This is a genomic window from Micromonospora sp. GCM10011541, assembly GCF_042650725.1.
Classification (GTDB): Bacteria; Actinomycetota; Actinomycetes; order Mycobacteriales; family Micromonosporaceae; genus Micromonospora; species Micromonospora sicca.
In genome coordinates this window covers 114,128-155,869 of the sequence record NZ_JBHSBP010000077.1, presented here as the reverse complement: position 1 = coordinate 155,869, position 41,742 = coordinate 114,128, and the positions used below count along the sequence as shown (strand labels likewise).

General features: G+C 73.5%; 37 protein-coding genes and 2 pseudogenes. 21 read left to right on the top strand and 18 right to left on the bottom strand.

What is annotated here, in order from left to right:
• Together ACFOYX_RS29315 and ACFOYX_RS29310 are read right to left on the bottom strand one after the other, a co-directional pair.
• Positions 1 to 307: pseudogene (locus tag ACFOYX_RS29315) on the bottom strand (hypothetical protein); the annotation flags it as partial.
• Between the two features lie 293 nt (positions 308 to 600).
• Positions 601 to 2,085, bottom strand: coding sequence for an aminopeptidase P family protein (locus ACFOYX_RS29310; RefSeq protein WP_322442883.1), 1,485 nt, complete (start codon positions 2,083 to 2,085; stop codon positions 601 to 603).
• Between the two features lie 158 nt (positions 2,086 to 2,243).
• Between ACFOYX_RS29310 and asnB the strand changes: the two genes are divergently transcribed.
• Positions 2,244 to 4,205, top strand: a complete 1,962-nt coding sequence (gene asnB / locus ACFOYX_RS29305) for an asparagine synthase (glutamine-hydrolyzing) (RefSeq protein WP_109802667.1) — start codon at positions 2,244 to 2,246, stop codon at positions 4,203 to 4,205.
• 125 nt (positions 4,206 to 4,330) lie between these two features.
• Here asnB and ACFOYX_RS29300 read toward each other — a convergent pair whose 3' ends face one another.
• From ACFOYX_RS29300 to ACFOYX_RS29290, 3 genes are read right to left on the bottom strand one after another with little or no spacing between them, the layout of a single operon-like run.
• Positions 4,331 to 6,568, bottom strand: a complete 2,238-nt coding sequence (locus tag ACFOYX_RS29300; protein WP_322442884.1) for a xanthine dehydrogenase family protein molybdopterin-binding subunit — start codon at positions 6,566 to 6,568, stop codon at positions 4,331 to 4,333.
• A complete protein-coding gene (locus ACFOYX_RS29295) occupies positions 6,565 to 7,560 on the bottom strand; it encodes a xanthine dehydrogenase family protein subunit M (RefSeq protein ID WP_322442885.1) in 996 nt (331 codons plus the stop codon). Before ACFOYX_RS29295 ends, ACFOYX_RS29300 begins: the two co-directional genes overlap by 4 nt.
• Positions 7,547 to 8,047, bottom strand: a complete 501-nt coding sequence (locus ACFOYX_RS29290; protein WP_322442901.1) for a (2Fe-2S)-binding protein — start codon at positions 8,045 to 8,047, stop codon at positions 7,547 to 7,549. Before ACFOYX_RS29290 ends, ACFOYX_RS29295 begins: the two co-directional genes overlap by 14 nt.
• Positions 8,048 to 8,280: 233 nt before the next feature.
• Between ACFOYX_RS29290 and ACFOYX_RS29285 the strand changes: the two genes are divergently transcribed.
• Both ACFOYX_RS29285 and ACFOYX_RS29280 read left to right on the top strand, forming a co-directional pair.
• Positions 8,281 to 9,435 (top strand): XdhC/CoxI family protein, encoded by a 1,155-nt coding sequence (locus tag ACFOYX_RS29285; RefSeq protein WP_322442886.1) that lies wholly within the window; start codon positions 8,281 to 8,283, stop codon positions 9,433 to 9,435.
• Positions 9,436 to 9,626: 191 nt separating this feature from the next.
• Complete coding sequence (locus ACFOYX_RS29280; protein WP_322442887.1) at positions 9,627 to 10,559, top strand: carbohydrate kinase; 933 nt, start codon at positions 9,627 to 9,629, stop codon at positions 10,557 to 10,559.
• Between the two features lie 100 nt (positions 10,560 to 10,659).
• Here ACFOYX_RS29280 and ACFOYX_RS29275 read toward each other — a convergent pair whose 3' ends face one another.
• Complete coding sequence (locus ACFOYX_RS29275) at positions 10,660 to 11,490, bottom strand: MBL fold metallo-hydrolase (RefSeq protein WP_322442888.1); 831 nt, start codon at positions 11,488 to 11,490, stop codon at positions 10,660 to 10,662.
• The gene (locus ACFOYX_RS29270; RefSeq protein ID WP_322442889.1) at positions 11,487 to 11,891 is read right to left on the bottom strand and encodes a hotdog domain-containing protein; all 405 of its coding nucleotides are present in this window, start codon (positions 11,889 to 11,891) and stop codon (positions 11,487 to 11,489) included. Before ACFOYX_RS29270 ends, ACFOYX_RS29275 begins: the two co-directional genes overlap by 4 nt.
• A 194-nt stretch (positions 11,892 to 12,085) precedes the next feature.
• Here ACFOYX_RS29270 and ACFOYX_RS29265 point away from each other — a divergent pair, with 194 nt between their 5' ends.
• Positions 12,086 to 13,171, top strand: a complete 1,086-nt coding sequence (locus ACFOYX_RS29265) for a phosphatase PAP2 family protein (RefSeq protein ID WP_322442890.1) — start codon at positions 12,086 to 12,088, stop codon at positions 13,169 to 13,171.
• A 90-nt stretch (positions 13,172 to 13,261) separates the two neighbouring features.
• Here the strand turns inward: ACFOYX_RS29265 and ACFOYX_RS29260 are convergent, their stop codons facing one another.
• The 3 genes from ACFOYX_RS29260 to ACFOYX_RS29250 are packed head-to-tail and all read right to left on the bottom strand — an operon-like array spanning position 13,262 to position 15,487.
• Entirely contained in the window at positions 13,262 to 14,710 is a 1,449-nt protein-coding gene (locus ACFOYX_RS29260) for a PH domain-containing protein (RefSeq protein ID WP_322442891.1), read from the bottom strand.
• Positions 14,707 to 15,234, bottom strand: a complete 528-nt coding sequence (locus tag ACFOYX_RS29255; RefSeq protein WP_109800185.1) for a PH domain-containing protein — start codon at positions 15,232 to 15,234, stop codon at positions 14,707 to 14,709. The genes ACFOYX_RS29260 and ACFOYX_RS29255 overlap by 4 nt, the downstream gene beginning before the upstream one ends.
• A 22-nt stretch (positions 15,235 to 15,256) precedes the next feature.
• Positions 15,257 to 15,487, bottom strand: a complete 231-nt coding sequence (locus ACFOYX_RS29250; protein ID WP_109800184.1) for a hypothetical protein — start codon at positions 15,485 to 15,487, stop codon at positions 15,257 to 15,259.
• Positions 15,488 to 15,727: 240 nt separating this feature from the next.
• On the opposite strand from ACFOYX_RS29250, the gene ACFOYX_RS29245 reads away from it, so the two are divergent.
• The 3 genes from ACFOYX_RS29245 to ACFOYX_RS29235 are packed head-to-tail and all read left to right on the top strand — an operon-like array spanning position 15,728 to position 18,758.
• Positions 15,728 to 16,834 carry a MoxR family ATPase gene (locus ACFOYX_RS29245; RefSeq protein ID WP_109800183.1) on the top strand — a complete coding sequence of 369 codons (1,107 nt, stop codon included), beginning with the start codon at positions 15,728 to 15,730 and terminating at the stop codon, positions 16,832 to 16,834.
• The gene (locus ACFOYX_RS29240) at positions 16,813 to 17,811 is read left to right on the top strand and encodes a DUF58 domain-containing protein (RefSeq protein ID WP_201749468.1); all 999 of its coding nucleotides are present in this window, start codon (positions 16,813 to 16,815) and stop codon (positions 17,809 to 17,811) included. Before ACFOYX_RS29245 ends, ACFOYX_RS29240 begins: the two co-directional genes overlap by 22 nt.
• On the top strand, positions 17,808 to 18,758 hold the full coding sequence (locus ACFOYX_RS29235) for a VWA domain-containing protein (protein WP_322442892.1): 951 nt from the start codon (positions 17,808 to 17,810) through the stop codon (positions 18,756 to 18,758). The genes ACFOYX_RS29240 and ACFOYX_RS29235 overlap by 4 nt, the downstream gene beginning before the upstream one ends.
• Positions 18,759 to 18,842: 84 nt before the next feature.
• On the opposite strand, the gene ACFOYX_RS29230 is transcribed toward ACFOYX_RS29235, so the two are convergent.
• Complete coding sequence (locus ACFOYX_RS29230; RefSeq protein ID WP_322442893.1) at positions 18,843 to 19,058, bottom strand: hypothetical protein; 216 nt, start codon at positions 19,056 to 19,058, stop codon at positions 18,843 to 18,845.
• 67 nt (positions 19,059 to 19,125) lie between these two features.
• Positions 19,126 to 20,070 carry a histidine kinase dimerization/phosphoacceptor domain-containing protein gene (locus tag ACFOYX_RS29225; protein ID WP_322442894.1) on the bottom strand — a complete coding sequence of 315 codons (945 nt, stop codon included), beginning with the start codon at positions 20,068 to 20,070 and terminating at the stop codon, positions 19,126 to 19,128.
• A gap of 155 nt (positions 20,071 to 20,225) precedes the next feature.
• On the opposite strand from ACFOYX_RS29225, the gene ACFOYX_RS29220 reads away from it, so the two are divergent.
• The 4 genes from ACFOYX_RS29220 to ACFOYX_RS29205 all read left to right on the top strand — a co-directional run bounded on the left by ACFOYX_RS29220 (position 20,226) and on the right by ACFOYX_RS29205 (position 23,654).
• The gene (locus ACFOYX_RS29220; protein ID WP_322442895.1) at positions 20,226 to 20,930 is read left to right on the top strand and encodes a beta-ketoacyl-ACP reductase; all 705 of its coding nucleotides are present in this window, start codon (positions 20,226 to 20,228) and stop codon (positions 20,928 to 20,930) included.
• A 39-nt stretch (positions 20,931 to 20,969) separates the two neighbouring features.
• Positions 20,970 to 21,737: an enoyl-ACP reductase FabI gene (fabI, locus tag ACFOYX_RS29215; RefSeq protein WP_322442896.1), complete on the top strand. Its 768-nt coding sequence runs from the start codon at positions 20,970 to 20,972 to the stop codon at positions 21,735 to 21,737.
• 71 nt (positions 21,738 to 21,808) lie between these two features.
• On the top strand, positions 21,809 to 22,840 hold the full coding sequence (locus tag ACFOYX_RS29210) for a ferrochelatase (RefSeq protein WP_322442897.1): 1,032 nt from the start codon (positions 21,809 to 21,811) through the stop codon (positions 22,838 to 22,840).
• Between the two features lie 34 nt (positions 22,841 to 22,874).
• The gene (locus ACFOYX_RS29205; RefSeq protein WP_109800175.1) at positions 22,875 to 23,654 is read left to right on the top strand and encodes an HAD-IIA family hydrolase; all 780 of its coding nucleotides are present in this window, start codon (positions 22,875 to 22,877) and stop codon (positions 23,652 to 23,654) included.
• 21 nt (positions 23,655 to 23,675) lie between these two features.
• Here the strand turns inward: ACFOYX_RS29205 and ACFOYX_RS29200 are convergent, their stop codons facing one another.
• Positions 23,676 to 24,470: a hypothetical protein gene (locus ACFOYX_RS29200; RefSeq protein ID WP_109800174.1), complete on the bottom strand. Its 795-nt coding sequence runs from the start codon at positions 24,468 to 24,470 to the stop codon at positions 23,676 to 23,678.
• 202 nt (positions 24,471 to 24,672) lie between these two features.
• Between ACFOYX_RS29200 and ACFOYX_RS29195 the strand changes: the two genes are divergently transcribed.
• Positions 24,673 to 25,485: a DUF3097 domain-containing protein gene (locus tag ACFOYX_RS29195; protein ID WP_322442898.1), complete on the top strand. Its 813-nt coding sequence runs from the start codon at positions 24,673 to 24,675 to the stop codon at positions 25,483 to 25,485.
• 398 nt (positions 25,486 to 25,883) lie between these two features.
• On the opposite strand, the gene ACFOYX_RS29190 is transcribed toward ACFOYX_RS29195, so the two are convergent.
• Positions 25,884 to 27,200 (bottom strand): serine hydrolase domain-containing protein, encoded by a 1,317-nt coding sequence (locus tag ACFOYX_RS29190; RefSeq protein WP_322441691.1) that lies wholly within the window; start codon positions 27,198 to 27,200, stop codon positions 25,884 to 25,886.
• Between the two features lie 94 nt (positions 27,201 to 27,294).
• Here ACFOYX_RS29190 and ACFOYX_RS29185 point away from each other — a divergent pair, with 94 nt between their 5' ends.
• The 4 genes from ACFOYX_RS29185 (at position 27,295) to ACFOYX_RS29170 (ending at position 32,127) form a co-directional block, all read left to right on the top strand.
• Positions 27,295 to 27,768, top strand: coding sequence for an NfeD family protein (locus ACFOYX_RS29185; RefSeq protein WP_322441692.1), 474 nt, complete (start codon positions 27,295 to 27,297; stop codon positions 27,766 to 27,768).
• Between the two features lie 5 nt (positions 27,769 to 27,773).
• The gene (locus tag ACFOYX_RS29180; protein WP_322475080.1) at positions 27,774 to 28,880 is read left to right on the top strand and encodes an SPFH domain-containing protein; all 1,107 of its coding nucleotides are present in this window, start codon (positions 27,774 to 27,776) and stop codon (positions 28,878 to 28,880) included.
• A gap of 148 nt (positions 28,881 to 29,028) precedes the next feature.
• Entirely contained in the window at positions 29,029 to 29,829 is an 801-nt protein-coding gene (locus tag ACFOYX_RS29175; protein WP_322441694.1) for a hypothetical protein, read from the top strand.
• 93 nt (positions 29,830 to 29,922) lie between these two features.
• Positions 29,923 to 32,127 carry a transglycosylase domain-containing protein gene (locus ACFOYX_RS29170; RefSeq protein ID WP_322441695.1) on the top strand — a complete coding sequence of 735 codons (2,205 nt, stop codon included), beginning with the start codon at positions 29,923 to 29,925 and terminating at the stop codon, positions 32,125 to 32,127.
• Between the two features lie 78 nt (positions 32,128 to 32,205).
• On the opposite strand, the gene ACFOYX_RS29165 is transcribed toward ACFOYX_RS29170, so the two are convergent.
• Both ACFOYX_RS29165 and ACFOYX_RS29160 read right to left on the bottom strand, forming a co-directional pair.
• The gene (locus ACFOYX_RS29165; RefSeq protein WP_322441696.1) at positions 32,206 to 32,616 is read right to left on the bottom strand and encodes a GNAT family N-acetyltransferase; all 411 of its coding nucleotides are present in this window, start codon (positions 32,614 to 32,616) and stop codon (positions 32,206 to 32,208) included.
• Between the two features lie 30 nt (positions 32,617 to 32,646).
• Positions 32,647 to 33,249, bottom strand: coding sequence for a thymidylate kinase (locus ACFOYX_RS29160; protein ID WP_322441697.1), 603 nt, complete (start codon positions 33,247 to 33,249; stop codon positions 32,647 to 32,649).
• Positions 33,250 to 33,429: 180 nt separating this feature from the next.
• On the opposite strand from ACFOYX_RS29160, the gene ACFOYX_RS29155 reads away from it, so the two are divergent.
• From ACFOYX_RS29155 to ACFOYX_RS29145, 3 genes are read left to right on the top strand one after another with little or no spacing between them, the layout of a single operon-like run.
• Complete coding sequence (locus ACFOYX_RS29155) at positions 33,430 to 33,987, top strand: dihydrofolate reductase family protein (RefSeq protein WP_322441698.1); 558 nt, start codon at positions 33,430 to 33,432, stop codon at positions 33,985 to 33,987.
• Between the two features lie 43 nt (positions 33,988 to 34,030).
• Entirely contained in the window at positions 34,031 to 34,879 is an 849-nt protein-coding gene (locus ACFOYX_RS29150) for an RNA methyltransferase (RefSeq protein WP_322441784.1), read from the top strand.
• Positions 34,880 to 34,900: 21 nt separating this feature from the next.
• On the top strand, positions 34,901 to 36,634 hold the full coding sequence (locus tag ACFOYX_RS29145; protein ID WP_377534582.1) for a PucR family transcriptional regulator: 1,734 nt from the start codon (positions 34,901 to 34,903) through the stop codon (positions 36,632 to 36,634).
• A 71-nt stretch (positions 36,635 to 36,705) separates the two neighbouring features.
• On the opposite strand, the gene ACFOYX_RS29140 is transcribed toward ACFOYX_RS29145, so the two are convergent.
• Positions 36,706 to 38,055 (bottom strand): hypothetical protein, encoded by a 1,350-nt coding sequence (locus tag ACFOYX_RS29140; protein WP_322441700.1) that lies wholly within the window; start codon positions 38,053 to 38,055, stop codon positions 36,706 to 36,708.
• A gap of 48 nt (positions 38,056 to 38,103) precedes the next feature.
• Here ACFOYX_RS29140 and murD point away from each other — a divergent pair, with 48 nt between their 5' ends.
• Complete coding sequence (gene murD / locus ACFOYX_RS29135; RefSeq protein WP_322441701.1) at positions 38,104 to 39,453, top strand: UDP-N-acetylmuramoyl-L-alanine--D-glutamate ligase; 1,350 nt, start codon at positions 38,104 to 38,106, stop codon at positions 39,451 to 39,453.
• A 387-nt stretch (positions 39,454 to 39,840) separates the two neighbouring features.
• The gene (locus tag ACFOYX_RS29130) at positions 39,841 to 41,157 is read left to right on the top strand and encodes a hypothetical protein (RefSeq protein WP_377534580.1); all 1,317 of its coding nucleotides are present in this window, start codon (positions 39,841 to 39,843) and stop codon (positions 41,155 to 41,157) included.
• Here the strand turns inward: ACFOYX_RS29130 and ACFOYX_RS29125 are convergent.
• Positions 41,112 to 41,696 (bottom strand): annotated as a pseudogene (locus tag ACFOYX_RS29125) (metal-dependent hydrolase); the annotation flags it as partial. The gene ACFOYX_RS29130 and the pseudogene ACFOYX_RS29125 sit on opposite strands and share 46 nt — an antisense overlap.
• Between the last annotated feature and the right edge of the window lie 46 nt (positions 41,697 to 41,742).

The window sequence follows — 41,742 nt, the reverse complement described above, 5'->3', positions numbered from 1 at the left end:
CGTGATCGTCCCAGTCACCACGGTCCTCACCCTCGTGACCCTTCTCGTCACGGGCCTCCTCCTTGGCGTCATGGCCTTCGCCGCTCTTGCCGGCGTCGGCGGCGTTCTGGGGCGCCGCCGCGTGGTTCTCCGCGACGCGCTGGGGGTCGTCGGACTTGTCGTCTCGAGCGGCGAGACCACCCAGCGCCGCCAGACCGACGACGCCGGTGAGCCCGGCCACGCCGGTGGCGACCCAGAGCGCCCGCCGCCTGTTCGTCGGCGGGGGCATCGGCGCCCCGCCGTCGGTAGTCGTTACGTCGTTGGACATCAGAGCCTTCCGCCCTTTCGTGCTACAAAGGGGCCGACCCGCCTGAGGTGGGGCGACCAGCTACAAATCGGTTGCAGCCTCTGATGCACACCGTATGAGAAGGTTCCTCACGACGAGGACGTATCTGAAAAAACCCCGCATTCCGCTCACATCCGGGGCGGTCGGCATGGCCGGGGCGCACCGGCAGGAAACGCTCCGAGCAGCGGAAACGGCGACGGGCCCGCCACCGGTGTCGTAACGACGAGATACGTCGCAGACGCCGGCGGCGGGGCCCGCCGTGGGTCGTACCCGGATCAGCCCGGCAGGCGCGGACCCGCCTCGCGCTGCTCGGCCAGCCAGGTCTCCACCTCGTCCGAGCGGCGCGGCAGGCCGGCGGACAGGTTCACCGCGCCGGTCGCCGTGACCAGGATGTCGTCCTCGATCCGGACGCCGATGCCGCGCAGCTCCTCGGGGACCAGCTCGTCCTCGGGCTGGAAGTAGAGCCCCGGCTCCACGGTCAGCACGTAGCCCTCGCCGAGCGCGCCGTCGCGGTACTTCTCCTTGCGGGCGTTGGCGCAGTCGTGCACGTCGATGCCGAGCATGTGGCTGGTGCCGTGCAGGGTCCACCGGCGGTAGACGGTCGAGGCCGGGTCCATCGCCTCGTCCACGCTCACCGGCAGCAGCCCGAGATCCTTGAGCGCCTCGGCGAGCACCCGCATCGCGGTCAGGTGCACCTCCCGGAACGCGACACCCGGCTTGATGATGTCGATCCCGGCCTGCTGCGCGGCGTAGACCGCGTCGTACACCTGGCGCTGCAACGGGGTGAACCGGCCGTCGACCGGCAGCACCCGGGTGACGTCGGCGGTGTAGAGGCTGCGGTTCTCCACGCCCATGTCCATCAGCAACAGCTCGCCCGGGCGGGTGGCGCCGTGGTTGTGCACCCAGTGCAGGATCGTGGCGTGCTCGCCGGCGCCGACGATCGAGCCGTAGCCGACGTCGTTGCCGTCGTGCCGGGCGCGCAGCGCGAAGATCCCCTCCAGCAGCCGCTCGGAGACCCCACGGTCGGCCGGCAGCGCCCGGGCGACGTCCTCGAAGCCCCGGACGGTGGCGTCGCACGCCTCCTGGAGCTGGGCGATCTCCCACTCGTCCTTGACCAGCTTCAGCTCGGAGATGGCGATGGCCAGCTCCCGGTCGCGGGCCGGCTGGCCCTCGGCGCGGGCGCCGTCGAACGGCCGCACGGCCGCGTCCACCCGGGCGTCGAAACCGCGCAACACCCGGGTACGCCCCGGCGCGCAGTCGGCCAGGGCCGTGTCCAGCTCGGTCAGGTCGGCGGTCGGCAGCCCCAGCTCGGTCGACTTCTCGCCGAGGGTGTGCCGCCGGCCCACCCACAGCTCGCCGTGCCGGCTGCGGAAGAACTCGTCGGTCTTCCGGGACGACCGGGGCCGCATGTACAGCGTGGCGTCGTGCCCGGAGCCGTTCGGCCGGAGCACCAGCACGCTGTCCGGGTCGTGGTCGCCGGTCAGGTACGCGAAGTCGCTGCCCGGCCGGAACGGGTGGTCGGTGTCGTTGGCGCGTACCTTCTCCCCGCCGGTGGGGATGACCAGGGTCTCGCCGGGGAAGGCCGTGGAGAGCGCGGCCCGCCGCTTGGCGTAGTTGGGCACCTCCGGCCGCGGGCCCACCGGCAGCTCGGTGTCCCGCCAGCCCTGCCGCATGAACGCCAGGAACGCCTCCGGGAAGTCCGGGTCGTGTGACTCGGTGCCGTCCGCCGGCTTGCCCTGCTGCGCCCGCTCCTCGGCCATGATCCGCCTCCTTGCGCCTCGTCGCTGGTCCAGACCGTACCGCGCGAACCGTGACGGGAAGAGCCTGCGGTGCCGCGACGTCCGCTCCGGCCGCGTGGACAGGGGCAGAGCCAGCGGTGCCGCAACGTCCGAATGGACTGCGTGGGAAGATGACCACCATGTGCGGACTCCTGGCCTTCTTCAGCGCGCGCGGCGACGCCGCCGCCCACCGCGACAACATCGCCGGAGCACTGGAGTGCCTGCACCACCGCGGCCCGGACGAGACCGGGGTCGAGGTGGTCGGCGACGCCTCCGGCCAGTACGCGGACGGGGTGTTCGCGCACAAGCGTCTGGCGATCATCGACGTGGCGCTCAGCCACGAGCCGCTGCCCTACGCGGGCGGCCGCTACCTGCTCACCTTCAACGGTGAGATCTACAACTACATCGAGTTGCGGGACGAGCTGATCCGGGACTTCGGCGCCCAGTTCGCCACGAACGGTGACGGCGAGGTGATCGTCGCCGGATACCACTACTGGGGCGAGCAGGTGCTCACCCGGCTGCGGGGGATGTTCGCCTTCGTCATCTGGGACCGGCAGGAACGGCGGGCGTTCGGCGCCCGGGACTACTTCGGCATCAAGCCGCTGCACTACCTGGAGACCGCCGACGGCCTCTACCTCGCCTCCGAGAAGAAGGCGCTGCTGCCGTTCGCGCAGTCCGCGTACGCCGGCGACGCCGGGATCGACGCGGCCAACCTGAGCCACTACCTGACCCTGCAGTACGTCCCCGAGCCGGGCACCCTGCACAAGGGGATCAACCGGATCGGGTCGGGGGAGTACCTCACCTGGACACCGGGCGGCCGGATCGAGGTGCGCCGGTGGTACCGGCCGGTGTTCCGGCCGGCCCCGGTCTCCGACGAGCAGAAGCTCTACCACGAGATCCGGGAGACGCTGCGGGAGAGCGTCCGGATGCACATGCGCTCGGACGTGCCGGTCGGCTCGTTCCTGTCCAGCGGCATCGACTCCACCGCGGTGGTCGCGCTGGCCCGCGAGTTCAACCCGAACATCCTCACCTTCACCGTCGGCTACGACGTCCCGGGCTACTCGGAGATCGACGTCGCCCAGGACTCGGCCCGGCACCTCGACGTGACCACCATCCCGACCAAGATCGGGCCGCAGGACATGATCGACGCGCTGCCGAAGATCGTCTGGCACCTGGACGACCCGGTGGCCGACCCGGCGCTGGTCCCGCTCTACTTCGTGGCGAAGAAGGCCGCCGAGCACGTCACGGTGGTCCTCTCCGGCGAGGGCGCGGACGAGTTCTTCGGCGGTTACACGATCTACCGGGAGCCGCTCTCCCTCAACGCGGTCAACGGCCTGCCCGACGGCGTGCAGAAGGGGCTGCGGGCGGTCTCCAAGGCCATCCCGCAGGGGGTCAAGGGCAAGAGCTTCCTGGAGCGCGGCACCACCCCGATCGAGCAGCGCTACTACGGCAACGCCCGGATGTTCACCGAGGAGGAGAAGCAGCACCTGCTGCGCCGCTACGACCCCTCGGTCCGCTACACCGACGTCACCGCGCCGATCTACGCCGAGTGCACCGAGCTGGACGATGTCACCAAGATGCAGTACGTCGACCTCTACACCTGGCTGCGCGGCGACATCCTGGTCAAGGCCGACCGGATCTCGATGGCGCACTCGCTGGAGGTGCGGGTGCCCTTCCTCGACCGCGAGGTGTTCAACGTCGCGGCCGGCATCCCGGTGGACCTGAAGCTGCCGCCCCGCTCCGACGCCACCAAGTACGCCATGCGCCAGGCGCTGCAGGGCGTGGTGCCGCCGGCCATCGTCAACCGGAAGAAGCTGGGCTTCCCGACCCCGACCCGGGTCTGGCTGCGCGGCGAGATGTACGAGTGGGCCCGGCACGTGCTGGCCACCTCGGGTGCCGGCGACCTGATCGACCTGCCGTACGCGATGCGGCTGCTGGACGAGCACAAGCGGGAGGAGGCCGACCACTCCCGCAAGGTGTGGACTGTGCTGATCTTCTGCATCTGGCACGCCATCTTCGTCGCCAAGACCCTCGACCCGGGCATCCAGCGCAACCAGTCCGCCCTGCTCACCAAGCCGGTGGTCGGCAGCATGGTCCGCTGATCGTCGGGCCGCGTCCGGCCCGCCCGCTGTTGGTCGAGAGGTTTGCGCCTGGCGGAGGCGGCTCCGGCGGGGCGCGAACCTCTTGATCGGTCAGCGGGACCTCGCCGGCCGGAGTCAACCGGTGCTCAGAGCAGCTTCTCCAGCGTGATCGGCAGCTCGTACTGGCGCCGCCCGGTGGCGTGGTAGACGGCGTTGGCGATGGCGGCCGCCGCACCCACCACGCCGATCTCGCCGACGCCCTTCATCCCCAGCGGGTTGACCACCTCGTCGTGCACCTCGACGGTGTCGACCACCACGTCCGGGGCGTCCGCGTTGACCGGGACCAGGTAGTCGCCGAGGCTGGCGTTGGCCCAGCGACCCAGGCGCGGGTCCATCCGGGTGGCCTCCAGCAGCGCCTGGCCCAGGCCCCAGAGCATGCCGCCCATGAGCTGGCTGTGCGCGGTCTTGCGGTTGAGTACCCGGCCCGGCGCGAACACGCCGACCATCCGGCGTACCCGGACCACGCCGAGGTCGGCGTCCACCGCGACCTCGGCCATCTGCGCGCCGAAGGTGTGCACGCCGTACCCGGCGTCCTGCGGCGGCGGGTTCCAGGTGCCGAGCACCTCCACGTCGGGGGCGAAGGTGCGGTGCATCAGGTCGGCGTAGGTCTCGCCGACGTCGGGGCGGTCGCGCAGCACCATCTTGCCGTCGCGGACCTCCACGTTCGCCGGGTCGGCGTCGCGCAGCGGCGAGTGGTCGTCGGCCACCGCGCGCCGGATCAGCTCGTCGCGCAGCTGGGTCGCCGCCAGGTGTACGGCCGAGCCGACCGCGCTGGTGCCGGCCGAGCCCACCGCGGCGGTGACGTTCGGCAGGTCGCTGCTGCCGCCGACGAAGCGCACCCGTTCCACCGGGATGCCGAGCGCGTCCGCGGCGACCTGGGTCATCGCGGTGAACACGCCCGTGCCGAACTCGGAGACGCCGGCCTCGACCACCGCGGTGCCGTCGTTGTAGAGCCGGGCCCGGGCCCGCTGCGGGTTCACCGGCTGGGTCACCGGGTAGAGCGCGCTGGCCATGCCGGTGCCGATCAACCACTGCCCGTCCTGCCGGGACCGGGGCCGCGGGTCGCGGTCGTGCCAGCCGAACAGCTCGGCCGCCCGCTGGTAGCACTCCGTCAGCCCGCTGCTGGACCACGGCTTGCCGCTCTCCGGGTCGGTCGCCGAGTAGTTGCGCAGCCGCAGCTCCAGCGGGTCGATCCCGATCCGCTCGGCCAGTTCGTCCATCGCGCACTCCAGCGCGAACATTCCGGTCGCTTCCCCGGGGGCCCGGGTGAAGGTCGGGGTGATGGTGTTGCCCCGGACCAGGTGGTAGACGCCCTCGTAGTTGGGGCTGGTGTACGCCACCGACGGGCTCTGCAACGACGGTTCCGCCCAGTCGTCAAAGGGCGAGGTGAGGGAGAGCTTGTGGTGGCGCAGGGCGGTGATCCGGCCGTCGGCGCGGGCGCCGAGGGTGATTTGCTGCTCCTGCTCCTCGCGGTGCCCGCAGGAGGTGAACATCTGCTCCCGGCTGAGCACCAGCCGCACCGGCCGGCCCACGTGCCGGGCGGCGAGCGCGGCCAGTGCCGGGTGGTGCCAGACCATCGCCTTGGATCCGAAGCTGCCGCCCACGGCGTGGCTGACCACCCGGATCGAGATGGGTGGCAGGCCGAGCAGCTCGGCGAGGGTGAACTGGACGGCGTTCGGTCCCTGGGTGGAGTCGTAGACGGTCAGCCGGTCGACGTCCTCCCAGACGGCGGTGCTGGCCGACGGCTCGATCGGGTTGTGGTGGTTGGGCGCGAACCGGTAGGTGGCGTCCACGCACACCTCCGCCTCGGCCAGCGCCTTCGCCACGTCGCCCCGGGACGCGTGCCCGGGCAGCAGGCCGCCGAAGATCCGCTCCGGCACGTACGCCCGGTCGCGGGCCTGGTCGAGCAGGCTGGTGGCGGGCGTGGTCTCGTACTCGATCCGGATCAGGGTGCCGGCGTGGTCGGCGCGTTCGATGGTGTCGGCGACCACGACGGCGACCGGCTGGCCGCCGTAGTGGATGGTGTCGTCCTGCATCGGAAAGAAGGTCTGTCCCGGCGCGGCCAGCCCGGCCAGCGAGGGGAGCAGCCGCGGCACGGTCGCGACCCGGCCCAGGTTGCGGTGGGTGAGCACGGCCAGCACGCCCTCGGCCCGCTCGGCCTCGCTGGTGTCGATCGCGGTGATCCGGCCGCTGGCGATCTTCGCGTTCACGATCACCGCGTGCGCCAGGTTGGTCACCGGCACCTCGGCCGAGTAGCGCGACTCGCCGCGTACCTTGAAGCGGCCGTCCACCCGGTTGAGGGTGCCGCCGATCGCCGGGCTCATGCCATCCCCTCCCGCTGTGCCATCTCCGCCAGGGCGCGGACCATGGTCCGCCGGGTCAGCTCGATCTTGAAGGCGTTCATCCCGTGCGGCACCGCCGATGCCAGCTCCGCCTCTGCGGCGCGGGTGAACGAGTCGGTGTCGGCCGGCGCGCCGTCGAGCACCCGCTCGGCCGCCCGGGCCCGCCACGGTTTGGTGGCCACCCCGCCCAGGGCCAGCCGGATCTCGGTGATCCGGCCGCCGGCGATCGACATGGCCACCGCGACGGCGGCGAGCGCGAACTCGTACGACTCGCGGTCCCGGATCTTGACGTACCGGGAGGTGGCCGCGACCGGGAGCGGCGGCAGGTCGATGCCGGTCACGAGTTCGCCGTGGGTCAGCGGATGCTCCTGTTCCGGGGTCTGCCCCGGGAGCAGGAAGAAGTCGTCGATCGGGATGCTCCGCCGCCCGGCCGGTCCCTCGGTCTGCACCACCGCGTCGAGCGCGACCAGGGCCACCGCGACGTCGGAGGGGTGGGTGGCGATGCAGCAGTCGCTGGTGCCGAGCACCGCATGCCCGCGGTTGACCCCGTCCAGCGCGCTGCACCCGGTGCCCGGGGCCCGCTTGTTGCAGCCGGCCGCCACGTCCCGGAAGTAGCTGCACCGCACCCGCTGCATCAGGTTGCCGGCGACGGTGGCCATGTTGCGCAGCTGCGGGGAGGCGCCGAGCAGCAGCGCCTCGGCGACCATCGGGTAGCGCCGGACCACCGTCGGCTCCTCCGCCACGTCGCTCATCCGGGCCAGCCCGCCGAGCCGCAGCCCGCCGTCGGGCAGTTCCTCGACGCGGGTCAGCGGCAGGTCGTTGATGTCGACCAGGCGGCGCGGCTGCTCGACGTAGATCCGCATCAGGTCGACCTGGGTGGTGCCGCCGGCCAGGAAGGCGCTCTCCGGGTCGGCGGCGACCGTGCCGATGGCGGTGCCGACGTCGGCGACCCGGGAGTAGCTAACGGGCCGCATCGCCGCTGCCCTGCTCGTCCCGCACCCGGCGGATCGCCGCGCGGATGTGCGGGTACGCGGCGCAGCGGCAGATGTTGCCGCTCATCCACTCCCGGATCTCCGCGTCGTCGCCGGCGTGTCCCTCGGCCAGCAGCGCCACCGCGGACATGAGCTGCCCCGGCGTGCAGTAGCCGCACTGGAACGCGTCCGCGTCGAGGAACGCCTGCTGCATCGGGTGCAGCGTGTCCCCATCGGCCAGCCCCTCGATGGTGGCCACCTCACGGTTCTCGCAGCTGATCGCCAGCGTCAGGCAGGCCAGCACCCGCCGCCGGTCCACCCAGACCGTGCAGGCCCCGCAGGCGCCCTGGTTGCAGCCCTTCTTCGTGCCCGTCAGCTCGAGCCGGTCCCGGAGGGCGTCGAGCAGGCTGACCCGCGGCTCGACGGACATCGTCCGGGTCGCCCCGTTCACCCGCAGGCGGACCGAGACCTCGCCCGGACCCCGGACCACCGCGCTGTCCGGGGCCGGAGCGGTCCGGATCGCCTGGTACGACTTCACCAACTCGCACCCCCTCGTGTCCGAAGCGACCATATATTTCGAAATGCTCTGGAAAGGGCAGATCGTCGGACTTGGTGCCGCTGGCGTACCGGCCGCGGCGTGCCGGGGTGGCCCAGACGGCCGCCCCGGTTCCCCGCGCGGGCCGTCAGCCGGCGGCGCGCCGACCGGACGGAGAGGCGGGACTTGTGCCGGACGTGTTCGACGAACTGCACCGACGTTGGCGGGGTGGCGAGCCGGTCGCGCTGGCCACCGTCGTGGCCACCCGGCGGTCCGCACCGCAACCGCCCGGCGCCGCGATGCTGGTCGCGGCCGACGGCACGGTCACCGGCAGTGTCTCCGGCGGCTGCGTCGAGGCCGACCTGTACGAGCGGGCCCGCTCCGTCCTCGACACCGGAACCCCGGAGCTCGCTCGCTACGCGGTCAGCGACGACGACGCGTACGCGGTCGGCCTCACCTGCGGCGGGGAGCTCGACGTGTTCCTGGAGCGGGTCGACCCGGCGGGCTTCCCGGAACTGGGGGCGGTCGCCGCCGCGCGGCGCGCCGGCAGGCCGGTAGCCGTGGTCACCTGCGTCGCGGCCGACGCGGGCGATCCACCGGCGCTGGCGGCGCCGGCCGACCCGGCGGGCCGGCTCGGCCGGCGGCTGGTGCTGACCGAGGACGGGACGAGCGGCACGCTGGGCGGGGAGCGGTTGGACGCCGCGGCCTCCGCCGACGCACTCGGGTTGCTCGCCGCCGGCCGCGGCGCGGTGCTCCGCTACGGCTACGACGGGCAGCGGCGCGGCACTGGCCTCAGCCTCTTCGTGGCGACGTACGCCGCGCCGCCCCGGATGATCGTCTTCGGGGCCATCGACTTCGCCGCAGCGGTCGCCCGGATCGGCGCGTTCCTCGGTTACCGGGTGACCGTCTGCGACGCGCGACCGGTCTTCGCCACCGCCCCGCGGTTTCCCGACGCGGAGGAGGTGGTGGTGGACTGGCCGCACCGGTACCTGCGGGCGGAGCTGGACGCCGGCCGCGTGGACGCGCGGACCGCGGTCTGCGTGCTCACCCACGACCCGAAGTTCGACGTGCCGGTGCTCGCCCTGGCGCTGCGGCACCCGCTGGCGTTCGTGGGGGCGATGGGCTCCCGGCGTACCCACGACGAGCGGCGCAAGCAGCTCCGGGAGGCGGGCGTCGGCGTGGCGCAACTCGACCGGCTCGCCGCGCCGATCGGGCTGGACCTCGGCGGGCGCACGCCCGAGGAGACTGCGGTGAGTGTGGCGGCGCAGATCGTCGCCGGCCGCTGGGGCGGGACGGGCAGACCGCTGGCGGAGCTGGCCGGACCCATCCACCGTCCGGAATAGACCGGCGCGCGCCTGCCGCGGACCCGACGCACCTGGTGGCTCGGCGCTCAACCCCGCGACTCGCACCCGTCCCGCTACGCCAATACCGTGTCTTCGACGGCCACCAGGCCGCGGACTGTGCCAGCCTGAGGCGACAAGATCGGTCGAGGCGCGGTGGACGGTGCGGCGGCGTCGACGACGAAAGGACCGGAATGGGATACGCGGTGGTGCTCGGTGAGGCGCTGGTCGACCTGCTCGACGCCGAGTACGACGGGCAGCCCGTCTACCGGCAGGCGATCGGCGGTGGCCCGCTCAACGTGGCCGTCGCGGTGGCCCGACTCGGCGGAGACGTCCAGTTCGTCGGGTCGCTCGGTGACGACGCGCTCGCCGCCCGGATCCGCGCGTTCCTGGGCGCGGCCGGGGTCGGGCTGGCCGGCGCGGTGACCGTACCGGCGCCGACCGCCCTCGCGGTGGCCACCTTCGCCGGCCCCGAACCGGATTTCCGCTTCTACGGCGAGCCCCGGTCGTACGCGCTGCTCACCGCCGACGACCTGGACGTGGCGCTGGTCGAAGGCGCCGACGTGCTCTACTGCGGATCGATCGTGCTGCTCGACCCGCCGGTGCGCGCCGCCGCGCGCCGGGCCTGGTCGATCGCCGGCGCGCTGCGGGTGTTCGACCCGAATGTCCGGCCCCGGCTGCTGGGCCGGCCGGGGGCCCTCGAGCGGCTGCGTGAGGTGGTGGCCGAGTTCGCCGCGAGCGCGCACCTGGTCAAGCTCAGCACCGCCGACGCCGAGCTGCTCTATCCGCGTGAGCCGGTCGAGGGGGTCGCCGCGTACCTGCGCGAGCTGGGTGCGGGCACGGTGGTGGTCACCCTCGGCGCCGCCGGCGCGCTGGTCGCCGCCGGCCCCGACGTGGTACGGATCCCGGCGCCCAAGGTCCGGGCGGTGGACGCCACCGGTGCCGGTGACTCGGTGATGGGCGCCCTCATCGCCGAGCTGCTCGTCGACGGCGAGCCCGCGGACCCGGCCGGCTGGCAGCAGCGGGTCGCGTTCGCCCTGCGGGTCGCCGGCCTGGTCTGCGAGTCCCCCGGCGGCGCCGTCGCGATGCCCACCCGCGCCGACCTGTCCCGCCGCTTCCCGTCCTGACCGACAGCGGGCCGGCGCCCGAGCGAAAGCCGCGGACCGGGATGAATCGCGGACCCCAACTGCAAGATCGCCGGGGTGGGGGTGCGGCGAGGGGGGTGGGTTAGGCGGTGCCGTTCAGTTCGGCGTAGCCGCGGTGGGCGGCGATGAGGCCGGGGCGGGCGCCGAAGGGGGAATCGGCGGCCACCCGCTCGGGCGGGGCGTTGCCGGTGTGACCGGCGCGGATCAGCCAGGCCTGCCGGACGAGTTGGGCGTGCTGGGCGCGGACGAACTCGACGTCGACCGGGTCGCCGTGCCCGGGCACCACCACCGTCGCGGGGGTGGTGAGCCGGAGCAGGTCGGCGACCGCGTCCGGCCACTGCAACGGGTACGACTCCTCGAAGGCCGGCGGCCCGCCCTGCTCGACCAGGTCACCGGCGACCAGCACGTCCGCGTCGGGCACGTGCACCACCAGGTCGGCGTCGGTGTGCCCGTGCCCCGGGTGGCGCAGCACCACGCGCCGGCCGCCGACGTCCAGCACCGTCTCGGTGTGCACGGTGTGCGTCGGGGCCAGCAACTCCGTGTCGGCCAGCTCGGCGGCGAGCTCCGGCCGCTCCTCCCGGATCTCCTCGTACGCGGCCCGGCGCAGCTCGTCGGGGCGCTCGCGCAGCGCCACGGCGGCCAGCGCATGCGCGTACACCGGGCGGGGCGGGTCGGCGGCCAGGGTGGCGTTGCCGAAGCAGTGGTCGAAGTGGTGGTGGGTGTTGACCACGATCCACGGGTGCGGGGTGACCTCCCGGGCCGCGGCGGCCAGGTCGCGCGCCTGGCCCGCCGTGGAGAGGGTGTCCACCAGCAGCGCCGCGCCGTCGCCCACCACCAGCGTCACGTTCACCTGGAGCAGCGGCTCCCGCAGCACGTGGACGCGGTCGGCGACCTCGACGAAGCGGCCGGTCATGACGCCCGCGAGGCGCGCTCGACGAAGCGCTGCCGGTCGACCAGCACCCGCTCGACCCGTCCCTCGGCGACGGTCTCCCCGCCGTCGGCGACGGTCACCTCGAACAGCAGCCGCCGACCGTCGACCGAGGTGAGGCGGGCCTGCGCGACCACCGTCCGGCCCACCGGCGTGGGGGCCCGGTGGTCCAGCTCGACCCGCAGCCCGACGGTGGTCTGCCCGGCCGGCATCCGGGTGGCGGTCGCGGCCACGGTCGCCGCCTCGGCCAGGGCCAGCACCCGGGGGGTGCCGAGCACCGGCACGTCCCCGGAGCCCACCGCCTGCGCGGTGTCGGCGTCGGTGACGGTCAGCTCGACCCGGGCGGTCAGGCCCGGCGTGAAGGAGGGCTCCGGCGGCGCGTGCATGGTCTCAGCGTAGGTGCTCGCCCGCCGCCGGGGCGACGCCGGGCGGCAACCGGTGGGTCCCGACACGCCCCGTCGACGGGGTCGGTCCCGGCGGGTCCCGCCCACGCGGCGATCGGGCCGGTCGGCGCCCGTCCCGCGCGGCGGGCGGTGGTCGGCGTCGGTGGCTGCGTCGCCCGCCGTTAACCTTGACCGCGATGGCCGTCGTGACAGATCCCCAGCCCCCCGCCCGGACCGGCCCGGCCGCGTCGCCCGACGGCGGGCGGCGCCGTGCCGTAGCCATGGCGATCTGGGCGGTGGCGTTCCTGGCCGGCTGGTTCGCCATCGGCCTGCCGACCGACCCGGCGTACGCCTTCGTCTGGATTTGGGCGGCCACCATCGCCTGGAACTCCTCCCGGCCGTGGCGCAGCCACCTCCGGTTCGCCCGGGACTGGATTCCGGTGGTGCTGCTGCTCGCCGGGTACAACCTCTCCCGCGGGTTCGCCGACAACGGCGCGACGCCGCACGCCATGGAGCTGATCGTCGCCGACCGCTTCCTGTTCGGCTGGGCCACCGGCGGTGAGGTGCCCACCGTCTGGTTGCAGCAGCACCTCTACCGGCCGGACGTGCACTGGTGGGACGTGCTGGCGAGCTGGGTCTACTTCTCCCACTTCGTGATGACCCTGGCCGCCGCCGCGGTGCTCTGGCTGCGGGACCGCGGGCGCTGGGCCGCGTACATGCGGCGCTGGGGCTTCCTCTGCGCCGCCGGGCTGGTCACCTACTTCCTCTACCCGGCCGCGCCGCCCTGGTGGGCCGCGCAGAACGGCCTGCTCACCGAGGTCGCCCGGATCTCCACCCGGGGCTGGAAGGCGTTCGGCATGCACGGCGCGGGCAATCTGCTCAACGCCGGCCAGATCGCCGCCAACCCGGTGGCCGCGATGCCCTCCCTGCACACCGCGTTCGCCCTCTTCGTGGTGCTGTTCTTCCTGGGCGCCACCCGGCGGCGCTGGTGGCCGCTGCTGCTGGCGTACCCGCTGGCGATGACGTTCACCCTGGTCTACAGCGGCGAGCACTACATGATCGACGTGCTGGTCGGCTGGGCGTACGTCGGGATCACCTTCCTCGTCGTCGGCCTGGCCGAACGCTGGTGGGCGATCCGGCGCGCGCGGAGCGGGCCCTCGTCGCCGGAGCCGGCGGCGCTCACCGACGGCCCGGCGGCCGACCGGGCGACCAGCCCCGACACCGCCCCGACCGCGGAACGGGACGTCGCCGCCGACCCCTCGCCGGTGCCCGCCGACCGCTGACGGGTCGGTGGCCGGGTCCGGCCCTCGGCCGCCCGTGACGTGCCCGGCCTTCGACCGAACGCCGGGCGCGCGGGTGCCGCTGCGACCCGACTAGGCGTGTGGATCTTCGTCGGCGCGGCGGGCGGCGTGCGCCCGGGCGGTCAGCTCCGCCGCCAGCTCCCACGCCTCGGCCAGGTCCCGGTCGTGCGCGGCCGCGCCGGCCCCGCCGGCTGTGTCCGCGTGCACGGTGGCCAGTCGCAGCCGCCGCTGCGCCGGCCCCTGCGTCACCCGGACGCTCTGGATCCGGGCGTACGGGACGATCGCCAACTGCCGGGTGAGCACCCCGGAGCGGGCGGCGAAGACCCGGTCGTCGAGGCCCGCGCCGATCGCCGACCGGCTGAGCGGGCGCAGCCAGCGGGCCCGCCGCGGCGGCGGGGTCAGCGGCAGCGCGGTGAGGCGTACGCCGGGCAGGACCTCCGCCACCACCAGCTCACCGGTGCGCAGGTCGCCGACGGGAAGCAGGCGGTCCGGGCGGTTCCGGTCGTCCGGCTCGGCGGCCGAGTAGCCGGCCACCTCCAGCCGCAGTCGCAGCCAGCCCCGCATCCGCCACAGCAGCGGCCAGGTGATCCCGACGGTCTGCACCCGGTGCAGCGGCACCGTCTGCACCCGGGTCTCCAGCAGGCCGTTGCGGACGCGCAGCGTGTCGCCGTCCCGGTCCAGCCGGAAGCCCCAGTCGTCGAGGACCCGGCGGACGGGTTGCAGCAGGACGCCCGCCATCGCGGTCAGGGTGCTGGCGACCGCGATGAACGACCAGGAACCCTGGGAGAGAAACTGCGTCACCACGAAGGCCACGCCGAACGGGAGCAGGAACGCCTGCGGGGTGAGCAGTTGGCTGACCAGCAGGTCCGCGTTGCGTACCGTGTGCAGCCGGCGTCCGGCGGGCGCCGGCGCGGCGGCCTGGCCGGCGGTGGGCGCGACGGCCTCCGGCGGGCGGCCGGCGACGGCGAGCAGACGCTTGCGCAGCGCGGCCGCCTCGGCCACCCCCAGGTACGCCAGCGGCGCCTCGGTCTTGCCCCCGCCCACCACCTCCAGGCGCAGCTCCGCGAGCCCGGTGAGCTGGGCGAGCAGCGGCCGGACCACCTCGACGGCCTGCAAGCGTTCCAGCGGGATGGCTCGGGTCCGCCGCCAGATCAGCCCCTCGTGCACCCGTAGCTCCCGGCCCACGATGTGGTAGCCGGTGTTGTACCAGCTGATCACGGCCAGCACGGTGGCGCCGAGGGCGAGCACCGCGGCCATCGCGGCGAACCAGCCGAAGCCCACCCGGGACAGCGTGGACCAGGACAGCCCGGCGATCACCACGACCAGGGACTTGGCGCCGTGCAGGGCGGGGCTCAACGGGTGCAGCCGCTGGCGGGGCTCCGCACGGGGCGGGGGAGCGACGCCGGGTGGCCCCGGCCAGCCGTGCCCGGGCCAGCCCTGCCCGGCCGTCCCCGGCGCCCCGGGCTGCGGCGCGGTCGGCCAGTGGGCCGGGGGCCGGGGGTCGGCCGGACCGTTGCTCACAGGCCCTCCGCCCGGTCCTCGCCGAGCGCGGTCAGCCGGTCGCGCAGCCGGGCGGCCTCCGCCGGCCGCAGCCCGGGCACCCGCGCGTCGCTCGCCGCCGCGGCCGTGTGCAACTGCACGGTGGCCAGGTCGAACGCCCGCTCCAGCGGCCCGGCGCTGACGTCGACGAACTGCATCCGCGAGTACGGGACGATGGAGAGCCGCCGGACCAGCAGCCCGTGCCGGACCAGCAGGTCGTGCTCCCGCTCGGCGTACCCCCAGGCGTGCACCGCGCGGACGATGGTGGCCGCCCGCCAGCCGGCCAGCAGGACGACCACGCCGAGGGCGGCGCCGAAGAGCCACTGCCCGCTGAACGCCCAGCCGAGGCCGAGGCCGATCAGCAGGACGGCCAGCAGCACGCCGAGTCGGATCAGCTCCACCCAGATCAGGTCGGGGGAGATCGGCTGCCAGCGGACGGTGTCCGGCCACGGTTCCAGCGGGCCGGCCGGGGCCGACGGCGGCCCGGCGAGGTCGTCACCGTTCACCGGGGTGATCCGCTGCGCTCACTCACCCTTCGAGCGTAGGCGATCCGGCCACCGCCGCCACCTCGCGCAGGAAGCCACGCGCGTCGAGAAACGCGCCCAGCGATTCCCGGTGTTCGGGACAGGCCAGCCAGGTCTTGCGCCGGTCGGGGTCGTGCAGGCGGGGATTGTTCCAGCGGAGCGCCCAGGCGGCGGGCGCGCGGCAACCGCGTGCCGAGCAGATCGGCGCCTCGTCGGCAGGGCGGGAAGTGGTCATCCGGGCGAGTCTAGGCCGCGCTCCGGGAAGTTTTAGCGCCGGGCGGCCACGGGGGGAGCCGCCCGGCGACGGGGTGAATCGTACACACGCCGTACCCCTTCCTGTCCACCCGTGTTCAGGGTTTTCCGGGGCGCGGGACGGCGCGGCGAAAATCGTCCTCTCCCACCCTCCGCTCTCAGCCGGGCATGACAGTCTTGATACGCACCACGCCGCGACGACCGATCATGCTGTGGAGGACCGGTGGCCCAGCCGACCACGCCCGACGCCCCGACCCCGACCGAGGCCCTGCCGGAGGCGCCGCCGGTCGGCACGACCCCGGCCGAGGACGCCACCCTGCTGGAACGCGCCCTGTTCGAGATCAAGCGGGTGATCGTCGGTCAGGACCGGATGGTCGAGCGGATGTTCGTCGCCCTGCTGGCCCGCGGGCACTGCCTGCTGGAGGGGGTGCCCGGGGTGGCGAAGACCCTCGCGGTGGAGACCCTCGCCCAGGTGGTGGGCGGCTCGTTCGCCCGGGTCCAGTTCACCCCCGACCTGGTCCCCGCCGACATCGTGGGCACCCGGATCTACCGCCAGTCCAGCGAGAAGTTCGATGTCGAGCTCGGCCCGGTCTTCGTGAACTTCCTGCTGGCCGACGAGATCAACCGGGCGCCGGCCAAGGTGCAGTCGGCGCTGCTGGAGGTGATGAGCGAGCGCCAGGTGTCGATCGGCGGCGAGACCCACCGGGTGCCCGACCCGTTCCTGGTGATGGCGACGCAGAACCCGATCGAGCAGGAGGGCGTCTATCCCCTGCCGGAGGCGCAACGCGACCGCTTCCTGATGAAGATCCTGGTGGGCTACCCGACCGACGCCGAGGAGCGGGAGATCGTCTACCGGATGGGCGTCTCCCCGCCCGAGCCCACGCCGGTGTTCAGCACCCCCGACCTGATCGCCCTGCAGCGCAAGGCCGACCAGGTCTTCGTGCACAACGCGCTGGTCGACTACGCGGTCCGGCTGGTGCTGGCCACCCGTGCCCCGGCCGAGCACGGCATGCCGGACGTCGCGCAGCTCATCCAGTACGGTGCGAGCCCGCGCGCCTCGCTCGGGCTGGTCCGGGCCACCCGGGCGCTGGCGTTGCTGCGCGGCCGGGACTACGCGCTGCCGCAGGACGTGCAGGACATCGCCCCGGACATCCTGCGCCACCGGCTGGTGCTCAGCTACGACGCGCTCGCCGACGACGTGCCCGCCGACCACGTCGTGCACCGGGTGATGTCGACCATTCCGCTGCCCGCCGTCGCGCCCCGGCAGCAGGCCAGCCCGCCGGCACCGGGCGCGCCGGCCGGCGCGGGCTGGCCCGGGCAGCGGCCGTGACCCCACCCATGCCGGCCCGGGACGACGCGGAGCGCAGTGGGGCGGTGCTGTCCCGGTTGCAACTGCTGGTCACCCGCAAGCTCGACGGCCTGCTCCAGGGGGACTACGCCGGACTGCTGCCCGGGCCGGGCAGCGAGGCGGGGGAGTCCCGCGAGTACCGCCCCGGCGACGACGTACGCCGGATGGACTGGCCGGTCACCGCCCGGACCACGATGCCGCACGTCCGGCGTACGGTGGCCGACCGGGAACTGGAGACCTGGCTGGCGGTGGACCTCTCGGCGAGCCTGGACTTCGGCACCGGCCGGTGGCTCAAGCGCGACGTGGTGGTCGCCGCGGCGGCCGCCCTGACCCACCTGACGGTACGCGGCGGCAACCGGATCGGAGCGGTGGTCGGCACCGGCGCCCCGGCGCCCGCGCGGGCCGGCCGGTGGCGGGGCGCACCCCCGGCGACCGGGCCGGGGACCCTGCTCCGGCTGCCCGCCCGGGCCGGTCGCAAGGAGGCGCAGGGCCTGCTCCGGGCGATCGCCGAGGTCGAGACCCAGCCCGGGCGCAGCGACCTCGGCGCGCTGGTCGACATGCTCAACCGGCCGCCGCGCCGCCGCGGGGTGGCGGTGGTCATCTCCGACTTCCTGGCACCGCCGCAGCAGTGGGGCCGCCCGATCCGTAAGCTGCGGGTCCGGCACGACGTGCTGGCGATCGAGGTGGTGGACCCGCGCGAGCTGGAGCTGCCCGACGTGGGGGTGCTGCCCGTGGTCGACCCGGAGACGGGGGAGCTGCACGAGGTGCAGACCGCCGACCCGCGGCTGCGCCGCCGGTACGCCGACGCGGCCGCCGCCCAGCGGGCGGCGATCGCCGCGGAACTGCGCGCCGCGGGCGCGGCCCACCTGCGGCTGCGTACGGACCGAGACTGGCTGCTGGACATGGTGCGATTCGTGGCCGCGCAGCGGCACGCCCGCACCCGAGGGACGACACGATGATCCGTTTTCTGCAACCGTGGTGGCTGCTGGCCGTGCTGCCGGTGCTCGCCCTGGCCGCCGCGTACGTCTGGCGGCAGCTGCACCGCCGGGCGTACGCCATGCGGTTCACCAACGTGGACCTGCTGCGGACCCTCGCGCCGAAGGGACTGGGCTGGCGGCGGCACGCGGCGGCCACCGCGTTCCTGCTCTGCCTGCTCGTCCTCGCCACCGCGCTGGCCCGGCCGGCGATGGACACCAAGGAGCCCCTCGAACGGGCCACCGTCATGCTCGCCATCGACGTGTCACTGTCCATGCAGGCCGACGACGTGGCGCCGAACCGGCTGGAGGCCGCCCAGGAGGCGGCCAAGCAGTTCGTCGGGGAGCTGCCGGAGAACTACAACCTCGGGTTGGTCTCGTTCGCCAAGTCGGCGAACGTGCTGGTCTCGCCGACCAAGGACCGGGAGGCGGTGACCACCGCCATCGACGGGCTGGTGCTGGCCGAGTCGACGGCCACCGGGGAGGCGGTCTTCACCTGCCTGGAGGCCATCCGTTCGGTGCCGGCCGACGGCGCGGCGGGCATCCCGCCGGCCCGGATCGTGCTGCTCTCCGACGGGTACCGCACGTCGGGGCGGTCGGTGGAGGAGGCCGCCGCGGCGGCCCAGGCGGCGAACGTCCCGGTCTCCACGATCGCGTTCGGCACCGACTCGGGGCAGGTGGACATCGGCGGCCAGCCGCAGCGGGTGCCGGTGGACCGGATGGCCCTCGCGCAGCTCGCCGAGACCACCGAGGGGTACTTCTACGAGGCCGCCTCGGTCAGCGAGCTGAAGCAGGTCTACCAGGACATGGGCAGCTCTATCGGGTTCCGGACCGAGCCGCGGGAGATCACCCGGTGGTACGCCGGGATCGCGCTGCTGCTGGCCCTCTGCGCCGGCGGGCTGAGCCTGCTCTGGTCGTCGCGCCTGCTCTGAGCGGGCGCGGCGGCCGCCGCGCGGCGGCGGCCGGCGACGACGGTGGGGCGATGGCAGGTCGGGGCGGCCGACGGCCGGCGGTGGTCAGTGACCGCCGCCGGCCAGGACGAAGAGGACGGCCACCCAGACGGCGGCGAGGGTGAAGCCCAGCGGGGCGACGTAACGGCTCATGGACAGGCTCCGGTGGCGGCTGGACGGTCCGCGACGGGACCGCAGGGGCAGGCAGGACGCGCACGCGAAGTCGTGACCGGGGGGCTCCTCCGCGGCCGGGCCCGGATCGGGGCGGCACAGCACGCTCACCCCGGCCGGGGCCGAGGGTAACGCGGGGGAGCGGGAGCTGGGTCAGCTCACCTGACTGAGTCGTGGCTCAGCGGGGCTGACGTTCGGCCCGGCCACGACTGGGAGGATCGCTATCTCGCACAGCGATCACCTCCTGCGGTCGGCGGGGCCCGGAAAGCGGGCGATCGACCGCCCGCAAACGTGGATGATCGTACACCCGGGGCGCCCGCCCGCCGCACTCGGTCGACCGGCCCCCACCCGCCCCACCGGTCAGCGCCGCCCGGGCCGAGCCGGCGATGGCGGCGAACTCGGCGCGGGCGGGATCCGGCACCGCGGCGAGGCGGTACGGCGCGGTCTCCGCCTGCACGGCGATCATCGACATGTGGTGGGCGACCACGTCGTGCAGCTCCCGGGCGATCCGGGTGCGCTCCTCCAGTACCGCCCGGCGCTCCCGCTCCCGCTCGCTGAGCGCGGTCTGCGCGGCCAGCGCCCGGCGGGAGCGCCGGTTGCCGCGCACCAGGTCGCCGAGCACCAGCACCGTCAGGACCAGCACCAGGACGCTGACCCGATGGTCGGGGTCGACCAGCGCGAGCCCCGGCACCAGCGTGAGCAGGCCCACCCAGACCAGCACCGGCCGGTCCGCCCGGGTCGCCACCACCGCCAGCACCAGCAGCGACCCGAGCGCCAGCACCGGGGTCCACGGCCAGCCCGCGCCGGCCGGCGCGTTGAAGGTGCAGGTGGCCAGGGCCACCACGGCCAGCCGCCAGGCCAGCAGGGGGCGCCGGGGCAGGGCGAGCAGCGGCGCGACCGTCAGGCCGGCGAACAGGATCGGCACGATCCCGGGCAGGCGCCGGTCGGTCTGCTGGGCCAGGGTGACGGCGAAGAGTCCGATCACGACGAGCAGGCCGACGGGCCGCGCGAACGGGGCCAGCCGGGGCCAGCGGTCCAGCGGCAGCCGGACCGGCGCGACGTCCGGCCCGGCGACGGTACGCCGCAGCGCCCGCCACCAGGTCCCGACCGGGTGCTCCGCCATCAGCGGCAGCCTACGGACCGGCGGGCGCATCGTCGTCCCACCCTGGGCTGAGGCCGGGCGTCGTACCCCGGTGTGACCTGGTCGGGTTAGCGCTTACCTACCGGTAACCCCTAGGCTCCGACCGACGCAGAGATCAGCGGAGCAGAGGGGGACCCGTGGCCCGTACCGTGCTGGTGACCGGCGGCAACCGGGGAATCGGCCTGGCCATCGCGCAGGCCTTCGCCAAGCAGGGCGACCGGGTGGCGGTCACCCACCGCAGCGGCGAGGCGCCGGCGGGCCTGTTCGGCGTGCGGTGCGACGTCACCGACTCCGCCTCCGTCGACGCGGCGTTCGCCACCGTCGAGGCCGAGCTGGGTCCGGTCGAGGTGCTGGTCGCCAACGCCGGCATCACCGCCGACACGCTGCTGATGCGGATGTCGGAGGAGCAGTTCACCGGGGTGCTGGACACCAACCTGACCGGCGCGTTCCGCTGCGCCAAGCGGGCCTCGGCGAAGATGCTCCGGGCGAAGTGGGGCCGGATGATCTTCATCTCGTCGGTGGTCGGCCTGTACGGGGGCGCCGGCCAGGTCAACTACGCGGCCAGCAAGGCTGGCCTGGTGGGGGTGGCCCGCTCGATCACCCGCGAGCTGGGCAGCCGCAACATCACCGCGAACGTGGTCGCGCCCGGCTTCATCGCCACCGACATGACCGCCGCGCTGCCCGAGGAGCGCCGCACCGAGTACCGCAAGGCCATCCCGGCCGACCGGTTCGCCGAGCCGGACGAGGTCGCCGGCGTGGTCACCTGGCTGGCCTCGGACGCGGCCGGCTACATCTCCGGCGCCGTCATCCCGGTCGACGGCGGCCTGGGCATGGGCCACTGAGCCACCCGTCCCGAGAAGAACGCACGGAGGAATCTCTCGATGTCTGGACTGCTCGCCGGTAAGCGGCTGCTCGTCACCGGCGTCATCACCGACGCCTCGATCGCCTTCTCGGTGGCGAAGCTCGCCCAGGAGAACGGCGCCCAGGTCGTGCTCACCGGCTACGGCCGGCTCTCCCTGGTCGAGCGGATCGCCAAGCGGCTGCCCGAGGCGGCCCCGGTGATCGAGCTGGACGTGACCAACCCGGAGCACCTCGCCGGCCTCGCCGACAAGGTCCGGGAGCACGTCGACGGCCTGGACGGGGTGGTGCACTCGATCGGCTTCGCCCCGCAGAGCTGCCTCGGCGGCGGCTTCCTCGACGCCCCCTGGGAGGACGTGGCGACCGCCCTGCAGGTCTCCACCTTCTCCTACAAGTCCCTGGCGATGGCGGCGCTGCCGCTGATGTCCGCGGGCGGCGCGGTGGTCGGCCTCACCTTCGACGCCACCAAGGCCTGGCCGGTCTACGACTGGATGGGCGTGGCCAAGGCCGGGCTGGAGTCCGCCTCCCGCTACCTGGCGCTGCACCTGGGCAAGCAGGGCATCCGCAGCAACCTGGTCGCGGCCGGCCCGCTGCGGACCATCGCCGCCAAGTCCATCCCCGGCTTCGACCAGTTCGAGGACGCCTGGACCGAGCGCGCCCCGCTGGGCTGGAGCCTCACCGACCAGGAGCCCGCCGCGCGGGCCTGCCTGGCGCTGCTGTCGGACTGGTTCCCGGCCACCACCGGCGAGATCGTCCACGTCGACGGCGGCTACCACGCGATCGGCGCCTGAGCCGGCCGGTGAAACCCGACCGTCCCGGGGTGGTCGTCGGGCCGTCACGGCCATCGGGGGAGAATGGCGCCATGGCGTACGACGCGTTGGTGCTGGTCTCCTTCGGCGGCCCGGAGCGGCCTGAGGACGTGGTGCCCTTCCTCCAGAACGTGACCCGGGGGCGCGGCGTACCGCCCGAGCGGCTGGCGGAGGTCGCCGAGCACTACCTGCACTTCGGCGGGGTCTCCCCGATCAACCAGCAGTGCCGGGAACTGCTCGCCGCGATCCGGGCGGACTTCGCGGCGAACGGCGTCGACCTGCCGGTCTACTGGGGCAACCGGAACTGGGACCCGATGCTCGCCGACACCGTGGCGCAGATGCACGACGACGGGGTGCGGCGGGCGCTCGCCTTCGTCACCAGCGCGTACGGCGGCTACTCCTCCTGTCGGCAGTACCAGGAGGACATCGCCGCCGCCCGGGCCGCCGTCGGCCCGGACGCGCCGGTGATCGAGAAGCTGCGGCAGTTCTGGGACCACCCCGGCTTCGTGGAGCCGCACGCCGACGCGGTGCGTACCGCACTGGCCCAGCTCGACCCGGCGAAGCGGGACACCACCCGGCTGGTCTTCACCGCGCACTCCGTTCCGACGTCGATGGCCGCCACCGCCGGCCCGAACGGCGGCCGGTACACCGCGCAGCTGGCGGAGACCGCCCGGCTGGTGCACGCCGCCGCCGCGCCGGACCTGCCGTACGACCTGGTCTGGCAGAGCCGGTCCGGCCCGCCGCAGGTGCCGTGGCTGGAGCCGGACATCAACGACCACCTGGCCAGCCTCGCCGAGTCCGGCGTGACCGGCGTGGTGGTCAGCCCGATCGGCTTCGTCTCCGACCACCTGGAGGTGGTCTGGGACCTCGACACCGAGGCGCTGGACACGGCCAAGCAGCTCGGCCTGGACTTCGTCCGCGCCGGCACCCCGGGCACCGACCCGCGCTTCGTGGCGATGGTCCGCGAACTGGTCACCGAGCGGATTGCGCCGGACGGCGAGCGGCTGCGCCGCCGCCTCGGCGAGCTGCCGATGTGGGACACCTGCCCGACGCCGTGCTGCGTGCCCGCCGCCCGCCGTCCCTGAGCCCGACCGACCCCTAGACCCGTTGGGACGACACATGCATGACCGCAAGCCGGTGCAGAGCTGGCTCACCGACATGGACGGCGTGCTGGTGCACGAGGGCCAGCCGGTGCCCGGCGCACCCGAGTTCGTCAAGCGGCTCCGGGCCTCCGGCAAGCCGTTCCTGGTCCTCACCAACAACTCGATCTACACCCCCCGCGACCTCCAGGCCCGGCTGGTCCGGATGGGGCTGGACGTGCCGGAGGAGGCGATCTGGTCGTCGGCGCTGGCCACCGCCAAGTTCCTGGACGACCAGCGGCCGGGTGGCACCGCGTACGTGATCGGGGAGGCCGGGCTGACCACGGCCCTGCACGCGGTGGGGTACGTGCTCAGCGACTTCGCCCCGGACTACGTGGTGCTGGGGGAGACCCGCACCTACAGCTTCGAGGCGATCACCAAGGCGGTCCGGCTGATCAACGACGGGGCGCGGTTCATCTGCACCAACCCGGACGTGACCGGCCCGTCGGTGGAGGGCGCACTGCCCGCCGCCGGCTCGGTCGCCGCGATGATCTCCAAGGCGACCGGGGTGGAGCCGTACTTCGTCGGCAAGCCCAACCCGATGATGATGCGCTCGGCGCTCAACACCATCAACGCGCACTCGGAGACCACCGCGATGATCGGTGACCGGATGGACACCGACATCCTCTGCGGGCTGGAGGCGGGGCTGGAGACGATCCTGGTGCTGACCGGGATCAGCAGCCGCGCCGAGGCGGAGCGCTACCCGTACCGGCCGTCCCGGATCATCGACTCGGTGGCCGACCTGATCGACGAGATCTGACTCCGCGGCCCGGCTCCGCCGTCAGGGGCGCAGCGGGGCGTTGCAGGCGGCGACCAGGGCCTGCCGGCAGGCGGTGGTGAGTGGGCGCAGCGCGGCGTCGCGCTGCTGGGCCTCGTAGTTGTTGATCGCCCCGCCCGGCGCGCTGTGCCCGGCGAGGGCGAGCACCCGGTCCAGCACGGCCGCCCGGGCGAAGAGTCGCCGGGCGCGCGGGTCGAAGCCCGGCGGCAGATCAGTGGCGCCGTCCGGGCGGCGCAGCGCGGCGAGCGCCCCGGCCAGCTCCGGCCGCCACTGGGCCACGTCGAGGCGGGTCAGCGCCGCGGTGGTCTCCGCGAGCGCGGCGGCCAGCTCGGCCTCCGCCTCCGCCGCGCCGGGGGCGGTGAGCGACGCCGCCGGCGCGTTCGAGGGCAGCGGGTAGACCCGCCAGAGCACCGTCTCCCAGGTCATCCCGGAGCCCGAGGTGTGGCTGCGCACCTGCGGAATCAGCCCGAGGCCGCCGGCGACCACCGCCTCCCCGGCGAGCAGCGCCGCACCGGCGAAGTCGCCGGGGCCGGGCAGGCCGCGCGGGTCGCCCGGCGCGGGCAGCACCAGCCGGATCTCGTCGGGGGAGAGCTTGGCCAGGGTGGGCAGCGCGTCCCGCAGCGGGACGTCGGTCCAGGTGCCGGGGGCGTCCGCGACCAGGTGCTCCTCGTCGCCGGCGATGGAGTCGGCGACCTCGTCGAAGGGCACCAGGCCGGCGCGCCAGGCGCGCACCCAGGCAACGAACCGGCTGGACCGGCGCGGAGCCAGCGTGGCCGCGCCCGTGGCGGGGAGGGACATGCGGAAAGGGTACGTGCTCGCCGCCGCCCCTGTCTCGACTGCCGCTCCGGCCGCGTAGCCTGCCCCGAACTGCCTTCTTCGCCCCTTTTCGCGGGCCCGCCGCATCGCCGTCGGCGGTCGTGACGTCCGTCCCCCACGGCGGCCGGGGTACCGGCGGCGCGTCGCCGGGCGGCGCGCCGGACCGCCGGTTAGCGTGATCCACATGGCGGGGCGATACGGCGAGGACGTGCTGGCGGGGGACTGGCGACGGCGGAAGGTCACCCCCGAGGTGGACGCCGAGCCGGACCTGGTGGTCGAGGACGCCGACTCTGGGTTCTGCGGCGCGGTGGTCGGTTTCGAGGCCGGCGCGGTGGTGCTGGAGGACCGGCACGGCCGGCGGCGCAACTTCCCGCTGTTGCCCGCGGCCTTCCTGCTCGAGGGCCGGCCGGTGACGCTGCGCCGGCCGACCCGCGCCCCGGCGCCGGCGGCCCGGCGGCGCACCGCCTCCGGCTCGATCGCCGTCGACAACGTCCGCGCCCAGGTCGCCAAGGCCAGCCGGATCTGGGTCGAGGGTGTGCACGACGCCGCGCTGGTGGAGCGGATCTGGGGCGACGACCTGCGGATCGAGGGCGTGGTGGTGGAGCCGCTCGACGGCATCGACGCCCTCGACGCCGAGGTCCGGAACTTCGCCCCCGGCCCGGGCCGGCGGCTCGGCGTGCTCGTCGACCACCTGGTGCCCGGCTCGAAGGAGAGCCGGATCGTGGCTCGGCTGTCCTCCCCGCACGTGCTGGTCACCGGGCACCCGTACGTCGACGTGTGGCAGGCGGTCAAGCCGGCCGCGCTCGGCATCCCGGCCTGGCCCGTGGTGCCGCCCGGACGGCCCTGGAAGGAGGGCGTCTGCGCGGCCCTCGGAGTGGGCGAGCCGGCGGACATGTGGCGACGCATCCTGTCCCGGGTCGACAGTTTCGCCGACGTGGAGACGCCGCTGATCAACGCGATGGAACGGTTGATCGACTTCGTGACCGAGCCTCGGTAGGCGTCGGTCGGCTCCTTGCCGCTTGCCGCTTGCCGCTTGTTGCTTGTTGCGGTTCAGGCCGGGGGCCGCCGTGACCGGCTCCGGGCGGTCAGGCTTGATCCCTCCGCCGGTCACGGCGGCCCCCGGCCCCGTCGTGGGCGGGCTGCGCGGTCCGGTGGCGGAGGTGGGGTGCCTGTTCGGGCGCTACGAAGCTGATGACGTGAACGGATCAGGGTGATGCATCCACGTCATCAGGTTCGTAGTGGCGATGCACTGACTGGGCCCTGCCCCCTCGACCAGCCCCAGTCATGCACTGCCCCGCCGGGCTCGTCCCGCGTCGGCCCTGACGGGCGCGGAGCCGCCTGCCTCAGCGCGGGCGGGGGCGGGGCGGGACGAGTTCGGGTGGGGTGGGGTGGTGGTCAGGGTTCCTGGTCGGGGGTGCGGGTGAAGACGAAGGTGGCGATGTCGAGGGCCACCGGACGGCCCGCCTCGTCGCGGATGACGGTGAGCAGCTCGCCGTCCTGGCCGCCGGAGCGTCCCCGCCAGCGGTCCGGGCCCTCGGGGGCGAACCGGAGCACCGGCTGACCGACCGGGCCGGCCAGCAGGTCGCCGGAGCCGTCGGGACGCAGCTCGTACTCGGCGCCCATCCACCACCAGCGGCCGGTCAGCTCGGCGAGGGCGGCCGGGGGCGGCGCGGCGGCCGGGCGCCACGGCGGCACCGCGGCCGGCTCGGCGTCCAGCACCAGGGTGAGGACCTGTCGGGCCAGCCCGACGATGTGATGGCCGCCGCGCAGGCCGTACGAGTTGGCGAAGTCGACCACGGCGGTGCGGCCGGGCCGGTGGACGGCGAGCCCGGCGACGTACCCGGGCATCGAGCCGCCGTGGCCCACGTACACGCGGTCGCCGACCCGGTAGAGCTCCACGCCGAGGCCGTGCCCGCCGGTCCACGAGTCGAGGTCGCTGATCACCACCGGCCCGCACATCTCGGTCAGCGTCCCCGACGCGAGCACGTCCGGCGCCGGGTCGGCCAGGAAGGCGGCCCAGCGGGCCAGGTCCTCAACGGTGGACCAGAGCTGGCCGGCGGGGGCCATCGCCCCGGTGTCGGTACGCGGCTCCTCGCGCAGGGTGTCGAGCCAGGGGTGCACCACATAGCCGCGGGCGTACGGCTCGGCGGGGTGGTAGGTGGTCCGGCGCATGCCGAGCGGTTCGAGGATCCGTGCCCGGAGCAGGTCGTACCAGGCGGTGCCGGTGATCCGCTCCAGCACCCCGCCCAGCAGCCCGTACGCCAGGTTGGAGTAGTGGTACACGTGGTGCGGCGGGTAGGCGATCTTGTCCGGGGTCAGCCCGGCGACCAGGGTGGCCAGGTCGACCCCCTCGGTCCGCTCCCACCAGGACCCCTCCGGTTCCCGCTGCAGGCCGCTGGCGTGCCCCAGCAACTGGCGCAGGGTGAGCGCGCCGACCGGGGTGCCGGGCAGGTGCCGCTCCAACGGGTCGTCCAAGGCGAGCCGGCCGGCGTCCCGTTGCTGCATGACCAGCACCGCGGTCATCGTCTTGCTGATCGAGCCGATCCGGTACTGCCGGTCGGCGTCCGGCCGCGGGTGCTCACCGGCGACCGCGAGGTGCGCGAGGGTGCCGTCCCGGACCACCCCGAGGGCGAGCGAGGGGGCCCGCCCCTCAGCCTGGGCCCGGGCGACCAGGGCGTCGACCTGTCGGGCGGTGTCGGGCAGCAGGGGCACGGCATTCTCCTCGGTGGGCACGGGTTCCGGTGCCGCCGAGCTTACTGATCATCGCGGGGCGCTGCCGCGTGCGTCGACGTGTCACGATTGCCGTGTGGACGCCGTGGTGTGGATCGTGCTGGGTGTGGTGCTGGCGGTCGCCGAGATCTTCACGACGACGCTGTTCCTGATCATGTTCGCGGCCGGGGCGTTCGCCGCCGCCGGGGCCGCCGCGCTCGGTGCCCCCGTGGCGCTGCAGGCGCTGGTGTTCGCGGTGGTCTCCGCGCTCTCGGTGGCGCTGGTCCGGCCGGTCATCCGGCGGCACGCGCAGTCCGCGCTGGAGAGCGGCGACCAGCCGTTCGGCGTGGAGGCGATCGAGGGCTCCACCGCGCTGGTGCTGGAACCGGTGGACGCCGAGCACGGCATGGTCAAGATCGACGGCGAACTGTGGAGCGCCCGCGCGTACGACGTGACGCAGAGTTTCTCCCCCGGTGAGCGGGTGCAGGTGATCAAGGTCCGGGGCGCCACCGCCCTGGTCTGGCAGGACGACATTTCCCACCCCCGTGAGCTTCCCGAAGCGAAAAGGTGAACGGTATGGACTTTGCATTGGTGCTGTTGGCCGCCGTGGCGTTGATCGTCGTGGTGACGCTGATCAAGGCGGTGCGCATCGTGCCGCAGCAGCGCCAGGACGTGGTCGAACGGCTCGGCAAGTACAAGCGCACCCTCAACCCGGGCCTCAATCTGCTGGTCCCCTTCATCGACGCCGTGCGCACCAAGGTCGACATGCGGGAGCAGGTGGTCAGCTTCCCGCCGCAGCCGGTGATCACCTCGGACAACCTGGTGGTCTCGATCGACACGGTGCTCTACTTCAAGGTGGTCGACGCGGTCCGGGCGACCTACGAGATCTCGAGCTTCCTCCAGGCCATCGAGCAGCTCACCGTCACCACACTGCGCAACGTGATCGGTTCGCTGGACCTGGAGCGCGCGCTGACCAGCCGGGATGAGATCAACCGGCACCTCTCCGGGGTGCTGGACGAGACCACCGGCCGGTGGGGCATCAAGGTCACCCGGGTCGAGATCAAGGCGATCGAGCCGCCGGCGAGCATCCGGGACTCGATGGAGAAGCAGATGCGCGCCGAGCGGGACCGCCGGGCGGCGATCCTCACGGCCGAGGGTCACAAGCAGTCGCAGATCCTCACCGCCGAGGGTGAGAAGCAGTCCGCCGTGCTCCGCGCCGACGGTGACCGGCAGGCCCGGATCCTCCAGGCGGAGGGCCAGGCGAAGGCGATCCGTACCGTCTTCGACGCCATCCACCAGGCCAACCCGAGTCAGAAGGTGCTCGCGTACCAGTACCTCCAGGCCCTGCCGCAGATCGCCAACGGCACCGCCAACAAGGTCTGGATCATCCCGGCGGAGCTGACCAAGGCTCTCGAGGGGATGGGCGGCGCGCTGGGTGGTCTGAGCCAGATGGTGGGTGACCTCCCGGCGCCGGAAGCGGCTGACCACGCGAGCCAGGTCGAGCGCGAGGCCGCCGAGGCGGCGCAGGCTGCCGCCGCTGCGGCCCAGCAGATCCACGACGAGGTACGCGTCGCCGAGGCGCAGGCCACCGGCGGCGCGAAGCCGCAGGGGCTGCCCGCGCCGGAGCCGGTCTCCCCGGAGAGCCTGCTCAACGACCCGTCGGACCAGCGCGAGCGGGGCTGACCCGGCCGCCGTCCGAGCCGGGCGGCAAATGCGAGAAACACTCATGCGGCGCCCCGGCGCCTGCCACGATCGGTCTGAGGACGGGTGGTGAGCAGGAGCCGGGGCGCCGTACGCGTCCCGCGCCGCCCGCAGGCGAGCGAGGTGACGCATGAAGGATCCGGCGAACAGTTTGTGGTCCCGGGAACCGGTGCCCGGCGCGCACGATCCCGCCGGTCCGCTGGGCACCCGGCGTACCGGGGGCGGGTTCGGGGTGCTGCCGTTCGTCTCCGACCCCGGGCCGGCCGCCCCGGCCACCAACGCGAGCTGGGCCTGGTCGGTGCGGCGGTTCGCCCGTGCGGCGGTCTGGCTGCTGCCCGCGTACGCGATCCTCTACGGCGCGGTGGCGATGGCCAGTGACGGCGGCGTGGGCAACGACCCGTACCCGGCCGACGGCCGGTCGCTCTACCTGGTGGGCTGGGTGGCCGCGGTCTGGCTCGGGCTGCTCGCCCTGCTGGCCCTGACCGGGCTGCTCGCCGCCACCCGCTGCCGCCGGGTCGCCGCGGCCGGCCTGCTGGTCAGCATCGCCGGGACCGTGCTGATGCTGCCGTTCGCCGGGCTCGCCGAGCAGACCCCGGTCTTCGGCACCACCGCGCGCGGCCTGGTCCTCTTCGGCGCCACCTGCTACAGCCTGGGGTGGTTCCTCACCGGGTGGTCGGTCGCCCGGTCGGGGATGTTCAGCTACGGCGACGGGACCATGCTGATGATCGCCGCCCCGCTGCTCGGCCTCGGCGGTGCGCTGATCGGCTCGTTGCAGACCTTCGGCGCGCTCTTCGTGCTGGTCGCCGGCATCGGCATCGGCTACCGCTCGGGCCGCCTGGTGCCCGCCACCATCGCCCGGGACGCCGCCACCGCCAGCGTCTCCACCCCGGGCGTGCCCGGATCCTCCCCGAACGGCCCCCTGCCCACCTGATGACCAGCCCGTAGCTGAGAGATCGCCGTGAGGTAACTGACAGTTGCCTGGCGGGGTGGTCGGTTGGCGGCTTTCGCGGTAATCCTGGGCTGCATGCCGTCACCCCGGTCGCCGCTGTCGCGGCTCTTCACCGTGCTCCTCGCCGGCGCCCTCGCCGGGCTCGTCCTCGCGGTCGCCGCGCTGCCCGGCGGCCTGCTCGGCGGGCAGGTCGCCAAGGCGGCCCTCGGGGCGTACGCGGAACTGCCCGACGCGCTGCGCACCCCCGCGCAGCCCCAGCGCTCCTACCTCTACGCCAACGACGGCAAGACCCTGATCACCACGTTCTACGACGTGAACCGCACCGACGTGCCGCTGGCGGAGATCGCCCCGGTGATGCGGCAGGCGATCGTCTCGGCCGAGGACCGGCGCTTCTACTCCCACGGCGGCGCCGACCTGCGCGGCATCGCCCGGGCCCTGGTCGCCAACCTCCGCGGCGGCGGCACCGAGCAGGGCGGTTCCACGCTGACCATGCAGTACGTCCGCAACGTGCTCAAAACCGACCCCACCCGCACCGCCGAGGAGCGGCAGGCCGCCACCGAGCAGACCGTCGGGCGCAAGATCCAGGAGATCCGGTACGCGGCCGCGCTGGAGAAGACCCTCAGCAAGGACGAGATCCTCAACCGCTACCTGAACATCGCGTACTTCGGCTCCGGGGCGTACGGCGTCGCCGCGGCCGGCCAGCGCTACTTCGGCAAGGCGCCGGCCGACCTGACCCTGGGCGAGGCGGCCCTGCTCGCCGGGCTGGTGCAGTCGCCCGACGAGTACAGCCCGATCGACGGCGACAAGGCGCGGGCGCTGGAGCGCCGCGCGTACGTGCTCGACGCCATGGCCGAGACCGGCGCGATCAGCGCGGCGCAGGCCGCCGCGGCCAAGGCGGAGAAGCTGACCCTGCACCCGACCGCCCAGCCCAACGGCTGCACCGCGGTCGCCCAGGGGCACGCCGACTGGGGCTTCTTCTGCGCCTACCTCCGCCAGTGGTGGCTGACCCAGCCCGCCTTCGGCAACACGGTCAAGGAGCGCGAGCAGGCGCTGCGCCGCGGCGGCTACACCGTGGTCACCTCGCTCGACCCGAAGGTCCAGCAGACCGCGCAGCAGCAGGCCACCGGCGTCTACGGCTACGACAACAAGCGCGCCCTGCCGATCGCGGCGGTCGAGCCGGGCACCGGCCGGGTGCTCGCCATGGCGGTGAACCGGCACTACAGCCTGGACGAGAACCCGGCCGGGCAGGCCAACCACCCGAACACCGTCAACCCGCTGATCTCCGGCGGCGACAGCGTCGACGGCTACCAGGCCGGCTCCACCTTCAAGCTCTTCACCATGCTCGCCGCGCTGGAGGCCGGCAAGCCGCTCTCGACCGGCTTCGACGCCCCGAGCAAGCTGCCCACCCGGTACGCGGCCGAGGGCGAGGGCACCTGCGACGGCAAGTGGTGCCCGGCCAACGCCAACCCGGCGTGGATGGACGGGTACCGGATGATGTGGGACGGCTTCGGCCGCTCCGTGAACACTTACTTCGTCTGGCTGGCCGAGCAGGTCGGGCCGGCGAAGGCGGTCGAGATGGCGCAGCGGCTCGGCATCAGGTTCCGGGCCGAGTCCGACGCCGCCTTCGCCAAGGACGACGCGGAGAACTGGGGTGCGTTCACCCTCGGCGTGGCCGCCACCACCCCGCTCGACCTCGCCAACGCGTACGCCACGGTGGCCGCCGAGGGGACGTACTGCACCCCGCTTCCGGTGGTCTCGGTGACCGCCGCGAACGGTGCCAAGGTGGCCGTCGGCCAGCCGTCCTGCAAGAAGGTGCTGGACACCGACGTGGCCCGGGCGGCCACCGACGCGGCCCGCTGCCCGGTCGGCCAGCAGTCGGCGTACGGGCAGTGCAACGGCGGCACCGCGACCTCGGTCGACCGGATCGTCGGCCGGCCGGTGGCCGGTAAGACCGGTAGCTCCGAGCAGAACGCCACGGAGACCTTCGTCGGCTTCACCCCGCAGGTGGCCGTCGCCGGCATCGCCGCCAACCCGGACGACTCGACCGACCTGGTCGGCTCGCCGGTGCAGGCGAAGGTGATCGACGCGGTGGCCCGGGTGATCAAGACCGCGGTCGGCGGTCAGCCGGTGAAGGACTTCACCGCGCCGAGCCGTGAGCTGGCCGGCGACCCGCAGCGGCCGAAGCCGCAGCCGACCCCGCGGCCCCACCAGCCACGACAGGAGCAGGACCGGGGCCTCCCGTCGGACCTCCTGCGCTGGCTCCAGAACCGCCGCGGCTGACGGACAGCTTGAGATCTTGGGCGGTTGCCGGTCACGACCGGCGACTGCCCAAGATCCGTTCCTCGGGCGGGCGTCGCCTCAGCGGGGGCCGACGCGGAACATGCCGGTCAGGTCGTCGTGCACCGCGTACCCGAACCGGCGGTAGAGGCTGACCGACTCCCCGGCGGCGAAGAGCCCGACGAACGTCCGGGACGAGGCGCGCGCGGCGATCCACTCCTCCAGCCGGCCCAGGATCGCCGCGCCGACCCCGCGCCGCTGCCGCTCCGGCAGCACCGCCAGGTCCTGGAGGTAGTAGTAGATCGCCCCGTCGCCGACCAGCCGGCCGAGCCCGATGACCCGGTCGCCCTCGACCGCGACCACCCCGTGCAGTGAGGCGGCCAGCGAGGCCGGGATCGCCGCCCGGTCGTACGCGTCGGCCCAGCCGACGCCGGACGTGACGGCGACGAACTCCCCGACGGTGGGCAGCCGGTCCACCAGGCGGTACTCCATGATCGACAATGTAGCCCGGCGGGCGCGCGGTCAGCGCCCGACCAGGGGCGACACCACCCGGTCCAGTGCCGCCGCCACCTCGTCCGGGTCGCCGTCCCCGTCGACCACCACGAACGTCCCGAATTCCGGCAGCGCCCGGTAGGCGGCGTCCAGCGCCCGCAGGTGCGCCAACTCCTCGGTGTCGATGCCCCGGGCCGCGACTCGGTCCTTCGCCACCGTCGGCGAGGTGGCCAGGAAGCAGACCACGGTCGGCCGGGGAAAGAGCGCGTACGCGGCCCGGACCGCCCGCCCGCCGCGGTCGCCGCGAGCCGCCATGATCACGTACTGGCACCAGGTCCAGCGGTCCAGTACCGCCGTCCGGCCGGTCGCCCGGGACCAGAGCAGCGTCCGGCTCATCGCCAGCGCGCGGACCGTCGCCTCCAAGGCCGGATAGCGGGTACGGCCGAACAGCGCCACGCCGTCGCGCCGGCCGAGGGCCCGGGCGAGCCGGTTCCACAGCGGGCGCCCGCCGGCGTTCTCGAAGTAGCTCGCCGGGGTGCCGGCGGCGGTGAGCCGGCGCGCCAGCGCCCGGGCCTGGGTGCTCTTGCCGGAGCCGTCGACGCCGACCAGGGCGATCATCACGGGACTGGCCACGGGTCCGGACGGTACCGGGGCGGCGCAACCCGGGGGCGGCGGCCGGCGCCCGGCGACCTCGGGCACGGGCGGGCGGAGACCCGGCGGAAGAAAATCCGCTCCGGCTGTCGGATCCCGTCGGGCGGCTCCGACCCACCGGTGACAGCGCCCGCCGGGGGCGCTGCCGACCGAGGAGAACCCATGCGAAAGATCATCTACTGGGTGCACCAGTCCGTCGACGGCTTCATCGAGGGGCCGAACGGCGAGTTCGACTGGCCCGTGATGCGAGAGGAGTTGTCCGCGTACTCCCTGGAGCTGAGCGAACGGGCCGGCGCGTTCGTGTACGGGCGCAAGGTCTGGGAGATGATGTCGTACTGGTGGCCGCGGCCCGAGTCGATGGCCGACGCGCACGGCCGGGCATTCGCGCCGATCTGGCGGCGTACCCCGAAGATCGTCCTGTCCCGGACCCTCGAGTCGGCCGACCACGGCGCCCGGGTCATCGGCGCCGACCTGGTCGGGCAGGTCGCCGCCCTCAAGGCCGAGCCGGGCGGGGACCTCCTGCTCACCGGCGGCTCGGCCGCCGCCGCGGCGCTGACCGACCACGGTCTGATCGACGAGTACCAGGTCATCGTGCACCCGGTCGTCCTCGGCGGCGGTAGGCCGGTCTTCCCGCCCAAGGACCGGCTCGCCCTGCGCCTGGTCGGGTCGCGCGGCTTCGACGGCGCGAGCGTGCTGCTGCGGTATGAGCGGGCCGGCTGACCCGGTGGCCCCCGCCACGCACCTCCGCCCGGCGCAGCGGCCGGTGGGCGGTGCGGGTGGCGGCGTCCGGCAGAATCGTCGGGTGCCCGTCCACGAGATCACCGACCCCGACGACGACCGGATCGCCGACTACCGCGCGCTGACCGACGTCGAGCTGCGTACCCGCTGGGAACCCCCGCACGGCCTGTTCATCGCCGAGGGGGAGCTGGTGCTGCGGCGGGCGCTGCGGGCCGGCTACCCGGCCCGGTCGTACCTGGTCGACGCGAAGCGGGCGGACCAGCTCGCCGACCTCGACACCGGCGACGCCCCGGTCTACGCGGCCACCCAGGAGGTGCTCCAGCGGGCCACCGGCTTCCACGTGCACCGGGGTGTGCTCGCCTCGTTCCACCGCAAGCCGCTGCCGAGCGCGGCCGAGGTGCTGGCCGGCGCCCGGCGGGCGGTCATCCTGGAGGACGTCAACAACCACACCAACCTCGGGGCGATCTTCCGGGCCGTGGCCGCCCTCGGGGTGGACGCCGTGCTGCTCTCCCCGTCCTGCGCCGATCCGCTCTACCGGCGCAGCGTCCGGGTCAGCATGGGTGAGGTCTTCGCCGTCCCGTACGCCAAGCTGGACCCCTGGCCGGACGCGTTGGCCCAGGTCCGGGCGGCCGGTTTCACGGTGCTGGCGATGACGCCCGCCCCGGACGCGGTGCCGATCCAGCGGCTGGACGCGGCGCAGCGGGCCCGCGCGGCCCTGCTCATGGGCGCCGAGGGGGCGGGCCTGACCCGGGCCGCCATGAACGCCAGCGACGTGCGGGTGGTGATCCCCATGCGGCGCGGGGTGGACTCGCTCAACGTCGCCGCCGCCACCGCGGTGGCCTGTTGGGAGCTGGGCCGCGACGACCCGCTGTGACGCCGTCCTTCGGGATCGAGGGTGACGCAGGGTAGCGTATCGGCCGTGTTCCCTACCGTCCGTGAGGTCCTCGCGCTCGACCCGGTCCGCCACGGCGCCCCCCGCCTGGTCGCCGGGGAACAGGGGCTGGACCAGCCGGTGCGCTGGGTGCACGTGACCGAGGTGCCGGACATCGCCACCCTGCTCAACGGGCGGGAGTTGGTGCTCACCACCGGCATCGGGCTGCCCGCCGACGACGCCGGCCTGCGCGCGTTCATCGGCGACCTGGCCGACGTCGGGGTCTCCGGCCTGGTGGTGGAGCTGGGTCGCCGGTACGTCAGCGGGGTGCCCCGGGTGATGGCGGCCGCCGCCGAACGGCGCGGCCTGCCGCTGGTGGAGCTGCGGCGGGCCACCCCGTTCGTCCGGATCACCGAGGCGGTGCACGCGCTGATCGTGGACGCCCAGCTCACCGAGCTGCGGGCCACCGAGGAGATCCACCAGCGGTTCACCGAGCTCTCGGTGGAGGGCGCCGACGCCGCCGAGGTGGTCCGGCAGGCCGCCGAGCTGGCCGGCAGCCCGGTGGTGCTGGAGAACCTGTCCCGGCAGGTGCTCGCGTACGACCCGGCGGGGGAGAACGCGGAGCTGCTGCTGGACGGCTGGGAGCAGCATTCCCGGCGGATCCGGCCGACCGGCCGGACCGCGTACGACCCGGACAGCGGCTGGCTGGTGACCACCGTCGGCGCCCGCGGGCAGGACTGGGGGCGGCTGCTGCTGCGCTGGTCGACCGGCACCCCGCCCACCCGGCTGACCATCCTGGTCGAGCGGGCCGCCTCCACCCTGGCGCTGGGCCGGCTGATCCGCCGCGACGCCGAGGGGCTCGAACGGCAGATCCACCGCACCCTGCTCACCGCCCTGCTCGACCACTCCCGGCCGGTCGACGAGGTGGCGTTGCGGGCGAAGGCGCTCGGGGTGATGCTGGACCGCCGGCACCTGGTCGGCGTGGTCGTGCGGCACCGAGCGGACGACCCGGCGGGGGACGGCCACGCCGCCGACGCCGCCCCGGAGGCCGGCCCGGCCCGGCTGCGGGACCTCGCCGAGGCGGTCGGCCACGCGCTGCGCGAGGCCAAGCTGACCGCCCTCACCAGCGCCGTCGACGACCAGGCCGTCGGCGCGCTGCTCGCGCTCCCCGACCCGGCCGGCGAGGAGAAGGCGCTCGCCGCGTTCGCCGCCGCGCTGCACCGGGTACGCCTCGACGCCGCCCCGCCCCGCCCACCCGCGCCGCGCCCGGCCGACGCCCGTCCGGCTGCCGCCCGTCCCGGCGGGCCGGCGGCGGTGATCGTGGCGGCCGGGTCCGGGGTGGGCAGCCTGCGGGAGGCCGGGCGGTCGCTGGTCGAGGCGCGGCAAATCGCCGAGGCGGCCCGGCGGGACCGGCGGGAAGTGCCGATCTTCCGGCTGCCGCACGTCGGCCTGGCCGGGCTGCTGCACCTGCTGCGGGACGAGCCCCGACTGCAGACCTTCGTCGAGCGGGAGCTCGGCGCGCTGCTGGCGTACGACGCCCGGCATCCCCGGGAGCAACTGCTGGGCACCCTGCGGGCGTACCTGGAGCAGGGCCGGAACAAGTCGGCGGCGGCCGCCGCGGCGCACCTGTCCCGGCCGGCGTTCTACGAGCGGCTGGCCCGGATCGGCCGGATCCTCGACGTCGACCTCGACTCGGTCGAGGCCTGCCTCTCCCTGCACGTCGCCCTGCTCGCCCTGGACGCCGTCCGCACCCCCTGACCCACCAGGCCGGTCAACAACCTCATGATCGACCGCGTCCGGCGGGCGGGGGCGGGCCCCCGGTCAGGTGGTCAGGTGAGGGCGGTCAGGGCCTTGGCGTAGGCGGTGGGGACGAAGTTCGGGCCGCCCGGGGTGAAGACATCCGACGTCGCGGCGGCCGACCAGGCGGTATCGGGGAGCGCCTCGACCAGGGCGCGGACCACCGGCGCCGCGCGCCACTGCTCCTGCTGGGCGAGGAGGCTCAACGCCACCACCGACTCCTCGACCTCGCCCACGCACTCGAACGGCTTGTGCCCGTCCACGCCGAGCAGCTCCCGGTAGCCGGGGATCTGGGCCTCGTCGGCCAGCAGGTCGCCGCCGAAGATGTGGCTGATCCGCTCGCGCGGCATGAACGGCGCCATGGCCAGGAAGACGAACCGGCACTTCGGGCAGTTCCGGCACCACCGCTCGCTCGCATCGCGCAGCTTGAACGCCGCGTTGCAGCTGGTCACCACGTCGTCGTACCGCTCGATCGCGGCGAAGAGCCGGGCGATGTGCAGCTCGGACAGCGAGCGCAGCAGGGAGAAGTACGGGTCGGTGAGCCCGGCGTGCTCGGCCAGCGCCGCCCGCAGCAGCCCCTCCGCCTCGACGCCCTTGGACCACTGGTGGTTGATCTCGTGGCCGTTCCAGACCAGATTCGGGTCGGAGGCGGAGCGCTCGTTGGACATCACCACCGGGCCGAGGCCGTGCAGCACGGCGGTGGCGACCGCGATCAGCGAGTTGATCGCGGTGACCGGGATGTGCCCGTTCAGCGCGCCGGCCGCGTTGAGGTCGAACAGCACCGGGTCGATCCGGCGCCGGGCGGCCAGCGGGGTCAGGTCGGAGGCCTGGTTGACCGCGACGATGACGTGGTTCGGGTTGACCGAGAAGGGCACCGGGTCGAAACCGGCCCGACGCAGCGCCTCCAGGCTGACGATGGAGTCCTTGCCGCCGCCGACCGCGGAGAGCGGCCGGCGGTCCGAGTCGTCGTACACCCGGGGTGGGGTGACCTCGCCGGCCGGCACCTCCGGGCGCAGCTCCAGCACGTGCGGCAGCCGGTTGCGGTACGCGTACTCGGCGAGGCCCCTGGTGTAGACGGCCGTGACCAGCTCGACGGCGGCCGCGCCCAGCGGGGCCGGCAGCACCAGCCGGTGCGGCGCGGCGGTCTTGTAGTAGCTGACCCCGGCGACCACGTGCAGCAGCTCGAGGACCCGGCCGAGGGTGGCCACGATCTCGTCCGACGGCGGCTCGGCCGGCAGCGGAAGCGTGATCACCTCCGTGAACCGCTGCTCGCCGTGCGGGCCGGTGAGCTTGTAGTCGAACAACGCCTCGCCAGTGGCGAGGTCGATCGAGTAGGACGGGAAGGTGAAGGCGTCCATCCGCCCGAGCTGTCCGTTAGGCACAGGTCATACTAGTCCGGGCTGACCCGGACGCGAGCGAGGAGATCACACGTGCACCTGTCTGACCTGCGCGGACGCTCTGTGGCTGTCTGGGGTACCGGCCGTGAGGGCATGGCCGCCGCCAGGGCAGTCGCCGCGCACGGTCCGGCCAGTCTCGTTGCCGTGGATGACCGGACGAACTTCCTGTCCCTGCCCTGGGAAGGCCCGCTGGCGGAGGCCGCCCCGCTGGTGACCGGCGAGGAGGGGCTCAGTCGGCTCATTGCCGCCGACGTGGTGGTTCGCTCTCCCGGAGTGCCGCAGACCCACCCCTGGATGCTCGAACTGCGGCGACGCGCGATTCCCGTGACGCAGGGCACGGCGCTGTGGATGGCCGATCACGCCGACCGCACCGTCGGGGTCACCGGCAGCAAGGGCAAGAGCACCACCTCCAGCCTGATCAGCCACCTACTGACTGCGGCCGGCCGGCCGAACGTGTTCGGCGGCAACATCGGCGTGCCGACGCTGGAGCTGCCCGAGGCGGAGCTGTACGTCCTGGAGCTCTCCAGCTACCAGTGCAGCGACCTGACCGACTCGCCGCGCGTCTCCGTGGTCACCGCACTCTTCCCCGAGCATCTGGACGCGCACGGCGGCGAGCGGGAGTACTACCAGGACAAGCTCAACCTCATCGCGCACGGCCCGCACGCCGTGGTGGTCAACGGCGCCGACCCCCGGCTCGCCCTGGAACTGGGGGACCGGGCCGCGGTGCGGGCGGGCCGTTCGGACAGCACCCACGTCGCCTCCGGCCCGGACGGCGCCCCCTGGTTCCACCTGCGGGACCAGCCGCTCTTCCCGCGCGCGGTGCTGCCGCTGGTGGGCCGGCACAACGAGGGCAACCTCTGCGTCGCCCTCGCCGTGCTGGAGACGCTCGGCGTAGACGTGGTGGAGCGCAAGGACACCCTGGCCGTCGCGGTCGCCGAATTCCAGGGACTCGCCCACCGGCTCACCGAGATCCCGGACCCGTCCGGGCTGGTCTTCGTCGACGACACCTTGGCCACCAGCCCGTACGCCGCCATGCACGCCATCGACGCGTACGAGGGGCGGCCGCTCACGGTGATCGTGGGCGGCAACGACCGGGGGGTGGACTACACCCCGCTTCGCGACCACCTGGCCGAGCGGGAGATCACCGTCATCGGTATTCCGGACAGCGGTCCGCGGATCATCCAGGCGCTGGCCGGGCTGCCGAGGGTGCGTTGCGAGATCGTCGAGGATCTGCCGGCCGCGGTCCGTCAGGCTCGCAAGCTCACGCCGGCCGACGGCGTCGTGTTGCTGTCACCGGCCGCGCCCAGCTACGGCCGATTCCGCAACTACGAGCACCGCTCCGAGGCGTTCCGCGAGGCCATCGCGGAGACCGCGGCTCGCTGACCGGCTCTGCCGCCTCCACCGTCCGGCAGTACGTCGTGGCGGGCGCGCCTTTCGCGCATCGGCACACACTTCCGCAGATACGTCGGGCACCGTTTCGGCATGGTCGAAACCTCTCAAGCAGAGAGGCCGCTACCAGCATCGGTGTGTTTGAACAGTCGGCTTTCGGCATATCGCGCTAACGGATATCCGACAGGCGGCGCCCTACTCGTGATCGGGGCGTCTGCGAAGCTTTTGGAAGGGCTTCAAGGTCGGCTGTCCTACTCGGACCCATCAACCTGAACGGTTGATTGTGATCGCTCGCGATTCATAACTAGTCTTTTCCAGACGCGCGCCGAACAGCTCATTCTTGATCATTCCCCCTCGATCGGAAGAGGAGCCGTCCCGCTCATGTGGATCCCTGAGGAAATGGATGAAATCTGCCGTGCCCTGCGCGCGGAATCCGAGGGCCGAGACGACCTCGAGGTCGGTCGCCGGGTCGCGGACGAGGCGCTGATCGAGGAAATTGAGCAGGAGGTGCAGGAATACCGCGAGTGGTATGCCAAGCACCGCGCGGCCGAGTCACTTGAGGACTCGCTCGAGCCCCCGGACGAGCTGCGGGAGCGCTTGTGGTTGATCGGGTGGATGATCTACGAGGCGAGCTGGCAGATCGTACAATGGGCGCGGCCCGTCGACGGTGGTGCCGAGATCAACGACCGGGCTGCCCGGCTCGTCCGACGATTGGCCGACGTCGCTCGTATCCTGCCGTGGCCGCATTTCGCGGCGCGCGCTCTCGGGGCGATCCGCGCCGACGCACTCGTCGCGTCCAAGCGGGACACCCCGCAGGGCTACAACGAAGCGTTCCTGCTGCACAAGGAAGCACGAGAGCGACGCGATCGTTATGTGGAGAACCACGGCCGTGCCCCCGATCGCGAGCTGGAGTCGCTGGGCCTCGCGGAGGTCTTCCTTCAGTTGGTGCTCGCCGAGACCGGCACTGCGTGCCGCACTGCGGAGCGGGTCATCGGCCGCTGGTGGGACGAACTCGACAAGGAAGAGCATGAGCGGCAGTGGACCGTCGACGACGAGGAGCACTGGGTCGAGATGCTGTACCAACAGCTGTCTCTCGGCGTCGTCATCGGCGAGGAGGCGCTCGACAAGGCCGCCGAGATCGAGCGCGCTCACGGTCTCGTCAAGCGGGTGAGCCGGAACCGGCTCGCACTCCGCACGGCCTTCCGCAACCCGGGCATCATGACCGCGCGGGCCGCCCTGCATCTGCTACCGCTGACTTACGAGATGGAGGCGCTCGGGCTGGGGCCCGGATCCGAGTACGAGAGCTGGGCCGAGATGCGCGAAGCGACGGTGCGGCGCTTCGTCAAGGCCTACCAGGCGATCGAGAAGCCTATCCTCGACGAGAACGGCAAGCCCGTTCCGCTGGTCACCGACCATCGACGGTCGGTCGCCCAGCTCCGGCTCAACGCCGCGCTCGTACTGCCCGGCTTCGATTTCCCCTCCACCTTGGACTTCGCTGGCTTCCTCGAGTGCAACCCGCTCGATGACGACGCGGTCGAGGCGCTGTCGACCTGGCTCGCCGAAAAGGACGCCAAGGGCAAGATCCGGGGAAACGCGAACGCCATCGGCAGCGCGACGATGCCAGCATTCCTCCGCGGCGTCACGGCTTGCCCGTGCACGAAACAACCCACCCCGACGGCCAACCCGATCAGCGGATAGCCCCGGTCGCCCGGCAGGTTGGCGAAGGTGAACCAGGCCGCGGCGGCCGAGGCCAGCGTCACGATCACCCAGCCGGCCCGCTCGGCCCACTCGTCGAAGAGCCCGCGCAGGGCCAGCCCGATCATGAAGAACAGGATGCTGACCACCGCCCACTTGCCGTAGTGGGCGCAGAGCGCGGTGGTGCCCCAGCCGACCAGCCCGGTGAACGGGAGGGTGTGGGTCAGGGTGCGGTGCCCGTTGTTGCGGCGCGGATCCTTGCTGAGCTTGGTGGCGTAGTAGACCCCCAGCGAGATCTTCTCCATCACCTCGGCGATGAAGAGGCTGAACACGCCGAAGGTCCGGGCCACGGTCGCCCCGCCCTGGTTGCGGGTCACCTTGCCGGAGAGGTCGAGGTCGGGGAAGAGCGCCCCGCCCGCGCAGACCGCGGTCCCCACCGCGAGCGCCAGCGGCGTCTGGTGGTAGTCGGCGAACTGGTCCAGCGCCCACGACCCGGTCAGCCACACCGCCGCGCCGGACAGCGCGTGGGACGGTCCCATCATGTCGGCTCGCCCTCCCCAGAGATCTTGATCGACAAAACTACGCCAC

Excerpts from the sequence above, each read along its gene's own strand:
- ACFOYX_RS29280 (WP_322442887.1), top strand. The coding sequence starts at position 9,627 with ATGGGATACGCGGTGGTGCTCGGTGAGGCGCTGGTCGACCTGCTCGAC.
- ACFOYX_RS29235 (WP_322442892.1), top strand. The coding sequence starts at position 17,808 with ATGATCCGTTTTCTGCAACCGTGGTGGCTGCTGGCCGTGCTGCCGGTG.
- fabI (WP_322442896.1), top strand. The coding sequence starts at position 20,970 with ATGTCTGGACTGCTCGCCGGTAAGCGGCTGCTCGTCACCGGCGTCATC.
- ACFOYX_RS29165 (WP_322441696.1), bottom strand. The coding sequence starts at position 32,616 with ATGGAGTACCGCCTGGTGGACCGGCTGCCCACCGTCGGGGAGTTCGTC.
- ACFOYX_RS29155 (WP_322441698.1), top strand. The coding sequence starts at position 33,430 with ATGCGAAAGATCATCTACTGGGTGCACCAGTCCGTCGACGGCTTCATC.
- ACFOYX_RS29175 (WP_322441694.1), top strand. The coding sequence starts at position 29,029 with ATGAAGGATCCGGCGAACAGTTTGTGGTCCCGGGAACCGGTGCCCGGC.
- ACFOYX_RS29210 (WP_322442897.1), top strand. The coding sequence starts at position 21,809 with ATGGCGTACGACGCGTTGGTGCTGGTCTCCTTCGGCGGCCCGGAGCGG.
- ACFOYX_RS29275 (WP_322442888.1), bottom strand. The coding sequence starts at position 11,490 with ATGACCGGCCGCTTCGTCGAGGTCGCCGACCGCGTCCACGTGCTGCGG.
- ACFOYX_RS29180 (WP_322475080.1), top strand. The coding sequence starts at position 27,774 with ATGGACTTTGCATTGGTGCTGTTGGCCGCCGTGGCGTTGATCGTCGTG.
- ACFOYX_RS29270 (WP_322442889.1), bottom strand. The coding sequence starts at position 11,891 with ATGCACGCGCCGCCGGAGCCCTCCTTCACGCCGGGCCTGACCGCCCGG.
- ACFOYX_RS29200 (WP_109800174.1), bottom strand. The coding sequence starts at position 24,470 with ATGTCCCTCCCCGCCACGGGCGCGGCCACGCTGGCTCCGCGCCGGTCC.
- ACFOYX_RS29170 (WP_322441695.1), top strand. The coding sequence starts at position 29,923 with ATGCCGTCACCCCGGTCGCCGCTGTCGCGGCTCTTCACCGTGCTCCTC.
- ACFOYX_RS29295 (WP_322442885.1), bottom strand. The coding sequence starts at position 7,560 with ATGCGGCCCGTTAGCTACTCCCGGGTCGCCGACGTCGGCACCGCCATC.
- ACFOYX_RS29250 (WP_109800184.1), bottom strand. The coding sequence starts at position 15,487 with ATGACCACTTCCCGCCCTGCCGACGAGGCGCCGATCTGCTCGGCACGC.
- ACFOYX_RS29265 (WP_322442890.1), top strand. The coding sequence starts at position 12,086 with ATGGCCGTCGTGACAGATCCCCAGCCCCCCGCCCGGACCGGCCCGGCC.
- ACFOYX_RS29205 (WP_109800175.1), top strand. The coding sequence starts at position 22,875 with ATGCATGACCGCAAGCCGGTGCAGAGCTGGCTCACCGACATGGACGGC.
- ACFOYX_RS29300 (WP_322442884.1), bottom strand. The coding sequence starts at position 6,568 with ATGAGCCCGGCGATCGGCGGCACCCTCAACCGGGTGGACGGCCGCTTC.
- ACFOYX_RS29130 (WP_377534580.1), top strand. The coding sequence starts at position 39,841 with ATGTGGATCCCTGAGGAAATGGATGAAATCTGCCGTGCCCTGCGCGCG.
- asnB (WP_109802667.1), top strand. The coding sequence starts at position 2,244 with ATGTGCGGACTCCTGGCCTTCTTCAGCGCGCGCGGCGACGCCGCCGCC.
- ACFOYX_RS29225 (WP_322442894.1), bottom strand. The coding sequence starts at position 20,070 with ATGGCGGAGCACCCGGTCGGGACCTGGTGGCGGGCGCTGCGGCGTACC.
- ACFOYX_RS29310 (WP_322442883.1), bottom strand. The coding sequence starts at position 2,085 with ATGGCCGAGGAGCGGGCGCAGCAGGGCAAGCCGGCGGACGGCACCGAG.
- ACFOYX_RS29195 (WP_322442898.1), top strand. The coding sequence starts at position 24,673 with ATGGCGGGGCGATACGGCGAGGACGTGCTGGCGGGGGACTGGCGACGG.